The organism is Pseudoalteromonas atlantica (genome assembly GCF_043641955.1).
GTDB lineage: Bacteria > Pseudomonadota > Gammaproteobacteria > Enterobacterales > Alteromonadaceae > Pseudoalteromonas > Pseudoalteromonas atlantica_A.
Window position 1 is genome coordinate 335,625 of record NZ_JBHZRV010000004.1, and the last position, 57,671, is coordinate 393,295.

Consider the following 57,671-nt stretch of genomic DNA (forward strand, 5'->3'; position numbering starts at 1 on the left):
CGCAAATATGGCGAAGATAGAAGATCGCCTCTTACCATACTCTGAGTCAGGCGAACTAAGCCGCGTACTTGTGCGAGTACCGGGCTGGGGCGGCAATGGTGGCGTTGCTATCATTGGCATGGCTGACTGGGATGAGCGCAAGCGCTCTACTTGGGAAGTAATGGGTGAAATTAGTGGCAAAATGAGAGAAGTCACTGATGTGCGCGCTTTTGCTATAATGCGCCGCGGCATTGGTGGCGGTGGCTCATCTCGCCCTATTGAATTTGTATTACAGGGCAATGACTACGCACAGTTAGCTGATTGGCGTGACAGAATCATTGAAAGAGCAGAGAAGAACCCGGGCTTAGTTCGTATTGACCATGATTATAAAGAAACCTTCCCGCAGTTTTTGATCAACATCGACAAAAATAAAGCCGCGGATCTCGGTGTATCAGTTTCTGATATTGGCCGCACGCTTGAAACCATGCTTGGTCAACGCCGTGCTACGACCTTTATTGACCGAGGTGAAGAGTACGATGTGATACTGAAAGGAACTAAAGCTGATTTTACCGACCCGACTGATATTTCAAATATTTATTTGAAATCACGTAGCGGTGAGTTGGTACCACTCGATAGCATTATTAGCTTAAAAGAAGAAGCGACTGCATCGCGATTAAACCGCTACAACCGCATGCGCTCTATTACTTTAAGTGCAAATTTAGCGGATGGTTATACACTAGAGGAAGCGCTTAATTTCTTAAACAAAGTAGCAGCAGAAGAAAACGACATAGACGGCGCGGTAGATTACAAAGGTGAATCTCAACTGTTTTATGAAGGCGCATCTGCCATGACATATGTGTTCATTTTGGCATTAACAGTGACCTTTTTAGTGCTTGCAGCGCAGTTTGAGAGTTTTGTACATCCATTTGTTATTATGCTTACGGTGCCACTTGGCTTAGTAGGGGCACTATTTGGGCTATGGTACACAGGTTTAACCCTTAATATTTATAGCCAAATTGGTATTGTTATGCTGATTGGCCTCAGTGCTAAAAATGGTATTTTGATTGTCGAATTTACCAACCAACTGCGTGACAAAGGCGTTGAGTTTAGTGAGGCTATTGTTCAAGCTGCAACACAGCGCTTACGCCCTATCATCATGACTTCTTTAACCACTGTTATGAGTTCAGTGCCGCTAGTGTTAGCTAGTGGCCCTGGCGCTGAAAGTAGAATGGTAATAGGTGTTGTTGTATTTACAGGGGTCATTGTTGCGACCTTACTGACTCTGTTTATTGTGCCTGCGGCTTACTCTGCTCTTGCACGTAATACTCAGTCACCAGAGTTTTTACAACAAAAGCTTAATCAACAAGAAGCCGAGAAACCTCTAAAAGAAATATAAGCAAAAGCGTTGCTGCATCCGCAGCAACGCTTCCCTACCCCAACTTAAGATCCTTGAAATAAAATACTGGTATTGCCGTTCTTCTGATAGGCTAAAGCATGTCGCAATTTAACGTTTTTGGGAGTAAACAATGAGCAAAACAATTGAAGTAGCCACGTTTGGTGGAGGCTGTTTTTGGTGTATTGATGCTGCTTTTCGCCGTGTAGAAGGCGTAATAAATGTCAGCTCTGGGTATACGGGTGGTGAAACCGATAACCCTACTTATGAGCAAATATGTACTGGACTTTCAGGCCATGCAGAGGTTGTTAAGCTTGAATTTGATGCAAACCAAATAAGCTACAACACGTTACTAGAGATGTTTTTTACACTGCATGATGCTACCCAACTAAACCGCCAGGGTAATGATGTAGGCACCCAGTACCGCAGCGTTATTTATTATCATGATGAGCAGCAACAATTACAAGCGAATGCGATGATCAGTTCATTACAAAAACAGATCCGTGAACCAATTGTTACCGAAGTAAGTGCAGCAAGTCATTTTTACTCGGCAGAACAATATCATCAAGATTATTACAACGAAAATCCAAATCAAGGATATTGCAGTATATTAATTGCACCTAAACTTAAAAAGTTTGAGCAATTTTATGCTGAGAAATTAAAATAGCCTGAACTCTGGTTAAGGGTATAGCAACATACTGATTTAAATAAAGCTCGCCAAGTAGGTGGCGAGCTTTAAACTCAGTGCTAATTATCCATAATATTAGAACTGGTATTGGGCTCCAACAAACACACGACGCTCAGCGGTGTTGTAGTAGTAAATTTCGTCGTTTATATAATCGCCATCAACATCTTTACCATATGCATCAACAGCGTTGTAGCTTCTATCAAATAGATTCTCTACACGCAACGACACTGTCAGGTTATCCGTTGCTTGATAATGTCCCACTAAATTCCACAGCGTATATGAAGGTAATTGCGTTAATTTACCACGGCGATCACCACGGTACTGCATTTCAAGGCCAGCATCGAATGCTCCCCACGCTTTATTAAGCGACCAGTTTATACTTTGCTTAGAGACATACGTCAGTGATTCACCCGTTTGCGCATCTTCAGCAGATAAGTAGGTCATATTGAATGCGTGATCAAACCCAAACAGCTGTTGTATAAAGCTAAACTCAACCCCTTCATGACGTGCCTGGTTAATATTAGTAGGCACCCACTTGCCAGCGGCATTTGGTGCCCAAGCAATTTTATTTTCTATATCGCTTCTAAAAATTGCCACGTCTAAGCTAATATCTTTCACATTTAGTGACAAGCCAAGCTCTTGGTTATCAGAAGTCTCAGGGTTTAGTGCAGGGTTACCAGAACCTGGGTAGTAAAGGTCGTTAAAAGAAGGTGATTTAAAGCCAGTGCTTTGGCTCACTCTAAACGTTGCTATATCGTTTAGGTGATAGCCCACAGCGGCTGTGTATGTCGTTTCATTACCAAACTGCTGATCATCATCTTGACGAAGTGTTAAATTAGCAAGTACTTGCTCGTCATCGTAATAAGCACCAGCAAACACTGCAAACACTTCACGACTGTCTTTTAAGTAACTGCCTGAACTGGTGTTTATTTGGTCTTCATACCAGTTTAAACCACCACTCAAAGTTAAAACTTGGTTTAAAAAATACTGGCCGTTATAGTCAATTTGCTCACGCTCGGTTTCAAATGTATCAACAACCGTATCGCCGGTATAGCTGACTCTTGAATCATCAGAGCGCTCGTTTGAATTAGCAATATCAATCGAATGGCTGTGATCTTCAAACTTTCTCTTCCAACCAATTGAAGCTTGATAGTTTTCAAATTCACTTTGCTCAACAGTACTGTCAGCGGGACTATAAGCACTATCATAGAGAGCATCCCCTTGAGCATACTGACCTTGGGCTAAGAACGTACCTAATTGCTCATCTTGATATGCGATATTAAAACCGATGTTTTTATTTTCATAACCATCTTTATCAGGTGCCAACCCTTGCAATACATCAAAGCCATCCGTTTTTTCATAACCGGCATTTAAAGCTATATCAACATCGCTAACCTGCCCACTTGTTGCAAGCTGTAGCTGTTTATAAGAATCAGACCCTGCGGTAATGTCGATCGTCGTATTTTGCGCTTTTCGGGTGATAATATTTATTACCCCCGCTAGCGCATCAGAGCCATAAACAGCAGCACGTGAGCCTTTTATGATCTCAACTCTTTCAATGCTATTAAGTGGAATATTATTAATACTCTTATAGCCAAGAGTTGCAGAACCAGTGCGAACCCCATCAATTAAAATAAGTGTATGGCGTGAGCTTGCGCCACGTAAAGACAACCCTGCATTTTGGCCAAAACCACCATTTGCATTAATTTGAAAACCGGCTTCTTTTGATAACAAGCTTGGTAGGTCACGTACATAACTTGATTCGATATCAGTACGGTCAATCACCGTGACACTGGCAAGTACATCATTAATGTTTTGTTCAAACTTATTAGCAGAAACCGTAATATGTTCAATAGATTGTTGTTCAGCAGACACTGAATGTGATAACACAGCTGCAATAGCTACGCCTAAAGTCGATTTTTTTAACATGAGATCCCCAAGCCTGTGCCCACCGCACACGCAAATAGTAAATTACTTCAAGGCCGGTCTCCGGACTCTGTGCATATGAGCACATTACCGTTGCGGGGGCAGTGTTGGGATTATAGTCTTCATGGCTACGCACCAACTTCCCGATTATCTCACTAAAAATTTCAATACCTTGAAACCTATACCTTAGTATTTAGTAAGCACCTTGAAAATAGGTCGCTATTGTGATGATTTTAGGGATAAATGTCAATGGACGGCTATACTTCTATACACACTAAATACTAGAAATTTTCATCCACTTTGAAATAAAAAAGCCAAACAATAAAATTGCTTGGCTTAGTGCATTATTAATTTTGAGACAAGCACACACAGCACCTAGCTCGAAGCTTTAAATTAATCGCGAAAGTTTTTAAACTGGAATGGTTGACCTAAATCAGCACTACGAACAACTTGCATAGCTTCTTGCAAATCATCACGCTTTTTACCTGTTACACGTACTTCTTCGCCTTGAATAGCGGCTTGTACTTTTACTTTTGAGTCTTTAATTGCTTTAACTACTTTTTTAGCTACGTCTTTTTCAATGCCTTGCTTAAGCGCTACATTACGAAACACGTTTTTACCTGCACGCGAGATATCTTGTAGCTCAAGGCTCGATACGTCCATGCCACGTTTAGAAATTTTGTTCGCTAAAATATCAAATAACTGTAGAACTTGTGAATCAGCTTCTGCTTTTAGTTTGATGGTTTTGTCGTTAAGTTCAATTGATGCGTCAACGCCTCTAAAGTCAAAGCGGGTTTCAAGTTCACGTTTTGCATTATCAACCGCATTTTGTGCTTCGTTCATTTCTACTTCAGATACAATATCAAAAGAAGGCATTCGTCTCTCCTAACAAGATTTTAAAAAATAAATATGCCAAGGATTATAACGCCAAAATTATAAATCTTTACATATTTCTGCATATCGTTCAGGTGCAGTGCAAAATTAGTTTGATATACTGTGGCTCTATTTATAGACAATTTAGGATTTTTTTGTGACTCGGCGTGTTTATCAAGTACTCTTTTTAGTTAGTATAGTGGCTTTTACATTTTTATTTGCCAAAGAAATTAAAGGCGCTGCAAGCTTATTTCCGCATGTTGATAAAGTGGCTCACTTTGGAATCTTTTTTGCTCTAGCTGTTGTGATGGACAAAGCATTTAAAATACCTTTATGGGTGCAAATCTTTCTGCTTGCAGGTTATGGCGCAGCCATTGAAATAATGCAAGACATGCTGCCTTACCGCCAAGCTTCTGTGGCTGATTTTATTGCTGATTTTGCCGGAGCTGCAAGCTACTATATCATTAAGCTTGTATTTCACATTGGTAAAAAACCGAGCCATGAGTAATATTATTGTAGTTGGTGATGGAGCTATTGGACTTTTATATAGTTATTTTTTAAGTGCCACAAACCATGTAACTTTAATCACCCGTAGCAAAAAGTCAGGCCAGCAATATTACTATCAAGGTAATAATGGCAAACAGTTAATTAATATTAAAACGCTCAATAACCAAAGTTTAGCCTGCTTAGGCGATATTGATATTGTTATTATTGCGGTTAAAGCGTATCAAGTTGAGACTGCTTTAAGTCAATTAGCCCCACACCTTAATGATGCGTGTAAAGTGGTTTTATCTCATAATGGTATGACTGATTTAGCGCCTATTATGGACATGTTAAATAATCTACCCGTTTATTTTTTGACAACGCGATTAGCGGGTTTCAAAGAAAACTCAACTACAGTGATACATACTGGAAACGGTGAGAGTATATTAGGGGCCTGTAATAGTGCTGCCGATAAAAAATACCACGCATTAGTATCGACTCTTTGTGCTATCCCAAGCCTTAGCTATAGCAAGCAAATTGACACCATTCGCTGGCAGAAATTATTAATCAATATAGCGATTAATCCACTAAGTGCATTTTATAATGTGAAAAATGGAGCGCTTAACTCACCTAAATACAACAGCGATATTTTCAACTTACTCAGCGAAGCTTGCTTTATAGCCAATAAACTTGGCATTGCAGTAACACTTCCTGATTCATTAGAAAGCGCATATAAGATAATGGGTGCTACTGCGAATAACTTTTCCTCCATGCATCAAGATATTATATATAGTCGCCGAACTGAAATTGATGCGATGTGTGGCTATATTTGCCAACAAGCTGAATTACATGGTAAAAAAACACCATACAACCAATATTATTTGGATGTGATCAGGCATAAAAAAAGCGCGAATTAATTCGCGCTTTCTATCTCTCTGCCAACTGTTATGGGCGATATACCTTCACATTAGCAAAACCGTTTTCATGCAATATAAGCGCTTGTAATTGACTCATTACCCCTTTTGCACAGTATAAGTAATAGTCTTTATCTTGCGGTAAATCACCAAACTTAGTCGCTAAACGGAAAAATGGTAAATGCACAACCTCAGTACCGTCAATTTCTAACGGGTTTGCATCTTCTTCTTCTGGTGAGCGAATATCAACAACCACTGCACCAGCAGGTAAATCAGATACCGACTCAGCCTCTTTAAGCTCTTGCTTTGCTTCTACATCAATATCACGAATATCCATCACACGTGCATTGGTTACAACAGTATCAAGCACATCAAAATCGAACTTTTGTTCTTCTGCTTCAATGACCTGTATTTTTGCTTTAACAGTCGGCTTTTTAGAAATTACACCACAATACTCTGGCATAGTTTCAGCCATTTCTGCTGTGCCGATTTTACGTGCAATATTGATAATTTCTTGTTTATCGTGCTGAATGAGCGGGCGCAAAATTAGCGTTTCTGTTACACGATCAATCACGCTTAAGTTAGCCAAGGTTTGACTTGAAACTTGACCAATACTCTCACCTGTAACTAGCGCTTGAACACCCATCTTCTCGGCTATTTTGCTACCAGCACGCATCATCATTCGCTTAAGCACTACACCCATTTGGCTGTTTTCAACGTTTTCAAGAATTTCAGCAACCACTGGCTCAAAGTCTACGCTGACAAACTTTACTTTGTGTGTAGAGCTAAACTGCTTCCAAATGTAGTAGCTGGCTTGCTTTACACCAATTTCATGGGCAGCACCACCTAAGTTGAAGAATAAGAAGTGAGTACGGGCACCTTTACGGATCATTTGGTAAGTAGCCACACCCGAATCAAAACCACCTGACATAAGTGATAGCACATCTTCTTGCGTGGGTAATGGGAAGCCCGCCATACCAAAATGAGTTTGCGTCACGATATATGCTTTATCATCTTTGATTTCGATGCGAATTGTCACTTCTGGGCGGCTAAGTTGTACGCGAGCACCTTCAACATGCTGATTTAATCCGCCACCCACATAACGCTCAACATCTGTAGAGGTGAATTCATGCTTACCTTGGCGTTTACAACGCACACAAAATGATTTGCCCGCAATGGTGTGGCCAATTAAGTCATAAGCAATTTCGTAAATATCATGAAGATTATCGTATTGGGTTTCTGTCACTTCAATAAACTGAACGATACCTGGGATTCGTTGTAGAGCGTCGATAAAATCAAGGCGCATCTGCGAATCATCACTTTTTGTGACAACCGAAATATTATCCCAATTATTTTTAACCTGCACTTTTTCGTCTAGCTTCCGTAGCACGATTTTAATGTTATTTTCTAACACTTTTGTAAAACGTTTACGCACTGAACGGCTCTTAATGGCTATTTCAGGATGAAGTTTGACGATAAATTTAAGCATAGTTTACTCGTTTGGCAATTTAAGAATTCACGCACCCACGTGTTGGGCGCGCGATTATAGCAAAAAATCTAACGTCTAGGAAATAAACAAATTTAGCAAGCTTGTGCTGTAGACTCTGGCTGTTGTGATAGTTGAGTATACTTTTCTTTTAATTGATTGAGCTTAGGAATGCTTTGCTCTGCCGCATAAGCTTTAAAAAGTAAAATAACTTTTAAAATACCTTTATAAATATCTTGCTGGGCAAGTTCACCACTCAAGCGACGCGCTTTTATATACGGCGTCCAAAAGCTCACGGTCAGCTTTAGCATGTGTGCAAGTTCAGTGGCATCTTCGTCATTAAGCTCCATTAAACCACTATCACGTAAGCTAATAATTATGCCACGTACTTGAGTCAACAGCGCGGCTTGAAACGCAATATAGTTCTTTTTAAGTTCATCGTCGCGCGACAGAATGTCACCTAAATTATCGTAGAAGAAATGGAACCTCCACATTAATTCAAACAATGCATCAAGGTACCCACTTAGCTGAACAAAGCCATCTGTATTTTCATCTACAGGGCTAAATTGGGTATGCAAATGCTCACTGTATAACGCAAAAATGTGACGAATAATGTCTTCTTTGTTTTTAAAGTGATAGTAAAGATTGCCTGGGCTGATCCCCATGTGAGAAGCAATATGGTTAGTTGTGATTGCACGTTCCCCGTGCTCATTAAACAGCGCAATGCTGGTCTTAATTATTTTGTCCTTGGTACTCATATTCGGCTACTCTAGATTTTTTTAAAGCAAATGCTCAAAGTTTACGCAATTAATACTAGCCGCGCAGTATATACAAATCCATTCGAATAAAACACCACCATGAAAATTTCTATCTTAAAATCAACATTTATTTAAGTGAAAATGAATTAAACTAACTTTACGCAAAAGCCGAATAAGTAAGAGGGCTGATTTGCATTGCAAACACTGCTAATATAGCCACAAAATAACACTAAGCTAAGTTCTATGAAAGTAACAGCAATTTACCCGGGTACCTTTGACCCATTAACCAATGGCCACACAGATTTAATTCAACGCGCAGCAAAAATGTTTGATACTGTGATTGTTGCTATTGCGAACAACCCAAGTAAAAAACCTTGCTTTAGTTTGCAAGAACGCGTTGCCTTAGCTAATAGCCTTTTAAACCATATTGAAAATGTGAGTGTTATTGGTTTTTCAGGTTTACTTGCTGACCTTGCTCGCGAGCACAACGCAAATGTTTTGATCCGTGGAATTCGTGCTGTATCAGATTTCGATTATGAATTTCAATTAGCGAATATGAATAGACGCCTAAACCCTGATTTAGAAAGTGTATTTTTAACTCCCGCAGAAAAGAATTCATTTATCTCCTCAACGCTTGTTAAAGAAGTGGCACGCCATAAAGGCGATGTTAGTGAGTTTGTCAGCCCAATTGTAGTCAAAGCTTTAGAGGAAAAATTACACGGATGAAGTTAACTAAACTTGCGAGTTTTGCCGCATTACTCTCACTTTCTTTACCGAGTTTAGCTGGCCCGTGGATTGAGGGAGATGATCCACTTTTACGTGCTTCAATTGAAATGCTCTTTAACCAAGGTGTTATTAAGCAACCGATTAATAGTTATCCTTTGATGTGGCAAGGTATTGCGCGCGACCTAAACAATGTCAATGTTGATACCTTACCTGTGCAAAGCCAGTTTGCTTTACAACATGTAAAACATGCCCTCGCAAATGCAAAGCAAAGTACCAGTTCAGGTCTTAAAGCACACTACAATAGTGATACAAGCTTACAACAAAGTTTTGGCAGCCGCGCTCAGCAAAAAAGCGGAGTAAATAGCTATGGCTCTATTACTGGTAATAGAGTCAGCGCTAAAGTCAGTGTAAATTATGCAGATGAAGCGCTTGATGATAAATACATAAACAATCAGGGGAGCTATTTAGCAGTCCTAATTGCTGACTGGTCAATCAGTGCCGAGCAGGTAAGTCACTGGTGGGGACCAAGTAATGATAACGCCCTACTACTTTCAAATAATGCAGCTCCCATGAAAGGTATTAGAGTTAACCGTGCTAATACTCAATATGATGGGCCAAGTTTTCTCTCATTCATTGGTAACTGGCAACTTACCGGTATTTTCGCTAAACAAAAACCGACTCTAAGCAATAATAATGAAGGTAATTATTGGGCGATGCGATTTGCCAGCACACCATTACCTGGTTTAGAAATTGCGTTCAGTACATCTGGGTCTGACTTTTTAACCAGCTCTTTTATTGATACTGCAACATTAGAAGCTGACAATAAAAAGCAACAACTTACTAGTCTAGATGCCAAATATTCAACGCAAATAGCAGGCCAAGCGATTGGGGTTTATGCAGAGCTAATGGGCCGTAATGACAGCGGATTTGCCCCCAGTGATCCATTTTATACCTTAGGCATTGAAAGCTTTTTTGGTGATCAGAACCAATTACTAAAAACTTACCTTGAGTATACCAATACTCAACAAGAATGCTTTTCAGCAATGGATTGCACTTATGGCAATGATACCTTAACTGATATCAGCGCAGGCTATATTCATAAAGATCGGTTAATTGGCAGCTCAACACCTTATAACAGTAAGTCAGCTGTATTAGGCGCTCAGTACCACACGATGCAAGGTTATGCTGGATTTGCCAAGGTGCGCTGGCTAAAAGGTGAATCACTCATAACAGCACCTGCAAATGAGGTAGGTTCATTTAAACGGCTACAATTAGAACTTGGTTATCAACAAGCAATATTTTCGGGTCTTTGGAAAGTGAGTGGCTCAGTGTTTAAAGACGAACTTAATAGTGATTCAGACACAAACACAGAGGTTAAAACCAGTTGGGAATACCGTTTTTAAAGATTTTAGAGCGACTGCTAAGTACATTGAGATCATGCACTTTGCTTGGTCTCAAACCCCCACCTATAACACCGTAATAGCCCTAAAAAGTCTTTGTTAGTTAACAGTGCAACAATCATCATCACATCCATAACATTGACGGTAATCGAGTAAAAAGTCCAAAACCACCAATGTTCGTAGTGTAATAAAACATTGATATCGATATGCATTGCCAAAAACAGCAGCATGTTCACCGTTAAACCAACAATGACGTAGAGCTTAGCAGGGAGGTTTTGCACTCTTGATTTTCTTGTTATAAATAAAATTATAAGCAAAATAACTAAGTCGCTGATAGCCCAGATAATGTATCCATTAATGCTATAAATAATATCAACTCCCACAGATAAGCTAAGAAGTGGGTCTGAACAAAGGTAAGATAAAAAAATAGCTAGAGACATCCACATCAGCACACCATCGCCATTAGGTGCTGCGGATTTTTTTACTAGGTTGTACAAGAACGCCATCAAGAAACTCCACATCACTAGTGAAGCGAGATACAAGCTTGCATACTCTTGGAAAAACTGCATTAAAAACTGTGGAATAAAATTAGCAATTTTTAAGATTGCTGATGTGCTTTTTCTTATTCCGTTTAGAAAATAACTTACCTATTCGCAACCAATCTTTTCCAAATACAAGAGTTACTACCATGAAGAAGTCAACAACGTTTATTCCAACTGAATAAAAACTCCAAAACCACCAATAATCAGAGTTACCAAGGTAAACAATGTCAACATGGATCCCAAAAAATATGAGCGTATTAATTGATAAACCAACTAATATATATTTTAAAGTAGCGGTAAATTGTAACTTCAGTATTTTGTGTGCTGCAAGAAGGGCAATTATGGTAATAACATCATACTTAACCCAAATTAGGTAAACATACATTCCCGCATTTAGATCAACAAACTCATAGCTCAAACCATACGAGAGGAGCATTATAATTGATATAACGAGAGGTGAACTATTTCTATCTTCTACTGTAAACTTGAGCAATAAATTGTACAAGCAAGCCATTAAAAAACCCCAAATGATAATAGTATCAAAGTGGATTCCTAAAGACGTTAAATCAAAATACATACACCATCTCGTTTTGCTAAGCCTAATTTAGCAAGTTATGAAGGTTTGCGGCGATCCGGGTCTGTAGATAAACCACCACCACCACGCTGAATCTCAGCTCCACCACTTGCGGCTAATAAGGCTTCATTAGATATAGACACTGTATCAGATTGTAGGGTTTTATTGCTAGCGCTTTGTTCTAAAGCAGGCTTTGATTGTTGCATAGAATTGTATGCTTGCATTTGCAGCTGGCTATTACCTGTAACTTGCATGAGATTGTTCCTTTCGTTAAATGTTGAGATTACTTAAGCAATTTAAGTTGTTATTGCATAACGCTATGATATTTTTTTGGCGTATTGCAAAGATGAACCCTTACTGAGTCATCTAATAAATATAAAGCAAATAGTGATCCAACTTTTAATGAAGCTTGATCTATTTATGATCTTTTTCTAGATATGCGAGCTTCAAGTGGTCATACCAGATGATGAAAGATATAAAAAAACGTACAGGGGTAACCGTACGTTTTTTATATCCAGGGATTTTAAGCTACGTTTTTACACGGGATCGCCGTATTCCGACTTGGCTTTAAAATAAATTCCATTGCGACTTCATCACAATTGTCTTTGCGTAAACACAGTTCACAATCTTTCATTACCTTTTCAGGTAAGCTTTCTTTGGTACAGAATGTAAAACCTTGTTTTTCAAAAAAATCTGGTACTCGCGTTAACACTATAATGCGATTAAGTGCCAATTTTTTGGCTTTTGTCAGCAGGTGCTCAACAAGTTGCCTTCCTTGACCGGTTATACCCGTTTCAGGATCAATCCCTAACGAGCGTATTTCAGCAAGGCCAGTATCATAAATGTACAAAGAAGCACATCCTGCAACTGTGGAGTTCACCTCAGTAACAGCAAATTCATTAATTGAGTGCACCATATCACTTTTGGCTCGCGGTAAATTCTCACCTACGGTGGCCCAATGCTGTATTAGCTTAGCGATAGACTCAACATCATCTAAATTTGCATCACGTACCGTTATTTGCTGTTTTTTTTTGGCATCTCTTACAGCAATAGATACTTGCTCAAGTGATGTGCCACCGAGTGCCTGACGTGCTTTAATACACGCATCTATTTCTAAAACAGGATATACGTCTTGTTCAAAAATACTATGCACTGACTTAAATTGTTCTAAACTTAAATCTTCTAAGTTATTACCTTGTGCAATAGCCATTTGTACCAGTACACCAACAATGTGATGACCTTCTCTAAATGGGATCCCCTTGGCAACTAAATAGTCAGCAAGTTCGGTCGCATTTGAATGACCGCCCTTTGCCGCAGCAAGTGTACGTTCGCCATTTACTTTTACACCTTTAATGCACGCTTGCGCCATATGAATACACGCAAGCCAAGTTGGCATGGCATCAAATAAGCCCTCTTTGTCTTCTTGCATATCTTTATTATAAGCAAGAGGAAGCGCTTTAAGCGTCATCATCATGGCACTAAACGAGCCAAATACTCGGCCAGTTTTACCACGAATAAGCTCAAGGGCATCTGGGTTTTTCTTTTGCGGCATTAAGGATGAGCCAGATGTCACGTTATCAGCAAGCTCAATAAACCCTGCTTCACCTGAGTTATAAAAGATTAAATCTTCTGCCATACGAGATAAGTGGATCATTGAAATAGACGCACAACTTAATAGCTCTAAAACAAAGTCACGATCAGATACCGAATCTAAACTATTTTTAGTGGCAGCGGTAAAACCTAGCCCCGTGGCAAGTGTTTGCCTATCTATTGGGTACGCAGTCCCCGCAAGTGCACCACTCCCCAATGGGCAAAAGTTCATCCGCGCTTTGGCATCATTTAAACGGCTTTCATCTCGCTCAAGCATTTCAACGTACGCCATACACCAGTGACTAAACAACAAAGGTTGAGCGCGCTGTAAGTGTGTATAACCAGGTAAAATAGTCCCAAGTTCACGCTCAGCAAGGGCAATAAATTCACCTTTTAACTGCCCTAATGCTTCAAGTAAGTGATCGGCTGTATCACGGCACCACAATCTAAAATCTGTCGCTACCTGATCGTTACGGCTACGCCCAGTGTGCAGCTTTTTCGCTAAGTCACCCACCTTTTCAATCAGTGCTGCTTCAACATGTGAATGAATATCTTCAGCGCCTGACGTCGCCACTGCACGTGGGTCCGCTTTTACTTCATCGAGTAATTCATATAATGCTGCAACAAGCGTTTCATGCTCGTTACTCGTAAGTACATCAACTTGCTTAAGCGCACCAGCCCATGCCACAGAGCCAACAATGTCTTGCTCTGCGAGTTGATAATCGAAGGGAAGTGAGTCGTTAAATTGTTTAAACGCCTCATCTGGACCCGTAGAAAAACGTCCGCCCCATAATGCCATGAAATATCTCCAAACCCTGAAACTGCCCCATTAAAATGGGGCGTATTAAATTACTTCTTCGCTAATGCCGAAATTCTGCTGGAAAGCGAGAACAAACGAATAAACCCTTCAGCATGTGATTGGTCATAAACATCATCTTCACCAAAGGTTGCAAAATCTTCACTGTATAAGCTGTTTGGTGATTTTTTCTGCACCGCTGTCACTTGGCCTTTATAAAGCTTAAGAACAACTTCACCCGTTGCTAAAGTAGATAATGCTTCTGCGCCCGCTAAGATTGAATCTTTAAGTGGGGTGAACCAGCGACCGTCATACACTAAGTGTGAGAACTCACCGCCCAATACTTCTTTCCATTTACGGCTTGATTTATCAAGTACAAGCTCGTCAATCGCTTGTAGTGCAGCCATGATCACGGTACCCCCAGGTGTTTCATAACAACCACGTGATTTCATACCGACTAAACGGTTTTCAACGATATCAACACGACCAACACCATGAGGCGACGCAATATCATTAAGTTTCACTAAACAGTCATAAGGTTTAAGTTGCTCGCCATTTACTGCGACTACTTCACCAGCAACCACATTTAAAGTAACAAGTTCTGGCTCATTAGGTGCCTGCTCAGGAGAGTTCGTCCAAGTCCAAACCTGCTCACTTGGTTGGCACCATGGATCTTCAAGTTCACCACCTTCATGAGAAATATGCCACGCGTTAGCATCGCGGCTATAAATTTTAGTTGCAGATGCTGAACAAGGAATATCACGCTCTGCTAAGTAATCTAATAGCGATTCACGGCTTGATAAATCCCATTCACGCCAAGGTGCAATTACTTTTAAGTCAGGTGCTAGGGCTGCAAAACACGACTCAAAGCGTACTTGATCATTGCCTTTACCAGTACAGCCATGAGAAAGCGCGTCGGCACCGACTTTACGGGCAATTTCAACCTGTGCTTTGGCAATGATTGGGCGCGCCATCGAAGTACCTAACAAATAAGTACCTTCGTAGATTGAGCCAGTTTTTAACGTTGGGTAAATGTAATCACTGACCATCTCATCTTTTAAATCAACCACATAACATTCTGATGCGCCTGACGCGATAGCTTTTTCTTCTACGCCTTCAAGCTCTTCAGCGCCTTGGCCTACATCGGCCACAAACGCGATAACCTCACAACCGTAGTTCTCTTTTAACCATGGCACGATAGCCGATGTATCTAAACCACCTGAATAGGCTAGTACGACTTTTTTAATTGAACTCATTGGTAATACCTTAAACAAAATTTGGATTTAATAATGTAACAAGCAGTGCATTTTGTGCATGCATACGGTTTTCTGCTTGCTGTATAATTTTTGACGCCGGGCCATCCATTACCTCAGAGGTAATTTCAAACTCACGGTGTGCTGGCTGACAATGCAATACAGTGTCAGCGCCTGTTTGTTCGAGTAATGCTGCATTTAACTGATACGGCATGTACTTTTCTTTAACTTGTTCAAGCGGTGTGTCATCACCCATTGATACCCACGTATCGGCATACACAACATTAGCACCTACCGCAGCTTCAACACGGTCGCTCACCATTACTGATGCACCATTCATTGCGGCTATTTGCTCTGCTTGCTTTAATATTTGCGAATCAGGTGAGCTGCCCTTCGGGCAAACTGCGACAAAATCAGTGCCAAGCGTTGCGGCCAGTAACATGAGTGAATGCGTCACATTGTTACCTTCTCCTAAATAGGCTAATTTTAGCTGGCTTACATCACCATACACTTCTTGCAGCGTTAAAAAATCAGCCAAAGCTTGGCATGGGTGATATAAATCACACAAACTATTTACCACTGGCACACTGGAAAACTCAGCCAGTGTGGTCAGCGTTTTATGCTGATTAACACGTGCGACTATGCCGTCAGCCCAGCTAGCAATATTTAGTGCAAAATCTTTTACTGACTCACGAGCCCCCATAGCCCCATTTTGCGAATCCAAATAAACCGCATGGCCGCCTAGTTTGTTAATACCAATGTCAAACGATAAGCGTGTACGTAAGCTTGGCTTTTCAAATAACGTGACGACTGACTTACCCGCGAGCGCTTGGCTAAAATCAGCGGGGTTTGCTTTTATTTTTTGCGCAAGATTAAGTAATTTAAGTACGCCTTTTTGGTCTAATTCAAGACCCGATAAAAAATGATTAAACATGTAAAACCTATGGTGTAATTTTTGTTCCGACGTGCTCACCGTTAAGTAAAGCAATTAAATTATCTGGCTTTTGCCAGCTCGAAATATACACACCTCGTCGTAAATGTTGGGCAGCGTGAAGACTGGTCTTAACTTTGACCTCCATCCCGCCCACAATTACTCCCTCTGCAATTAAAGTATTGATCTGATTTGTGTCAAGTTGATGTAACGGCTGTTTATTGCCATCTAATACGGCTTCTACATCCGTCATAAAAATAATTTCTGCATCGAGCTCTTTCGCAATTGCCGCGGCTGCTTCATCCGCGTTTACGTTATACCAAAGACCATCTTCACCAAATCCAACCGAACTAACTAACGGTAAACGCCCTAGCTTTAAAAGTTCAGGCAAAACACTTTGCACACCACTTTGGCATTGACCAACCTGACCTAATGCTTTTAGTTTTTGTGTAGAAGTAATACCGGCCTCATACAAGCTAAGACCTACTGGCTTATGACCTGCAATGATTGCTTGGCTCATCAATTGTTTATTGGCACATCCTGCCAATGCACCAACAATATAAGGCATCTGTTCTTTTGGACTAATACGTAAACCTTGGTGCTTGGCTGTTGCAAAGCCTGCATCTTTTAGCCAGCTATCAACAAGTGCACCACCGCCATGAACAATCACATATTGCGATTGCAACTGAGATGCTAAAGCTTCAAATAATGCTTTTGCTGCATCTTCAGTATTAAGTACTGCGCCACCTAATTTAATAACCCATGTCTGCATTACTAAAACTACCCTTTTAAACCTGTGCTGTGGGGCAAGCCCATAGCTAAATTAATACATTGCAATGCTTGGCCAGCCGCGCCCTTTAATAAATTATCTATCGCAGCCATAACAATCAGCTGGCTACCTTGTTGCTGCCATGCAATATCTACATATGGCTGCTTAGCAACCCCTTTGATAGACGGAATTTTGCTGCCCAACAAGCGAATTAACGGCTCATCTGCTAATACCTGATAAGCATCTGTTATTTGTTCAAGTGTTACGTCTGCTTTTAACTGAACGTAAATAGTTTCTAAAATCCCTCGTGGGAAATTACCAAGATGCGGAGTAAATAACACTTTATGGCCTAAGTATTGTTCAATCTCTGGGCTGTGTCTGTGGTTAAACAAACCATAAGGTGCTAAAGATACCTCACAAAAATGTGTCCCCACACTGGCTTTACGCCCAGCACCTGTGACTCCTGATACTGCATTTATAATGACAGGCTGATCAGCTAATAAACCCGCTTGTTGTAATGGTTTTAATGCATTAAGTGCCGCGGTTGGATAACAACCAGCAACAGCAACTAACTGCGCCTGTTTAATTGCTTCGCTATTCCACTCAGCCAATCCATAAGCTGCTTGGGCTAATAAGTCAGTGTGTTGGTGCTCAAAACCATAGTAAGTTTGGTAATCTTCATTACTGCTTAAACGAAAACCGCCAGATAAATCGAACACCTTTTTGCCCATAGCTAAAAAGCGTGGCGCTAGGTCAACACTCACTTTGTGATCTGTACATAAACAGACAAAGTCAGCTTTACTATTAATTTCGTTATAGGCAGCTTCGCTTAGCGGTAATAAGGGGGTATCCAGTAAACCTAAATGCTCTGGATATAAATCACTTAACATCTTGCCTTTATCTAAACTTTGTTCAGATACATAACAACCCGTTAAGGTTAACTGAGAGTGTTTTACTACTAAGCTGGCTAACTCAGCACCGCTATAACCACTTGCGCCAATAATTACTACGTTCATTCGTTACTCTTTCTAGTGTTAATTAGGTATACGTATAGATTTTAAGTGCGTTACAAGGCACTATTTTGAGGAATGAAATTTCGTTATCGTCGTATATTAGTCATAGCTCTGCTTTGGTATATTTATGCTTAAAAAGTGAATTGATATTCATCATAAATACTTTTATATTGTTATGCAATTAGAATGAATAATTATTTTGGAATTTTTTATGTCACTCCCTTCTTTTATGTCTATGTATCAGCAATTAATTGCTGCGCCTTCAATTAGCTCGATGGATGACTCTTTGTCGATGAGCAATAAGGGGGTAATCGATTTGCTTGCTAACTGGTGCAAAGAGCTCGGATTTGACTGTGAAATAACAGAACTTTCAGGCACTAAAGGTCGTTTTAACTTATTAGCAAAACGCGGTAAAGGCGATGGCGGATTAATGCTTGCGGGCCACACTGATACTGTGCCTTTTGATGACAGCCGTTGGAACTTTGATCCATTTAAATTAAACGAGTCTGATAATAAACTTTATGGCTTAGGCAGTATTGATATGAAAGGTTTTTTCGCTTTTGTTTTGCAAGCAATAAGTGAACTTGATGAGAGCAAACAAGCGCAACCGATTTTAATTTTAGCCACCGCCGATGAAGAAACCACGATGGCAGGTGCTCAGCAAATTTGTAAACACCAAAATTTAAAACCTGCACGCTGTATAATTGGTGAACCTACCGACATGACACCCGTTTTTACGCATAAAGGGCATATGAGTACGGCTATTCGAGTTATTGGCCGGTCAGGTCATAGCTCTGATCCTGAGCGCGGTTTAAATGCCATTGAAGTCATGCATCAAGTTACCTCAAGGCTGCTAGTTCTAAAACAAGAATTAAAGAATAAATATTCAGTTGAGCACTTCGTTATTCCCTACCCGACCCTTAACCTTGGGCATATACATGGTGGTGACAACGCCAATCGCATTTGTGGTTGCTGTGAAATGCATATTGATATGCGCCCATTACCTGGGTTAAGCGTACAAGAATTACAAGCGATGCTGTTAAATATAGCTGCAGATATTAATAACCAATACCCTGATTCAGTGAGCGTGATTGATATGCATGAACCCATCCCTGCTTTTACTGGCAGCACTGATTCTGCACTCGTTAAACTGGCAGAAAAAATATCTGGCGAACAAGCTGTAGCTGTAAATTACTGTACTGAGGCGCCTTTTATTCAACAGCTTGGTTGTGAAACTATCGTGATGGGACCAGGCTCAATTAATCAAGCCCACCAGCCAGATGAGTTTTTAGCGATGGAGAAAATTAAACCTTCGCAAAAAATTATTAGTGAAATGATTAGAGCCAGCTGTTTTAATTAAAAAATTAAAGTGGGTGCTAGCACTGCTAGCCCCACGCTAATCCATGTACTTAGATAAAAACTTTTTAAAGACAGGATCTGTTTGAGCGAGCTCTTTTTGTTCAGCTAAAATATCTTTTAAAATGGCTTCTGAGGTCAATGGGTTTGCCAGCACTACACGAAATACAACAGTGGGTTGATGATCGTACTTTGCTGGGGTTAAACGTGTACGCGACACAAAAGAACGACCCGCTTCACGTTGGCGCTTTTGCATACTGGCTGTAAAGCGGTTCAAAGATGCAAATATTTCTAACCGAGTGTGCTCATCTGCATTAGCTATCTTTTGCTGAATTTGTTTCGGCACATACCGGTAAGTCAGTAAACATAACTCTGGCTCTGAGATCAGCTCAAAGTCTTCATCGGCACTTACTAAATCAGCAAAGTAACGCGCTTTTTCAATCCCTTTATCTATCAGTATTTCATAGCCTTTACGGCCTATTACACGTAAGCATGCATGTACTAACATCGCCATACCAGGGCGACTACCTTCAAGTGTATGACTGCCTAAATCTTTTGAGCCTTTACGTAAGATGTACTCCGCATGATGCTCTATCGCATCAGTAGCGGCGGGGTCTTTAAATAAAACTAAACCTGCGCCCATTGGCACGTACATTTGCTTGTGTGCATCAATTGTTATTGAATCAGCGCGTTCAATACCTTTAAGTAAAGGTCTGTATGTTTGTGAAAGCAGCGTCGCACCACCCCATGCTGCATCTACATGAAAATGACATCCCAGCTCTTGGCTTAAATCAGCCATATCATCAAGAGGATCAATATTGCCTGTTTCAGTTGTACCTGCTACACCCACAATCGCCATGACCTTAATACCTTGGGATTGAAGTTCGTGGGCTTTTTCACGCATAGCTGCAATGTCTACTTTATTATCATTGGCTGTTTTTATCGCAATAAAATTATCACGGCCTATACCCAATAAATCTGCTGATTTACCCAACGAGTAGTGTCCACGCTCAGACACCAATACAGCCAACCCTCTGTAACCATAATGCAGCATGGCACTTATTAAACCTTGTGAGCCAATTCCTTTAAACTCACCATCGGCTTTTAACAAACGATTGCGTGCGATCCATAACGCTGTAATATTAGCCACGGTGCCACCAGAGCAAAACGCACCCAGTGATGTTTTTGCGCTGTGCATCCACTTGCTATAAAAGGCATCATTTTGCCCATACGCAAGGTGGTGGATCATACCTAGTACTTGACGCTCTAAAGGAGTAAAAGCTTTTGAAGTTTCTATTTTGACTAAGTTTTGATTTAGCCCCACCATTAATTTTGATAATGGCAATACAAAATGTGGCAATGCAGAAGTCATGTGACCAATAAAGCTAGGTGCAGCAGTATGCACAGAGTGTGCAACCAGTTGCTCCATTATGTCTTGCGCATAAGCAGAAACAAACGTCGGATCTTCTGGGATCACTGCCGATTGAAAGTCTTTTTCAATTTCATGCAGTGGCTTTTCTATAGCCGCGATGTTCTCATTTAAGAAGCCAGCCAAATTGCTTGATATTTCAAGTTCAATTTTACTCAATGTTGAGTCTGGTGCTTCAGGCACGGTAAATATACGCATCAGAGTTTCTTTAGAGGCGACGGCACAACGCTTTTGATCCATCTTAATACCCAGTAAGTGCAGTTTTTCATAATCAAAGTACCTAGGTTATATGGCTTTTTGAATAACAAACTAAACCGCATTGTTTCTACGAAATGCGCTAACTTTACTGCAATAGAGTATAAATGTCTCGTTTAAAGCCATAAAAGCCGACAATTGCATGACAAATTAATGATAAATTAGTTAATAATCCAAGAAAGATTTAATTATAGGCAGCAGTTCCTTTTTTTGTATAATGCGCCAGTAAACAAATAAGGAACAAAAATGATTAAAACAAGTTTAAGGACAAACTGGATAATTGCAGGTTTTTTAATATTTTTAGTAAGTTTGCTAAGCTACGTTTATTATACTTATCACACTGCACGTGCAGAGATAATGCAGCAGATTGATGCTCGATTATTAAATGCAGCAGTGAGCGTAAAACATATATTAGGCAATGATTACCACGCACACATAACGTCTGGAAGAACCGTCCCACCTTTTTTGTACCAACAAAAAAGCCGTCAGCTATCAGAATTCGCCAACGCACTTAATATTGCCTATGTTTATGCCATGGTATTACAAGATAACCGTGTACATTTCACTGCCTCAAGTTATACACAAGAGGATCAAAACTCAGGTAAAGTAACTCAATTTTTTGATCTCTACCCTGAAGCCACCAAAGCCAATGTAAGTGCATTTTATTCTACCGAACCTGTTTTTGAGGTTTCGAAAGATCAATGGGGGCATTTTAAAAGCATTTTTGTACCTTACATCGACAGCGCAGGCAATACCTATCTCACCGGTGCTGACATTAAGGTGAATGATCTTAACCAGCATTTGAATGAAAGCGTATCAAAAGCGGCAGCCCTTGCTAGCTTTTTCTTCTTTATCGCCATACTAGTTGCAAGCATCTACATTTACCTTTTAAAAAGAGCCCTTTCAACGGATAGTAGCAGTGGCTTTGCTAATCATATTGCGCTTGAGTACTACATGAACAAATCATCTAACTTTCACTTACAGGTTGCTGTTATCTGGATCAATGAAATTGAGGATATTAATAGTTTTTATGGTACACAAGTAGGCGATAAAGTAATGAAAAACTTACTTGAGCACTTTGCCAAACATCGCCCTGTTGGGAGCGAAATATTTCGTTTAGCGACGAATAAAGTTGTCCTAATTGCCCCGTTTAAGGAGCAACACACCGGGTTTAGTGACTTAATACAAGGGTATAACTGCAGCTCTCCTCTGCTTAAAGAACCGTTTATTTATATTACGCTGTGCGCTGGTATTGCGCACGGAAACAAGGCAATGCTCCTTGAGAATGCTCATATTGCAGCCCTACAAGCAAAACAGGGACGTTTTAGTGTTATAAATTATTCAAACGCATTACATGATGTTAAAAATCAGTATCAATATAATGTCGAAATGGCCAAAGAAGTCAGAGAGGCTTTTGACAATAATCGTATTGTTGCGTACTTCCAGCCTGTTTATGATTATCGAAGTGGTATGGCCATAAAATACGAATGCTTAGCGCGTATGATTACCTGTCACGGCGAAATATTACTTCCTGAATCATTTTTAAATGTGGTAAATCGTTCACGTATGGATGGCACACTCATCCGTACCATGCTCACTCAATGTTTTGAACGTTTTAGAAGAACAAGCCTTTGCTGGAGCATTAACATCACTGTGCACGATATGTTAGACCCTAGCCTTACTGAGTATTTAGAGCAAGAGCTCAACCGCTACCCACAACCTAGCAACATTACATTAGAGCTTTTAGAAACCGAAGCTATTGCAAACTTTTCTGAGGTAAAGGCATTTATAGCACTAGTAAAAAAACGTGGTGTAAAAGTGGTTATTGACGACTTTGGGACAGGTTACTCAAATATCTCTAACGTGTTAAAACTCGATGTAGATGGGATAAAGCTTGATGGGTCGTTGATAAAGCAAATTATTCATGATGCTGATATTTATCTATATATTGAACATATTGCGAGCTTTGCCAAACAATTAAATCTACAGCTAATTGCAGAGTGTGTTGAGAATAAACCCACCATCAACACACTCTTAAAAGCAAATGTGCACCTTATGCAGGGGAATTACTTCGCCGCACCCGCCCCACATATAAACCCACATATTGAAATGCTTAATTTAAATCAATCACTAAACGGTGACTCTGTTGACCACTCGCCCAATATTTACGCTCAAATGGAGTGATAGCTTCATCGCTTTCATATAATTCAACCTGTGTCTGTTGCCCAGCTAAATGAAGAGCTTGGGCAAATTCTTTGACATAAATATCCCAATTACTGCGTACTTCTAAGCGACCACCTAATTTAACAATAAAAGGAAAGATTGCTGCACCATGCCAACGGCGCTGAATATGTTTTGCTTTTGGCCATGGGTTGGGATAAAGCAAATAATGATGCGTGGGCTGCCAATTTGCAGCCACCGCTAAGCGCCAAAAGTCATTTAAATCAGCTTGCACCAAAATATATTGGCCTGAGTTCGTTTGTTTGTATTCCACATCATGCTTATCTAAACGATGTGACGACTTATCTATACCAATTACTAACGCATCAGGATGGCGCTTCGCTAAGTTAGCCGTACTCTCACCGACACCACAACATGAATCAAGGATCAGTGGCCCATTGAACGAGTTTACTTTTTCGTTCACTTCATCAAACGCAGATTGTGTATGCGTAGCGATAGGCTTTTTAAATTCAGCTTTTAAATGCTTAGTAACAATTTCATCAAGCTTTTCATTTAAACCATTTTGATTTGATACGATACTTCGTGAATTTGCATCACTCATTAGTGTCTAAGCCCCACACCTTTTTTGATTAACGTCAATGCTAGCGTAAACAAAGCTGTAATAAATAAAAACAACACCCCAAATGCAACGGTTAAATCAACATCTGACACACCTAAAAATCCAAACCTAAATGCATTAACCATATAAATAATCGGGTTTATCTGCGATACACCTTGCCAAAAATCAGGTAATAAAGTGATTGAATAAAATACACCGCCTAAATAAGTCAGTGGTGTGAGTATAAACGTAGGAATAATACTAATGTCGTCAAAACTATTGGCATAAATCGCATTAATTAAACCACCTAATGCGAATACTGCTGACGTTAAAATAACAGTCGCAATGATGACAAAGATATTGTGAATTTGAATATCAACAAATAACAAAGACACACAAGTAACAATTAAACCAACCAACATACCCCGAGTCATCCCTCCTCCCATGTAACCCAGTACAATAATGTAGTTAGGCACAGGAGCAACAAGTAGCTCTTCTATACTTTTTTGAAATTTGGTGGAGTAAAAACTCGATGCAACATTAGAATAGGAGTTAGTAATAACCGACATCATAATTAAGCCCGGAACAATAAACTCCATATAACTAAAGCCACCCATTTCGCCAATTCGAGAGCCAATTAAGTTACCAAAAATAACAAAATATAAACTCATCGTAATTGCTGGCGGTACTAATGTTTGCACCCAAATACGTAAAAAACGGATGCATTCTTTCATCCATAAACTTTTTAAGGCTACGCCATATTTAAACATTTACTTATCCCGCCCTTGCTCTAATAAACCAACAAACAGCTCTTCTAATCTATTTGCTTTGTTGCGCATACTTAATACCGTATTACCTTGCTCTGTTAACGCGCTAAAAACAGCGTTAAGGCCTTGAGATTTAGCCACTTCAACTTCAATCGTGTGGTCATCAGCCATAGAAAACTGGTAGCCATTGAGTGACACTGGTTTTACCGGTTGTTTTAAATCAAGAATAAAGGTTTCTTTATCAAGCTTTGCCAAAAGTGCTTTAATTGTGGTGTTTTCAACAATAATACCCGAATCGATTATTGCGATGTTTTTACACAATAACTCAGCTTCCTCAAGGTAATGAGTAGTCAATATAATCGTCACTCCTTGTTCATTAATTTGCCTTAAAAAATCCCACATGGAGCGACGCAGTTCAATGTCTACACCCGCTGTTGGCTCATCAAGAATAAGTAGTTTTGGCTCGTGCATGAGTGCACGAGCAATCATTAAGCGACGCTTCATACCACCTGATAATGTACGTGCTTGTTTATCTTTTTTCTCAAGCAAACCAAGCTGAGCAAGGTATTTGTCAGCACGTTGATGAGCTACTTTACGAGGCACACCATAATACCCAGCTTGATTCACTAATATTTGGGTGAGTGTTTCAAACTGGCCAAAGTTAAACTCCTGTGGCACTAAACCTAGCTCAGACTTAGCAGCTTCTAAGTCGGTATCAATATTGTGACCAAATACCTCAACTTGACCTGCGGTTTTATTTACCAGCGACGAAATAACGCCAATAGTGGTTGATTTACCTGCGCCATTTGGGCCTAGCAGTGCAAAAAAATCGCCCTTTTGCACCTCTAAATCAATGTTTTTGACTGCTTCAACGCCATTTTTGTAGACTTTTCTGAGACCTTGAATTTTTAAAGCTGTAGATTGTTCGCTCACTTTTTACCTTCCCCATAACCCCATCGCTTCGTTAGGGTATGCTCAATGTTTAAATGATCTAAAATTCGTGCCACCATAAAATCAACCAAGTCACTGATAGACTCAGGTTGATGATAAAACCCCGGTGCTGCTGGCATAATAGTAACGCCTAACCGAGCTAGTTTAAGCATATTCTCAAGATGAATCTCACTAAATGGTGTTTCGCGCGGAACCAAAATAAGTTGGCCACGCTCTTTAATCACCACATCAGCCGCACGCTCAAGTAAGTTATCAGACGCACCCACAGCAATCGCAGAGACTGAACCTGCACTACATGGGCACACTATCATTTTTTTAGGTGCTGCTGAGCCTGATGCTACAGGACTAAACCAGTTGTCTTTACCAAAAACTTGAAGCTGCTCAGGTAGCGCATTAAAAAGCGCACATAACTGCTCAGTTGCTTTGTCTTCATTGGCTGAGAGCTTAATGTTTGACTCTGTATCAAGTACTACTCGTGCTGCACTTGATATCAATACGTACACTCTAAATTGCTGCGCTAAAAGCACTTCAAGCAACCGTAAGCCATAAGGTGCACCTGACGCCCCACTAAACGCAAGGGTGATGGTTTCTTTATATTGCACTGTGGCTCTCTCTTTAAATTAATTAAACTTTTTGGTTAAATGGCTAATCAGTTGGTCGTGTAAACCGTTAAAACCGCCATTACTCATAATTAAAATATGTTGCTGCGGGCGCACTTGATTGACCACTTGAGTTACTATCTCGTTTGTACTGGTAAAACAATTCATACCCGCTTGCTGAGCTTGCTCACTCAATGACCAGTTAAGATTATCTGGCTCAAATAAGTAAACATCATCTGCATCACTCAATGAAGCTAAAAGTGTATGTTGATGAACACCCATTTTCATGGTGTTTGAACGAGGCTCTAAAATCGCAATGATTTTTTCATCACCGACTTTAGCCCGCAGCCCTGCCAGTGTAGTTTTAATGGCTGTTGGATGATGTGCAAAATCATCATACACTTTGATATTTGCAATATCCGCTTTTAGTTCCATGCGCCTTTTTGGGCTAATAAACTCTGCTAATGCAGCAATACTATGATCAATTGCAATACCAACATGGCGCGCTGCTGCAATAGCCATAATAGCGTTTTTAACATTATGCTCACCAATTGCTTGCCATTTGACCGTGCCAACAACTTCATTTTGAAGTAATACAGTAAACTCACTGCCATCACTTTTAACTAGGTTATAACCCCAATCATCGCCTAATGTTTCACTCTCGCTCCAGCAACCTTGCTGAATAACCTCATCCAAGGCAAGCTCATCACTAGGCCAAATAACTTTGCCGCTACTGGGTAATGTACGCATCAAATGGTGAAATTGTTTTTTTATTGCATTTAAATCGTCAAAAATATCGGCGTGATCAAACTCTAAATTATTCAAAATTAATGTGCGCGGTAAATAATGAACAAACTTACTTCGCTTATCAAAAAAGGCAGTGTCATATTCATCAGCTTCAATAACAAAAAATGGGGTATCGCCGGCTCGCGCTGACACTCCGAAATTTTGCACAATTCCGCCTATCAAGAATCCAGGCTTCAGACCTGCGTACTCTAATATCCATGCCAACATACTTGCGGTAGTCGTTTTACCGTGAGTACCTGCAATAGCCAACACCCATGAGTCTTGCAGTAAGTTATGTTTTAACCACTCAGGGCCCGACGTATAAGGTAGGCCTTTATCTAACACATATTCTACACAAGGATTACCACGACTCATTGCATTTCCAATGATCACCATATCAGGTGCTGGTTCAAGTTGAGTGGTGTCATAACCTTGGGTAAGTTTTATACCAAGCGATTCAAGTTGAGTACTCATTGGCGGGTATACGTTTTGGTCAGACCCCGTTACTGTGTGACCAAGTGATTTAGCGATTGCGGCAATACCACCCATAAATGTACCGCAAATTCCCAAGATATGAATATGCATTTGTGTTCCTTTGCTGCATTTTTAGGTGCGCAGCACAATTAATATTAGCGATAATAGGCCTGATATAATGCCAAATTTAGCGTTTAGTTACCATTGCCATCTCGCATAACACTTTTGCAAAAAAGTAACTAAAGAACAGTAATTTCACAAAAGTTCATTATCCACGGTTTAAATGCGCAAAAATCAAGCGTCAGTTTTTATACAAAACCCACATTTCAGCTCATTTAAAACGCTAAGTTATTTATAAATAATTTCATTTTAGTTAATAAACAAAGTTTTAAAGACTGATAAAAAGAACCCCACCAACAAGTGTAAAGCGATGATTACAAAATAAAAACCACAAAATCATTAATATACCAAAAAATACCCATTACAAAAACAAAGTACACATTTATGAAACAATTGACACATTCCCTTATTTCAAGACTCAATTTGGGTACTGTGATAAAACATCTGCAAATTACATTTACTTACATTTTCTGATGTTTATTTGGTGTCAGCCAAAACTAGCTCAGTAGTGAAAGTAAATAAGTTCCATCAAGTTTTAATCGGTCTTTAAAACTTGTCGAAATTAAAAGGTGTTATGTTGAAAAAAATAAATCTTATCGCAGCCGCAGTAAATACAGTACTTGTAACAGGTGCTATTGCCGCATCGAGTGCATTCGCTCAGTCAACAGCAGATGCTAAACCTGTTGAACGCATTCAAGTGACTGGTTCAAAAATCAAACGCTTTAACCTAACGTCACCAACGCCTGTAACTGTGATCAGCGGTGTTGAGATGGAAAACCAAGGTATTACAAACGTCAACGACTTGCTTGCAGAAATGCCACAAGCAACGGTTGGCCTCTCACCTGAAACCACTACAAATACTATTTATGCGTCAGGTCTTAACACTACCGATCTTCGTGGTTTGGGATCAGAGCGTACATTAGTGCTTGTAAATGGTCGTCGCTTTGTGCCTGGTTCTGTGGGTGATACTGCAGTTGATTTAAACAACATTCCTACCACAATGATTGAGCGTATTGAGATAGCTACAGGTGGTGCTGCAGCCGTTTATGGTGCAGATGCTGTAGCTGGTGTGGTAAATATCATTACTAAAAAATCAATGGACGGGATTGAGCTTGATGTTTCTACCGTACGTCCAGAACAAAGTGGCGGCGAGCAAAACAACTTTTCAATTACAGGTGGTATGGAAGGCGATAAACTTTCTTTTATTGCTTCATTTAATTACACAGAAAACAAAAGCTATGGCAAGTTGAGCCGTGACTTCTATCGTAACCCTGTGAACTCATACGCAAACCCAGCAAATACAAGCGGTGATGATGGCATTCCTGAGCGTATTATTTTAGGTCGACCTACAGGCCTTGCTTATTATTCTGAAGGCGGTGATTTTTTCTCAAAAGGTGCCTTCACAAATGATGGCTACAACAACCACCACTATACCTTTGATGAAAATGGAAATATTCGTCCATTTCAGATGGGCTCTGGTCGCATTCCAAATCCAAATCAAGCATTGATTGATGATAAATTGGCAAATCCATCAAATAGCTATTTTGAAGGTGGTAATGGTGATGGCGTATTTGGCCATGGTTATAAAAGCTATTTCCAAACACCATTAGAGCGTATGATTGCTTCAGCGTATGGTACTTATGAACTTAATGACGACCATGCTTTAACTTTTGATTTCACTTACTCAAATACAGAAGCCACAACTGAGAGTTCGCCTTCTTTCTTTCGCCATACAATACGTCGCGACAATGCTTTTATAAAAAGCGACATGGCGAAATTAATGGATGATAATGAGCTAACATCAGTCACGCTTCGTCAAGCAAACGAAAATTTGTGGGGCGATCGTGCATATAACCAAGAGCGTGAAGTATTCCGTACTTCAATAGGTGCTGAAGGTATATTAAGCGATGACTGGGGCTATTCAACCTACGCTCAATTTGGCCGTATCGAACAAGATACCCTTTGGACTGGCGAAGTGTTAACGCAAAACCTAGCTAACTCTATTGATGCAGTTGAATACCAAGGCAATGTTGTATGTGCTAAACGTGATGCCGACGGCGACGTTATAGGTGCTATAGAAGGTTGTACACCATTTAATACCATGGGCGCTACTTCTGCAACACAAGCACAGTTAGACTATATAGCTACTGATGCAACACGTTTTGCTAAGCACGACCAAGTTGTATTTGCACTTACCGTAGATGGCGCCTTATTTGAATTGCCAGCAGGTTATGTTGCCGCTGCGTTCACTGCAGAGCATCGTCGTGAATCTGCAACAATCACACCGTCTGAAAATATGGAGAAAGGCCTAATTTTCGGTAATTCAAGCCTACAAATGGATGGCGATATTGATGTTAATGAATTATCAGCCGAAGTTTCAATTCCATTGCTAGAAGATGCCTTTTTAGCAACCGATTTAACGCTTGAAACAGCGTTCCGTTACATGGATTACTCGGTAACAGGTGAAGATAATGCTTGGAAATTGGCGCTTAACTGGGGCGTGACTGATGAGCTACGTGTTCGTTTGAATCGTTCTAAATCAGTAAGAGCACCAAATATAGGTGATTTATTTACTCCTAACTCAAAAACATTTAGCTCAGGCCGCGCAGACGTATGTCGAGCAGACTCTATTGCTACATCAGGTAGTAAATACAAAGATAACGTTATCAAGAATTGCCAAGCAGCTGGTTTAGAGCAAGGATGGATGCCTTCTAAAGAATGGTTAGCTGGCGGTAGTCTTCCTGGCTATATTCAAGGTAACCAAAGTCTTGAAAATGAAACATCTAACGATTATACCATTGGCTTAATTTATACACCTGAGTTTGTGGAAGGGCTAGATATAACGCTTGATTACTGGTCATTCGAAGTAGAAGGCGCTATCGAATACTTTGGCCGTAACAGTGTAGAGCTATGTTACGAATCATCTTCGTTAGATAACCCTTTCTGCAGTAATGTTGTGCGTAATGAACAAACGGGTGAAATTGAAAACTTCTTTACTCGTCCTATAAATGCCGCTGTTATTAATAAAAAAGGTGTTGATGTTGAATCTGCATTCCGCACTGAGTTGTTCTCTGGTGACTTGGCATTAAAATTAACGGCAACATACCTTATTGATGACAATAGTAATTCAACAGGCCGTGCTGAAGACTATAGAAGTGATGTAGGCGAAATTGCCTCTCCTCGTTGGAAGGGCCGTTTTAATGCTGTTTATTCATATGATGACTCAGCTTATGTGTTAACAATGAATTATCGCCATGCAACTGTTAATGACAACGACTGGACCATTGAAGACAACAACTATAATGAGATTTCGTCTTATACTACGTTTGACTTCATGTATAAAACATACGTAATGGATGAGTTACAATTGCGTGTTGGTGTTAACAACATCCTAGACCGTGAGCCACCACGTAACCCGTTCACATACGACGATGGTGAGTTCTTTGATGTTAAAGGCCGTCGCTTATCGTTAGGTGCTAAATACACATTCTAAATGTGTATTAGCTAATAACAAAAAACGCCTTAGTTCAGTGAACTAAGGCGTTTTTATTTGTGTCACATAACTGACTAAATCATTAAAAATACAATTAAACCAATACCGAGTAATAAGCGATAAATAACAAATGGCATCATGCCCATACGTTCAATGATTTTTAAAAACAGAAAGATACAAGCGTATGCAGAAACAAATGATAAACCTGCACCTAAAATTAGCATAGTCCAATCCACAACTTCATCACCCAACGCTAACTCAACTGTATAGTACAACCCCATCATCGAAATAACAGGAATGGCCAGTAAAAATGAAAACCTTGCCGCACTTTGCTTATTCATTCCAAGTAATAAACCTGCGGTCATTGTAATACCTGAACGTGACGTACCCGGGATCATTGCCATGGCTTGCGCCATACCAATCATAAGGGCTGATTTCCAGTTTAATTGGTAAATTGTTTTTGTTTGCTTGCCTTTCACATCTGCGTACCAAAGGAGTAAACCAAACAAAATGGTCGTTACAGCAATAACCCATGCACTGCGCAAATATAACTCAATTAAATCTTTAAATATTAAGCCTAAAACTGCCGCGGGAATAGTGCCCAAAATAATCCACCAGCCGAGTTTACTATCATCGGTTGTACCCTGTTGTCCAAATGATTTGAACCACGCACCTAAGATTTCAACTACTTCTTTTCTAAAATAAATGACAACAGCCACTAAAGTGCCGACATGTACTGCAACATCAAAGGCTAAACCTTGGTCTTCCCACCCTAATATTTGTGAAGGAAGAATCAAGTGTGCTGAACTTGAAATAGGTAAAAACTCAGTCAATCCTTGGATCAGGGCTAAAACAATAATTTCGATAATACTCATGGGTTAGTAAACTCCACCTTCCATAGTTTTTGATTGGGGTTGTTATAGTTACTCCATAGCTGGGCAATCGTTTGCTCAGCAACAGGGTGATAAAAATTAGGGGCTATTTCTGCCAGTGGCTGCAGTACAAATGCATTTTTTGTTATTTCATCGCGCGGGAGTTGTGCCGGAGCATCGCAAACAACATCATCATAAAATAATAAATCTAGATCTAACGTCCGCGGGCTAAACTTTTTATCATTGATTGTTCGGCCATTTTCTTGCTCAATCTCTTTTAGTAATTGGCATAAATGATCAAGCTGCATTTCTGTTTGCGCGCCCACAACAGAGTTGTAAAAGTTACTACCAGTGAATCCTACAGCCTCACTTTCAAATACACTAGAATGCTCAAGGTGGGGGAAATAAGACTTTAACGTTTTCAAAGCCTGGCTAATGTAGTGCTCTTTATTTACATTTGAGCCAAGGCTAATATAAATCTGGGCCATATTAACTGGCTACCATTTGGCGTGTAATTTCAACACCTACAGTCTGTGCTTGGGCAACCGCAGCAGGCTTACTTACTTTAATCGTTACCTGAGAGGTATTAAATTCAGCTAATATAATTGCAGCAAGTTGCTCTACAAGGGTTTCTAATAGCTCAACTGGCTTAGCTGTTGTATGCTCAATGACACGTTCACTCACTTTTGAATAATCTAATGCAAGGCTTATATCATCCGTTGTTGCAGCAGGTTTGATGTCGCATAGCATCTCTATATCAAAAAATAAGCTCTGTTTAGTTTCTTTTTCAAAATCATAAACGCCTATGATAGTGTCAACATGTAGTTGTGATATAAAAACCTTGTCCATAACTGCTCCAACTAGAAATTTAAACTCTTTAATGAGTTTACACGCGCTATAATTTATATTTATATCATTTATATACTTTTAGCGTGTTTAACTATGAGAAATTTAACAATACAATGTGCAGTAGGTGCAAAGGAATTACCTAAATATTGAACGCACATGTTTGTGATGTTAATTTTGTCGCCAATGATAGCCGAAAATGCATGATTAAAAAATAAGGAACCGCGTGATAGCCGTATTAATGTTAGTTTTAGCCTATTTACTGGGGTCGATTTCATCGGCTATTCTGGTGTCTCGGCTCTTTAAACTACCAGATCCACGCTTGAATGGCTCAAACAACCCAGGCGCAACAAATGTATTTCGCTTAGGGGGCGCTTTACCTGCCGGCTTAGTTTTGGTTTTTGATATACTTAAAGGCACCATTCCTGTTTGGGGTGCTTATTTTTTAAAGTTAGATCCGCTCATCCTAGGGCTAATTGGTGTAGCTGCTTGTCTGGGTCATATGTTTCCCATTTTCTTCAACTTTAAAGGGGGAAAAGCGGTTGCTACAGCATTTGGTACACTATTACCGATAGGTTTAACGTTAGGTGGGCTATTAATTTCAACGTGGGTTGCTGTGGTTGCACTCACTCGCTATTCATCCTTGGGCGCACTGACTGCAGTAGCATTAGCACCGCTTTACACATGGTGGATAAAGCCATTGTATACATTACCTGTTACATTTTTAACGGTGCTAATTATAATCCGTCATCACGGCAATATTAAACGTTTGTTCAGCGGGCAAGAACCTAAAATTGGCGACAAAAAAAAGTCGCCAACTCAGAATGACAATAGTGTTGATTAAATTGCTTCTAAACTATCTATTGGCCAACGTGGCTTAGTCTTCATATCGAGGCTAGCAAATTGCCCTGCTTTTAAACGCTGCATGCCTGCATACGCTATCATCGCGCCGTTATCAGTACAAAACTCCGTACGTGGGTAATATACTCGCCCTTTCATGCCTTGCATTACGCGTTCAAGTTGTGCACGTAATTGCACATTGGCACTTACGCCACCAGCAATAACAAGGCGCTTGATACCCGTTTGTTTTAACACACGTTTACATTTGATCACTAGTGTGTCGATAACGGCAGTTTGAAAGGCATGAGCAATGTCAGCTTTGGTTTGCTCAGCATCATCATTATCACGAATCGTGATAGCTGCAGCCGTTTTTAAACCACTAAAACTAAAATCAAGCCCTGGCTTGTCAGTCATTGGCCGTGGAAATATAAATCGTTTAGGCTCACCTTGCTCAGCCAGTTTTGCTAAGCGAGGCCCGCCTGGGTAATCTAAGCCTAGAAGCTTTGCAGTTTTATCAAATGCTTCCCCTGCGGCGTCATCAACAGACTCCCCTAGTACTTCATATTGACCAATGCCTTCGACTTTAACCATCATGGTATGACCGCCTGAAACTAAAAGCGCAATAAATGGAAAGTCTGGTACATCTTCTTCAAGCATAGGAGCGAGTAAATGCCCTTCCATATGATGTACTGCAACGGCAGGAATACCCCAACCATAAGCCAATGAGCGCCCAATTGAAGTACCAACAAGTAAAGCTCCGACAAGTCCTGGGCCTGCGGTGTAGGCGATACCATCAAGATCCTCAGGGCCACAACCGGCTTGAGCAAATGCTGCATCAATAAGCGGTAGCGTTTTTCGAACATGGTCACGAGAAGCTAACTCAGGAACCACTCCCCCATAATCAGCATGCACTTTTACCTGGCTATATAATTGATGCGCAAGTAACCCTTGCTCATCATCATAAATAGCAATACCAGTCTCATCACATGATGACTCAATGCCTAAAATTCGCACTGCAACTTTCTCCTAACTAGTAGATTTACTAGGATTAATTTTATAACGTTAAACCAATGTTTGTTTGTCCATCAGCAATGGCATGCTGCTTAAGTGATTTAACACTCTGTGCTGTCACCCGTCCCATCTGCTCAACAAAATCAATCATTTCACTGAGTACTTCAATTTCATATTGCATATGGGGATGTTCTCGCACCGTTTTGTTATCAGCAATTTCACCTTCAACTGTCAGTTGGTATTCAATAAAGCGTGCTACAGTTGCTTGCGATATTTTACTTATGCTAACGAACTCACTACTATTTTGTACAATTAAACCATGCATTAAACCAAGTAAAGCGGTAGCAGCATCAATCGCTGGGTAGGTTCCAAACATGTCAAAGTCTGCTAACTCAGGCACATTCGGTTCAATTTTTTCAATTTGTTTTTCTAAATCAATTTTACTTTTAGGTAAAAGAATTTTTTCCCAGCATACATTAAGTGCACTGCGCAGCGTTGTTTCATCACCAAACCCTGTCGCCTCACTAAATAAACCGTAATTTGGTAGCATTCGCTCAATAAGTGCTGCGGCTAGCACCGCTTGCTGTAAATAGTTAAGCTCTCGAATTCGCTGAAAATTATTCGCTTTAGTCATTCTTTGATGTCCTACAGGACCAACACATTTCAAATGTTGACCCATTATGCTCATTACAATTGGGGCACACCCAATCAGGAGCGGATTGTTGATCTTGCCTATAGTTTACCAATATTTCTCGTGCCTGGCGCTCTTTAATCGCATAAACCTGAACACGAACTTCAGTTTGTGCAATAGGTATTTCACCCACAGCGCTTTGTAAAGACTCACCTAGCAATTGACAATTAACGTCATTAGCTAAAAGTAAACCTTTAACAATATTTGCCTCTACAGCATCCGCAGCACTATAAATGGTGAGCCATTGAAATGGATTATTCATTTGCTACTTTCCTATCATTTTATAAGCGAACTCTTTTACTTTCATTTACTTGATTGCTAGGCTAATGATGAAACTACTTGTTACTCAGGATCTCACTATGACCCTCACAACCCCTGGCTTGCTCTTTCCTGCAATATCATTGTTGCTGCTAGCCTATACAAACCGTTTTTTAGTATTAGCGCAATTAATTAGAGAACTAAATGCCCGTGAAGGGAAAACGATTCGCCCCCTTGTGGTAGAGCAAATAGCGAACCTCAGAAAGCGTATTAAACTTATAAGAACCATGCAAGTTTATGGTGTAGCCTCATTTTTAATGTGTACTATTTCGATGTTTGCATTATTTATTGAGTTTAAAACCGTTGGCGTAGCCCTCTTTGGTATCAGCCTAGGATGCTTAGCTTTGTCACTTTTGACGTCTTTGTATGAAATTCATATTTCCTGTGATGCCATAGAAATCGAGTTAAAGAATATTGAAAAAAAAACCCACAGCAAACAGGCAGACTAAAAAACAGACACTATACTCTATATGTGAATAATCAAACTTAAGGGTATTCATTTGAGCGACTTTTTATTTTCAAATGAGGTAATTCAAGAGGCCACATCTAATAGCGAGCCAGATTTCTGGGATGTGTTAGTTGTTGATGATGAAGATGATATTCATCAGGTAACCAAACTGGTTTTATCCGGATTTAAATTTGAGAATAAAGCTCTCAGGTTTCATCACGCATATTCTGCGCAAGAAGCTAAAAAATTATTGCAACAACACACTGACTTTTCTGTTGGTTTAATTGATGTCGTTATGGAAACCAGCCATGCGGGACTTGAGCTTATAAAGTTTATTCGCGAAGATATAAATAATCATGATATACGTTTAATCCTCAGAACAGGGCAACCCGGTGAAGCGCCTGAAGAAGCAGTCATTCGTGAATATGACATTAATGACTACAAGAACAAAACGGAACTAACCGCGATAAAAATGAAGACGCTACTTTATTCTGCGCTTCGAGCTCATAGAGATATTCAAATTATTGAGCGCCATAAAAAAGGGCTAGAAAGAATAATTAATGCATCAAGTTCATTTTTAATGTGTGGCAGTGTTAATGAATTTGCGTCAACGATTTTAACTCATGTAAAAAATGTATTAGGCCTAGATGGAACCGAAATTTATTGCGCCGCGGCAGTAAACCAACAAGCATCTCCAGCAACTGACTTTGAGTTGCTTGCTGCCTCAGGAGTAAAGTCCCAACCAATGAATAGTGATATTCCTGAAAATGTAAAAACACTATTTATTGATGCGCATAATCGTAAATCTTCTTATAAAACAAATCATGACTATGTAGGCTACTTTTCTACTCAAGCAGGCCTTGAAGCCATGCTTTACATTCATAAGGGCTCTCAACTAGAGGGTACCGAGCACCAACTTTTAGAGTATTTTGCCAATAATATTGCCCTAGCTTACGATAATTTAAAACTACGTGAAATGGTAAAGGATTCTCAAAAAGAGCTATCTTATATTTTAGGTGAAGCCGTTGAAAAACGCTCTAAAGAAACCGGTTCCCACGTTAAAAGAGTTGCCTTATATAGCGAACTTTTAGGCAAGTTATACGGATTAAATAATTTTGAATGTGAAGTAATCAAACTGGCCTCCCCACTTCATGATATTGGCAAGATCAGCATTCCTGATAGCATTTTAAATAAACCCGGAAAACTGGATGCTGATGAATGGAAAATCATGCAGACTCATGCTCAAATCGGCTACGATATTCTTAATAAGTCCAATAATGAAATTTTAAAATGCGGTTCACTTATCGCTTATCTTCATCATGAAAAGTGGGATGGCACTGGTTACCCTAATCAATTAAAAGGAGAAGATATACATATTACAGGACGCATTACAGCACTTGCTGATGTCTTTGATGCGCTTGGTAGCGAGCGATGCTACAAAAAAGCATGGTTAATGGATGACGTTGTTGCACTTATTAAAGAGCAAAGAGGTAAGCAGTTTGATCCTAAGCTAGTCGATTTATTTATTGAAAACTTACCACTTTTTCTAAAGATAAATAAACAATACCCAGACTAATGGTTGTAACATTTGTGTAAAATAGCCTTTTCAAATTAGGTACAATGCATTAGTATCTATTAGGTTTATTTCAACTATGTTCGCCTCCGTGTGGCTTACTTATTACAAAGGACTATAAAAGTGAGATTTGAACAATTAGAACAATTTGTAGCACTGGGTCAGCTAAGGCACTTTCGCCAAGCAGCTGAAACAACAAAAATTAGTACATCAGCGTTGACGCGCAGTATTCAAACGTTAGAAGATGAAATGGGTTACGAGCTAGTCAAACGCTCTACTCGTTCGGTCAAATTGACCACTGAGGGTGAATTATTTTTAGCCTATGCCCAAGCTGCATTGAATGAACTTGAAGTAACTAAAAAACGCCTTTTTCAATCTGTTAATGGTTGCTCTGATGAAAAGTTAGTAATTGGCTACACCAATAAAGCAAGTGCAATCGTACCCGTTTCTTGTGGGCAGTTTTTAGCACAATACCCCCATGTAAAAATTGAGATGCAACTTCAAGAGCCAAGTGAGTTGACGCGTAAGCTTCAGCTTGGGGAAATAGATATTAGTGTGTGCTCGCAAGCAATTAATAGCATTGGTACTGACATTCATTTACCTGATCAACTTATTTTATTTGTAGCTAAGACTCACCCATTAGCTGAAAAAAGTGATATTAGTAAACAAGATCTAATTGACTATCCAATGTATAGTTGTTTCTCACAGTCTAAGCAAATCCAAGCCATGTTAAACGAAGCCATTGAAGGGCTAAATAAAACACCATCAATTAAAGTGGGCAGCATAGAGCAAGTGATGGATGGTTTGTGTAAGTCAAATCACTTTGCAATTGCGAGTATCGAGCATGCTAACACAATCGCAGAGCATACTGGTTTGGTGCAATTGAAAACAAACAAGGATTTAACACAAGAACAACTGATTGTTAAAACAAGTCACCATGTTCCACAAGGTGACCATGTAAATCAGCTGCTTTCACTTATTAAAAAGACAGCGCTGTCTATTAGTGAGTGAACATAGATCAAAAGCCTGATTACTTCAGGCTTTTTTTGCTATTCCTTAGTAGATTTAAGTTCGCTAAAACGACTTAATAGGCTAAACTAACTGCCCTTTCACCCTTAGTATGTAAAATGGTCCCCTATTTCATTTCAGATATCTATTTAGATGATATCGAAAAGCATGGTTATACAATAATCCACAACGCGGTCTCTAAGAACCTTATTGCGCAACTCATGCTTGATTGCTATAGAATAAATCCTGATTTTAGTATTGCGGGTATTGGTCGAAAAAGTGACTTACACGTTGATAAAACTATCCGTAAAGATAAAACGTTTTGGTTTGATGCCAGCAGTGAGGCGCAAATTCATTACTTAGCGCTTATGGAAGAAATGAGAGTCGTGCTCAATCGTAGTTTTTTTCTAGGCCTATTCGATTACGAATGCCATTATGCTAAGTACCTTAATGGGGACTTTTATAAAAAGCACTATGATGCATTTAAGGGTCGTTCTAATCGTATTTTTACAACTGTACTGTATTTAAACACTCCAGACAACGGCGGCGAATTAGTAATCTACAAACCTAAAAGCAAGCAAGTCGAAGTTAATATTAAACCTCAAGCAGGCACACTCGTTATGTTTGAAAGTGATCGTTTTATGCACGAAGTACTTCCTGCTGTCGATGATCGTTACTCTATTGCAGGGTGGTTTAGAATGAATACGTCGATCAGTGGGATTATTGATCCACCTCGTTAATATTAATTATTTTAAGTGCTAAGTGTTAAAGATGTTACTAACCCAATAAATATTACTAAACCGACATAATGGTTATTTAAAAATGCTTTAAAGCACCGCTCTCTTTGACGCTTATGGATTAACCATTGCTGGTAAAATAAAAAACCAGACGCAACACTCAATCCAAGCCAGTAGAAATGATTTAGTTGGTAAATAATACCAACAGCAACAAGTAACCCTATAAAGCAGCAATTTAGAAGAAATATAATCACCCTATCTGCAGAGCCAAACAAAATAGCTGTTGATTTAACCCCTATTTTCAAATCATCATCTCTATCAACCATTGCATACATTGTATCGTAAGCAACTGTCCAAATCACATTAGCGAAAAACAGTAACCATGCTGCAACTGGGACATAGCCACTACAGGCCATATATGCCATGGGTATTGCCCAACTAAACGCAGCCCCCAAGACCACTTGCGGTAAATGGGTAAAGCGCTTCATAAATGGGTAACTAAACGCTAATACAAGCGCACCTACCGAAAGCAAAATAGTTTGCCAACTTAATAATAATACAAGCCCAAAAGCAATGGTAATCAACAATAAAAATAAGCTTAATGCTTCCCCACTACTCACAAGTCCAGCTGCTAGTGGTCGCTGAGCTGTACGCTTCACTGAGCCATCTATTTTACGATCAGCAAAGTCATTGATCACACACCCTGCGCTGCGCATTACGAACACACCTAACGTAAAAACAACAAAATTTACTAAGCTAGGAACGCCTTGACTTGCAAGCCAAAGAGCCCAATAAGTTGGCCAAAGAAGCAGTAACGTTCCAATTGGCTTATCTGTTCGCATTAACTGCTTATAATAGGGTATATGTGCAATTTTTAATGAAGCAAGTTTCATTGGTATATAAAGGCCTTAGGTAAAAATATTTCACAAACCAAAAAGCGGCTTTGCGCTAGAGAAAAGACACTCCGACGCCCCCACAATGATCGTCCCTCATCTGTAGGTTGCTCTATCAATTGTTGTACTGGGTGATGCTCATCAAAGCAGGCGACTTCAATTTCAGTTCGTCTTAAATCAGGGTTTTGAAAAATGACATCACCTAACGGTTTATCGCCCAGTTCAAGTAATTGCTGCTGTTGCATACTCTTGGTTACTGGCAACCAGCTTTGTGCATAGACCATTGGCTGAGAATTACACCAAAGTATTACTTCGCGGTTTATGCCCTCTTTAAACTGACCATCGAGTAACGATTGTTGCTTAACATTTAACTTAAATACTTTTTCACTGAGCACTTGCACATGAAAGTTACAGCCGTGATGTTTTAATTTAGCCGTTAATGAATTAGGCTCAAGCAACCAATCTTTCTCATGATGAGTAAGTGGCGTAACAGTGGCACCATGCTGCCAATTAGCGTTCAATGGAAGAGGGAATGTAATCACGATAACTCTACTTAATAACAACCGAGTAAATGATACCACTCGCGGCTGTTATGAAAAAGTGATGATTAATGAATATAATAGCCTCTTCAGCCTGTATATTAATTGGTATTACGTATAAACTGTTAACCATGGCAGGAATATGAATTACTTTACTTAATATGAAAAAAACGCTCTACACAAGCATTTTACTCTCAACAATGTTATTTGGTTTACTAACAAGCTTTACTAGCCGTGCAGAGTCAAACGTCGGTTACTTTGGTTTTGAGCCTGATATCATTGCCAATTACATTGCTCAGAATAATAAAAAGCTAGGCTACGTTCGTTTGACTGTAGATTTAATGCTCAGTGATATGGCGAATATTGCTGTTGTAGAACACCACACGCCATTGCTACGTGATGCGATTATTGAAATTTTATCGAAAGAGCCTGAAGAAAATATTAAATCACTAACAGGCCGTGAAGAAATTCGTAAACGCTGCGCGCAAAGATTAAAAACCCTGCTCAAACAAGAAACAGGGCAAGAGATTATTCGTGAAGTGTTATTTACTAAATACCTTTATCATTAGTTTTTTTCGTTTTAAAAAATAATGAGGTAAAGGCATAAGCCATACCGCTGAGTAAGCCACCTAAGTGAGCCCAATTAGCCATACCTACAGGCAACATTTCAGCAAAACCCAAAATAAGCCAAATAAGCATAAAGCCAATGATCGCATTATTTACAAGTGCAGGTTGCTGCGGATTAAGGGCACTATATATCCAACTATATCCTAATAAACCATAAACTACGCCACTCAAACCACCAAAGTTAGGGCCTACCATTAAAAACTCAGCCCAATTACTAAACAAAGCGGTCACTAAAAATAAACCTATTAACGTACTTTTGCCTGCAAGCTTTTCAATACCATCGCCCAGTGATATCCACCAGATAATATTGAAAATTAAATGAATCGCGCTAAAGTGCACAATAGCAGGCGTCAACCACGTGAGCGGTTGATTAGGGTTAAATTGTAATACCCCATAAATAGACTCAAAACCACCGAGTAAGAAGGCAACATAAATTCCTACACATAATAAGGTGATAGTTTGGTTAAGCCAGCTGAGTGCTTTAAAGCGTTCTTTTAAATTAAGTGACTGACCTTGGTAACTCAGAGGAGATTGCGTGTTGCCAACTTGCCACGATGCATCTTGATAACGTGCATGGTTAGGGTTTTCAACAAACGCTTGCCATAAAGGTTTAGCCTGATGAAAGTGCTCAGGAGCAATACAAATAATCACATTTTGGCCATCACTTGAGCGTAATTCACCTCTAAGCCCTTGGCTTTTAATGTAGTCGATAAAACCTTGCGCTGCGCGTGGATTATTAATACTGCCAAGCTCTATCATTTTTCAACTAGCTCCGGTAACTGTACTTCCCACTGTGTAAAGCCGCCATCCATGCTATACACATCCTCAAACCCTTGCTCTGATAAGTAGTTAGCAGCACCTTGCGAACTCATACCGTGATAACAAACAATAATGATTGGCTGATCAAATTCTTTGTTCATCATAAATTCGCCAATATTAGTATTCGATAAATGCTCAGATCCGGGAATGTGGCCTGCTTGATATGAATTAGGATCACGAATATCTGCAATCACCACGTCTTCTTTATTAAGTAACTCTTGAGTTTGGCCGATTGAAATATGTTTAAATGCCATTGCTGCCTCTTAAAAATTAAATAAATCAATAAAAAAGGCGGCTTTAATCGCCACCTTTATTTAAACTAACTAAAATGAGAGTAAGTTAATCCCAATTGAGGATAACTTTACCTGATTGGCCTGAAATCATCATATCAAAGCCTGCTTGGAAGTCATCAACTGAATACTGATGAGTAATGATTGGCTTTAGGTCTAAGCCTGATTGAATAAGGCTGGCCATTTTATACCAGGTTTCAAACATTTCGCGACCGTAAATACCTTTGATCACTAAGCCTTTAAAAATAACTTGGTTCCAATCAACCGCCATATCTGACGGTGGAATACCGAGCATGGCAATTTTACCACCATGGTTCATGTTATTTAGCATGGCGTTAAATGCCGATGGCACGCCTGACATTTCAAGACCAATATCAAACCCTTCTGTCATACCAAGGTCATTCATTACATCTTCAAGTTTTTCATTGGCGACATTTACGGCGCGAGTAGCCCCCATTTTGCGAGCTAAGTCTAAGCGGTACTCATTTACATCAGTGATGACTACGTGGCGAGCACCTACGTGCTTAGCAACGGCAGCCGCCATGATACCAATAGGACCTGCACCAGTTATAAGTACGTCTTCACCCACTAAATCAAACGACAAAGCAGTATGAACGGCATTACCAAACGGGTCGAAAATTGATGCCAGCTCGTCGCTGATATTATCTGGAATTTTAAACGCATTAAATGCAGGGATCACTAAGTACTCAGCAAATGAGCCTTCTCTGTTCACACCAACACCTGTTGTGTTACGGCATAAATGTACGCGTCCTGCACGACAGTTACGACAATGACCACAAGTAATATGGCCCTCACCTGAAACACGATCCCCTACATTGAAGCCGCGTACTTCTTGGCCCATATCGACCACTTCACCAACATATTCGTGGCCCACAACCATCGGCGTAGGAATCGTATTTTGTGCCCACTCATCCCATTTATAAATGTGTACGTCGGTGCCACAAATGGCCGTTTTACGAATTTTGATTAATAAATCGTTATGGCCTACTTCTGGCTTTGGCGCATCTGTCATCCAAATGCCCGGTTCTGCTTTTAATTTTGATAATGCTTTCATGATCACACACTCAATAAAAACCGCGGACATGCCGCGGTTTAATAATTAATTAGATAACACCCATTTCTTTACCGATGCGGGTAAAGGCTGAAATTGCCGTATCTAGCTGTTCAATGCTGTGTGCAGCTGAGATTTGCGTACGAATACGAGCCTGACCTTTTGGCACAACAGGGAATGAGAAACCAGTTACGTAAATACCTTCAGCAAGAAGTTTATCAGCCATGGCTGATGCAACTTTTGCATCCCCTAACATAACAGGGATGATCGCGTGATCTTTACCTGCGCAGGTAAAGCCTACTGCTTCCATTTGCTCGCGGAAGTACTTAGCATTTGACCACAACTTAGCACGCAGTTCACTGCCATCAGCTAGCATTTCAAGCACTTTAATTGAAGCTGTTACAATTGACGGCGCAAGTGAGTTTGAGAATAAATAAGGACGTGAGCGTTGACGTAACCATTCAACAATTTCTTTTTTACCCGAAGTGTAACCACCTGATGCACCACCAAGCGCTTTACCTAAAGTACCTGTGATTATATCAACACGATCTAACACGTTGCAGTATTCTGGTGTGCCTTTGCCGTTTTCACCAACAAAACCCACTGCGTGCGAGTCATCAACCATCACTAATGCATCATATTTATCCGCTAAATCACATACAGCTTCTAAATTACAAATAACGCCATCCATTGAGAATACGCCATCTGTCGCGATAAGCTTGGTTTTAGCACCCGCTTCATCTGCTGCGATTAATTGCTTTTCAAGGTCGGCCATATCGTTGTTAGCATAACGGAAACGTTTTGCTTTACATAAACGCACACCATCAATGATAGAAGCATGATTTAAAGAGTCTGAGATGATGGCATCATCTGGGCCTAAAATAGTTTCAAATAAGCCAGCATTCGCATCAAAACATGATGAATATAAAATTGTATCTTCAGTTTCTAAAAACTCACTAATTTTTTGTTCCAGCGTTTTGTGAATATCTTGAGTACCACAGATAAAACGCACTGACGCAACACCAAAACCATGCTCATCAAGACCGCGTTGTGCGGCTGCAATTAGCTCAGGGCTATTTGCTAAGCCTAAGTAGTTATTGGCACAAAAGTTAATAACTTTATCACCAGAGGCAACTTGGATTTGTGCTTGTTGTTGCGAGGTGATCACTCGCTCACTTTTATACAGACCTTCGGCTTTTACTTCATCAATTTGTTGCTGAAGTTGGCTAAAAAATGCAGATGCTCTCATCTGAAATCTCCAAATAATTGAACGGGTAATCAAGCGTAAATTTAATCGCCGATCACGAATTGTGGCTATTGTAAAAGTTTAGCCAACTAAATGCACTGTTTGTAGTTCATCGCATAAATTGAGACTGACAACTTAAGCTGCCAGTTTATATTTAGCTACAACAGTAATGCAGGTAAATCAGCTAAAGAGTCACAGACGTGATCTGCCGCTGCTATAGCGCTACTATCAAAAGATTGACCTGAGCGCACAAGTATTTTAGTTGCAATATTCGCATTACTTGCCGCTTGCATGTCACTGAGCTTATCGCCCACCATAATACTTCGCGTAGCATCAATATGATGTTCATCAATACCCTGAAGTAACATCCCAGGTGCAGGCTTGCGGCACTGACATTCTTTTAAATATTCAAGAAGTGCTTTTTTAGGGTGATGAGGACAAAAATAAATTCCACTAACGGTGATATTATGCTCTGCAAATTGCGCTATGACCCAGGTGCTTAGCGCATGAAAATCAGCCTCAGAGTAATAACCTCGCCCTATTCCTGATTGATTGGTCACAATGATTAATTTATAGCCTGCATCAACAAACGCCTTACAGGCAGAAAATACGCCTTCGACAAATTCAAACTTATCAGGTTCATACACATAACCATGATCAACATTAACAACACCGTCACGGTCTAAAAAAAGCGCTTTATTTAACATTAACAAACCTTAGCTGCGAGCAATTGCTCTTTTTTAACGACTAGATCAAACATCAATGTTACATCTTCAACGACTATTTGCGTCATTAAATCACTTCCCTTTACCCGAGTACCCCAAGCCACTTGCTCAGCGGTTTTGCCTGTTTGCTGCAATAAGTTTTGGTGATAAACCTCAACCACATAATTTTGGTACAAGTACGGCCCCGTTCGTTTTGGATTTGAGTGGGCATACAAACCAATAACAGGCGTACCAACTGTAACCGCCATATGAGCGGGCCCTGTATCAGGTGCAAGCACTAATGCAGCACGCTTAAGCACACATAGTAATTGTTTGAGCTTGGTTTTACCGACTAAATTTAATATTGGCGCATTAGCGCAGCTAATAATTTGCTCACTCAGCTCAATTTCAAGCTCTGTTGGTCCCCCAGTGATCACGACTTGGAACCCTTGGCTATGTGCATGATCTGCAAGGGCTGCATATCGCTGTGGTAACCAATTACGCTCTTTTTTACTCGCAGCTGGCGATATCACAAAAATTGGACTGGCAAGACGCTTTGCCCCAAGTAACTCATCAGCTGCGGTTTGATCTTGTTCTGTCACTGGCATAGCCCAGCTAGGTTGGTAGTCAGGTACACCTATTGCTTGTGCAAACCCTTTAAATCCTTCTAGCACATGTGCTTGTGGCTCTGCTGCGATGCGGTTGTTAATAAACAAACTATGGAGTTCTTTCGCGCGTGCCCAATCAAAACCTATCTTTACCTTTGCCGGAATACAGCGCGCGACAAGGTTAGCGCGTAAAGCAACTTGCATGTGTAAGAGCACATCAAACTTGCGACCTTTAAATTGCTGCTTTAACTCCTCAAATGCTTGCTTGCCCTGTTTTTTATCAAACACAACAAGCTCTACGCCTGGTAAATCAGCCAATAGCATTGCTTCAACTTTGCCCATCACCCAGGTAATTTTAGTATTAGGGTGTGCTTTTTGAATTGCTTGTACCGCAGAAACTGCATGACATACATCACCAATTGCTGAAAGTCGTAAAATACAGATATCTGAATAGTTTGCAGTCGGGCTCACAGGCATTGTTCACTTTATTATTAACTAGAGCTTGATCTTAAATTAACCACTCACTATTGCAAGTACTTATGCTTGGCATTAAAACACGTTAAGATGCCTTATTGCCTGTAATAAAGTATCTTAGCCATGTTTAATCAACAAACAATCAATCAACACATCATATTGAGCCACCCGGAGTACAGCGCTCAAATTAGCTTAAATTGGTTTGATGCTGAATATTGGCAACAACAAGAAAAGATAGTCGGCAGTAAAAAAGGCCGAGCGACGGCATGGTTTTTTTGTCATAACGAATTAACGGCGGTGCTCAGGCACTATTGGCGCGGCGGTTTAGTGGGTAAAGTTTTAAGCGATCAATACGTGTACCTTAGCCTTGAAAAGACCCGCGTTTACCAAGAGTTCGCATTAATGATGACACTGTGTGAAATGGGCCTCAACGTACCAAAGCCCATAACAGCAAAGGTCACTAAACAAGGTTTAATTTACCGCGGTGATATTATCACTCAAGCAATAGAGGGAGCACAAAGCTTACTTGATGTACTCAAACAACGTGCCTTAACAGCTGATGAGTTAACAAAAGTTGGCAACACCATCGCACAGTTTCATAACTTAGGTGTTTATCATGCCGATTTGAATATTAATAACATATTATTCGACAGCATCGGTGCTGTGTATATTATCGATTTCGATAGAGGCGAGATAAAAGAAATTAAAGGTCAATGGCAGCAGGCGAATATATCGCGCTTACTACGTTCGTTTGATAAAGAGCTTGGTCGAAATCAGGTAATGCATTGGCAACAAAGCGACTGGCAGCAATTAAATACTGCGTACCAGTCATCCCTTAAGCCTAAGATTTAATTTTGCTGATCACTTTAGAGGTTGAGCAACCATCTAAAAACTCCAGCACTTCAACCTTACCACCATGGCGTAATACATGTTCAGCACCCGCAATTTGCTCTACGGTGTAATCCCCGCCTTTAACTAAAATATCAGGGCTAATTTGCTCGATTAATTTTGCTGGCGTGTCATTTTCATCAATGCTGCCAAACGGAATAACCCAATCAACCGATGCCAATGCACTCAGCACCATTGCACGCTCATCAAGTGGGTTAATAGGTCTTTCTGGGCCTTTCAAACGCGCGATAGACTCGTCATTATTTAAACCAACCACTAAACGGTCACCACGTGCTTTTGCTTGCGCCAAATAACGGACATGACCTGCATGTAAAATATCAAAACAGCCATTAGTAAACACAATGGTTTCACAATTTTGTTTTGCAAACTCTATATGCTGCAATACATCATCAAATGGTGTTTGATAATGCTCACCATTTTTTTGTAAGTACTGACCCAGTTTACGACTTAACTCTTCAGGAGAAACAGTTGCCGCACCAAGCTTACTAACAGCAATACCCGCAGCAAGGTTAGCAACTTCAACAGCATCTTTAGGCTGCATACCAGCTCCAAGCATTACCGCTAGCGTTGCTATAACGGTATCGCCAGCGCCAGTTACATCACTGACTTCAAGCTGCTGCGCCGAGTAATCATATTTCTCATTTGCGCTGATCAATGACATACCTTGCTCTGAACGAGTAAGTAGCATAGCTGCAACACCAGCATCTTTTATTAGTTGACGCGCGCTGTCGGTTAAACTTTGCTCTGAATCAGTTTGTCCACCAGCGAGCTTAAACTCATTTAAGTTTGGCGTGATATAGTCAGCACCACGATACTGATTTAAATCTGATGATTTAGGGTCAATAAGAACCGTTTTACCTGCTGCTTTAGCGAGTTGAATCATTTTTTGAATTAAGCTTAGAGAGCCTTTATCGTAATCTGAAAAAAGTACAAAATCATACTGTTCTAAAACAAGTTCTAAGCGATTTAATAATAATTGGCTGTGCTGTTCGGTAAATTTTTCTTCTAAATCTAAGCGAACAACTTGTTGGTGACGGCTAATAACACGCATTTTAGAAATAGTCGGTAAATCACACACACTGACAAGCTGCGAATCTATACGTTCATCATTTAAAATGCTTTCAAGAATTTGACCGCTTTCATCTTCGCCTATCAAACCAAGCAAACCAACTTTGCCGTCTAGCCGAGCAATATTTTTAGCCACATTAGCTGCGCCACCGGCTTTGTCTTCAAACTTACTCACCTTAACAATCGGCACCGGCGCTTCTGGCGAAATACGCCCTGAATCACCATGCCAATAGCGGTCCAACATGACATCGCCTACAACTAGTATTTTGGCGTTAGATAAATTTTTAAGTAGCCCTAAATCCATTACTCTTGCCCCGCAACAACCATATCTATGGCTTCACACAACCAATGACCAATAAACATATGTGCTTCTTGAATACGTGCTGTTTCATCATCTTTGATAATAATGGGTAATTTAGCGATATCTTTAACTTTACCGCCATCACGGCCAGTAAATGCAACTGTATACGCACCAATCTCATTAGCAGCCGCTAGAGCCAAATTAATATTAGCGCTAGTTCCTGATGTCGTTAAGCCAATGACTAAATCTTCAGGCTTACAGAGTGCTTGTACTTGACGTTCAAACACAGTGTCAAAATGATAGTCATTACTGTGCGCGGTTAATATTGATGTATCAGTGGTTAAAGCTATAGACGCTAACGGACCGCGCTCAAGTTTATAACGGACCACAAATTCAGCTGCTAAGTGTTGCGCATCGGCGGCGCTACCGCCATTACCAAACCAGACTACTTTACCGCCCGCCTGTAACACGCTGTGGCACACCTCAAGCAATTGCATAACTTGTGGGTGATACGTTTCCATCGTTTCAAACAAAGCTTGATGACGGGTTAAGCTTTCTAGGTAGCTCGCTGCTACTGAGTCACTGTTAGACATACTTATTTCTCTCAAATTTGTTACGGTATATAAATACTAAAGGCCACTTATTACCAAAAAAGTGAAACGGATAACCAAGCATAATCATCGCCAAAAACATCTTCGCCATACGTCAGTGTGGTTTCGATATTGTATTCTTGCCATTTTCGGTTATTGCTTATTTGTAGCTCAATCGCTTGTTCATAATTAGCGGTTGTTTGGCCAAACTCATTTAAGTAATTACTTTTATTTTCTATGCTGGTTAATTTTGCACGCCAAAAAGAGCTGTGATTATCATTATATACTAACTCCACTGAGTGAACTTGTGTTGGAGGGGCGTCAGCATAAACACGTTCAGAACCGCCTGAGTGCTGATCTAAATAGCGCTGATCCGCAGCAAAATGGCCTGTGCTAAACCCACCTTTAGTATTCCCATAAACAGGATACACTTCATTTACATACCAAAGGCTATGCATATTGGTGTACTCGTACCTAAATGATAACTTCTTGGTTAATTGAGGCAAAAATAAACCAACATTCGCTACCGTATTACCAAACTGGTAATTTTTATGGTTTTTAGTATCCTCACCACCATACTCAAAGTAAAACTCTGTCGGAATACCCCAATTAAAATTGATATTACTTGTGATGGTTACATACTGATCACCCAGCTCGTTATCTCGCCCACCTTCAACCATAGCTGCATTATCATTTCCAGCGGGATCAAAAAACGCTTTAAATACATCCCCAGCACTTACTTCGCGAGGGCCGCCACCAAACTGCATCATGCGGTTTAAACCAATTTTCCAACCGTTTACAGGTTCAATACTAATATGTGTTCCGGCAAGTTTTGGCGTGCCATCATGTAGTTCACCTTGATATAAAATGGCTTTTTCTACATGCTCAAGCTCTGAATAATAAAGCTCAAAATCAAAGTTCCACCAGTTTTGCGCAGGTGCTACCATACCTAACGAAATAGAAGGTGAAGTGCGCGCATTGGTAGATATTATTTGTGCTGATTGCTTGAAGGGTGAAAACCAGTGCTCTTTGTAACCAATATTTAACTGTAAGGCGTCACCAGCAAAACTAATAAAACTATTGTAGTTGGTGAATTTATTTTGTTTGGCACGGTAATCTGCACCGATTTGCATTAACATGTAATCATTCGGACGCCAAATACCTTCAAAAAAGCCCTGTCCCCATTCATCCGAGCTGACTCCACGTTGATTAGCAAGCTTTACTGTTTTATCACCATCCACTGTGAGCTTTACACCAACGCGAGTGATGTTATCAGTGCCTTGGTAAGGCTTTATTTTAGCACGAATTGCACTGACTAGAGCCGGTTGTGTAGCTTGCAGTTTACTTAAAGCAGCCTCAACTTCTGTAAGGCGATATGGCTTAGCCATAGGTGTACCCGATGTAAGTGCAAATAATGTGTCTAGTTGGTGATCAAGCTGCGCATCCATGCCTATTGGTAAATATGCTGTGGGGCTAGCAACTGCTGGAAATGTGCCCCCTAAAAAACAAGCTACTACCGCAGCTTTAATAAATCTGAATTCCATAACATCACATGTTTTCTAATAAGTTAGCCAAATATTACCAAATTAGGGCAAACTAAACACTCAAAACTCTCTCAAATAACGCTTTTTAACAATTTCATATTTAGCTTATTAGGTATAAGCGTTATTATTACCTTTTATTATTTGAGGCTTAAAAATGGCACGCTTTTGTTATTCGCTTACTCTTTATTTATTAAGCCCACTGATTGTTTTTTACCTTTATGGAATAAGGGGGAAAAAAAACTCAGCGTACCGTCATCACTTTGCTGAGCGCTTTGGGTTTATAAAAGCGAACAAAACTTCTCCTTTGCTTATTCACTGCGCCTCAGTGGGTGAGGTACTCGCTGCAACCCCTTTAATAAAGCAACTACAATTACAGCACCCTGAATTAGCTGTTATCATAACTTGTAATACCCCTACAGGCCGTGAGCAAATAAAAAGTAACTTTAAAGACTCAGTACAAGTACTTTACTTGCCGCTTGATTTCCCATCGGCAACGGCTCGTTTTTTAAAAAAGACTCAACCGCAAGCACTGTGTATATTAGAAACTGAACTTTGGCCAAACTTAATGGCACAGTGCCAAAATAAACACATTCCGGTGCTTGTTTTAAACGCGCGTTTATCAGCAAAATCACAGCAAGGCTACAATAAAGTAAAGCCACTAACCCATGTGATAATGAACTCAATTACATGCCTTGCAAGCCATAACCAAGAAGACGCACAACGCTTTATTGAGCTGGGCTTAGCGCCTGATAAAGTAGCTGTAACTGGCTCAATTAAATTTGATATTCAACCAAACATTGAGCAAATTGAACAAGTGTCTGAATTAAAGTCACTTTATAATCAGCATCGCTTTATCTGGGTTGCAGGCTCAACACATCCCGTTGAACATGAACTTATTTTACAGGTTCACTCAGATTTACTTAAGCAATTCCCTGATGCATTGCTTGTTATCGCCCCACGCCACCCTGAACAATTTAATAAAGTTGCCAACCTACTCACTGATTCAGCCCTTACATTTAGTCGCAGAAGCGAGAATGATTATGCTAATGAGCAAGTGTTATTAGCGGATACCCTAGGTGAATTACAATGCCTTTATGGCATGGCTAATGTGAGTTATATCGGGGGTAGTTTAATTGAACGTGGTGGCCATAACCCGCTCGAAGCAGCCGCATTTTCTGTAGGGGTAGTATCCGGTCCGCACACCTATAATTTTAACCATGTGTACCCGGAGCTAGTAGCGCTTGGCGGTTGCATGCAAGTGAAAACTAGCGACGAGCTTTACAAGCAACTTTGCTTATATGCAAAACAGCCTGAATTAACTAAAGCACTCGGTATACAAGCTAATAAATGCCTAATGAGCAACCAAGGCGCTATTGCAAACACACTCACCATAATTAATCAGTATATTAAATCATGAACAATCAAACCGTCACATTAGCTGAATTACAAACCCGTCAGTGGGTCTCAAATGTTATCGTCAAATACAACTTCTGCCCGTTTGCTCGTAAAGAAGTCGAGAATAACTGCATTCATTATTATACCAGCCAAAGTGTTAGCATCGATGATGCGGTAATGGAAATGCTTGAACAGTGTAATCAACTTAATTCCTTAGCTGAGCGTGAAACAACACTTATCATGTTTGAACAAGGCTTTAGTGATTTTGAAGAGTTTTTAGATTTAGTAGATTTAGCCAATGCTTTACTCGTAGCACAGGGGTTTGAAGGGAAGTACCAAATAGCGAACTTTCATCCTGATTATGTATTCGCTGATAGCGATGAAAACGATGCCGCTAATTATACCAACCGAGCCCCTTTCCCCACGTTGCATTTAATACGTGAAGCAAGCATGAGCGCAGCGTTAGATGAATATAATGAGCCAGAGTCAATCCCTGAACACAATATTAATTTAGCACGCCGTAAAGGCATCGACTTTTGGCAAGCCTTATTGGCCAATTGCAAAAAGCCGAAAGTATAAACTTTCGGCTTTCTTCGTTATCAACCTATGGTTACTTTTTGACCCACTCACCATTAATTTCAACGAAGTGCCCTGTTTGGGTTTTTTCAATCGTTTTCGCTGCTGCCAATGCTTCTACTTGAGCAAGTGATAAGTTGTTCTTTTTCGCAAGTTTTAAATACTGTGCTTTACGCTTTGCGTTAATTTCATCAACAACCGCTTTCGCCTCTGCATTTTGTACGACCAAACCTAAATAACCCGAGCTATCTTCACCTACAAGCCCTTGGTTTTTAGCGCTATCTAACGTAATTGCCCAGGCAGAAAATGACAAGAAAACGGCACTTAAAAGTGTAAGCACATTTAACTTTTTATTTTTTAATAAACTCATAATTGCTCCTTAGAATAACTCACTGTCATCGCCAAATAGATCATCTAGCTCTTTATCAACTTTTACACGAATTTCATGATCAACCTTCACATTTAAATTAATGGTGATAGGCTCTTTCGCTGCCACTTCAACGCGATGCGTACATGCACTAAGCAACCCCAGTGCTGTAAGTATTACCAGCCATTTAGTCATTTTTAGTTCCTTTTGTTGAATACTCTTGTTCAACTTTTTGAGTAATTTCATCACTTAAGCGCAATGCTCTTAAGAGTGTAAAAACATTTTCTTCATGGTTGTAATTAAAGTTAACTCGCTGTGCCTGTTCTTCATTGTACCCCTTTAAGTTTACACCTAAATAAAGCCAACCATCAGGGTTTAAATCAACACTGCTTTTTAAACTCTGGATGTCTAAATCTTCCAGCAGACTTAAAATCGGGCCCAACTCTTGTTGCTGAGCTTTAACCGCATCAAAAGCAGCATTGTCAGCAATAATTAACTTACCAGTCCCATGGTTTGATAACTCACCGGACTTTACCGAAATACCTTGTTGATCAAAGTAAACAGGCAAACGTCCATTCACTCGACCCGTTAATGTAATGCCTGACTTATCATTTAAGGTAATTAATTTACTGGCATCAATATTTTCAAATGTGACCAGAGACTGCTGAGCCTCTTTAATCTCTTTGTAGCTATCCAAAGCGAAGCTACCACCCAGTACATCACCGGTTAACTGGTAAGCGCGTGCAACAGAATTATCAACACTGAAATTACCTGCCATGTTACTCACAACAGCACCCGCACGTAACTCTTTTAGTTCAAATGTAGTGGGAGCCACATTAAGCTGACCTGAATCATAAGTCCCCATTAGGCGGCTGCTAAAATGCTTCGCTAAATAATCGTTGTATAAGCCACTTAGCTGCTCTACTTGCAATGTAAAGTCAGCCTGCTGTAAATTAACATCTCCGCGAACAACGCCATTAAAGCTACCGTCGGTCAGCGTGGCTAATGGCTCAAATTGCTGTAAAACAGGGTTGAGTTTAGTCACGGCTTGCTCTGCTATCGTTATCTCAAATGGATGCTCCACAGCAGATACATGGTGACTGGCTACTAATTCAATACCATCAATAAATACATGATGTGAGGCTTGCAACGCTCTGCTTTGCAAGCCCTTTGAACTTATACGAATATTACTTAGGTTTAAAAAATCACTGTTAAATTGAGCTAGTTTAGTTTCACTGTTTAAATCGACAAACAATTCACCAACAGTCAAACTAGATGATGCTGATAATTGATTCTTTACACCAAGCACTTGGTATTGATCATAAGTCACTGAACGCAAATGACTATCCAAGCTTGCGTTGATATTTTGTTTATTATCAAGTGCAGTCGTAAACTGCGCCTTGTAATCCTTTGCCGTTAATTTATCAAACTTAATCTCAGCAAAAGCAACCTCGCTGGTTATTTTCGCATTTTGTTGCAGTTGTAAAACATTCGCTATTTTAAATTGGCCTGTGCTTGCTACCTTTTTAGCTGATGCGGGTAAAAAACCAGGGAGCTCATCGACGCGCAATTGGTAATCGCCATTCATAGCCAAGTTATTCAAAGCTGCGTTTATTTCTATATGCTCAATATCTTCACTGCTAAACAACACCTTAATATCGCCTTTGGCTTGTTCTAATGGCTGCTGAACATTGATTGCTAAGTTTGTAAGACTGAACTTCGTTTCACTATTTTTAGCATTTAATAGCATTGATGGCATAACGAGTTGTTCATTTTTAAACTCTAGCGTATCGCTCAGCATCAGTTGCCACTTTAAAGGCAGCTGCCTTGCTATAAAGTCACGCTGTGGTTGATTATTTATAAGCGCTAAACAGCCACTATCAAACGTTACCCAGCTCGTTAATTGCTGCGCATTTAACGATGCTTTTTTATCGTTAAAATGATAGTGAGCATTCACATCACCTAAAACATCAACCGTCAAAGGGCATTGACTAAACTGCTGAGTAATCTCAGCATCTATATTTGATTTTACAGCAACGGATAACCCATCAAAGGTGAACTCATGCTCACTGTTTAGTGTAAGCACCGGTATCGGCTTTATCTTTGTTAGTAATCCATCAGCTAAGTCAAAACGACCAATAACTTTATGATTGTTGACTGCTACCTCACCTGTAACATCACCTGAAACCACAAACGTATTTAGCTTTTCTTCAGCAATGCTAACCGCCAGTTCATCATGAAGTTGTGGGTGAGTAATTAGTAGCCTTTTGATCTCAATTTTCGGCCGCCCTTTGGGTAAATTAAGTGCCAACCTTTTGAAGGAATTATTACTTGATGTGTCACTCTCGCTATCATTTAAGCGCAGGTTAGCGCGGCCAACGGTTATTTTTTTGGTATCAGCTACGATGCTGCCAAGCTCAATTTGATGACCTTGATAAGTCAAGCATAATCGGTTTACGCCTAAGCTAAAATTAGAATTTAGTGACCAATCTAAACAATGTAATTCAACGCCAGATTGGCTCAAAGACGGGGCTATAGCCCATTGCGTGATAGGCATACGAAATACATAGCCAAGTGTTAAAACACTCAGCAATAAAAACACGAGTCCCCATGTGATACGTTTGATCATACTATCCTTAATTTGAACCTTGAACCTTGAACCTTGAACCTTGAACAGTGTAGACAAAAAAGGCTGCACAATGCAGCCTTTTATTTTACAACTAGATTCTGAATCTAGTGTGTATAAATGCAGCTTAACCTACATTTTTACGTGCGTTACGGAACATACGCATCCATGGGCTATCCTCTTTCCACTCATCTGGGTGCCAAGAGTTAGCAACTGCGCGGAATACACGCTCAGGGTGTGGCATCATAACTGTTGCACGCCCATCCGCCGATGTAATACCGGTAATACCTTCAGGCGAACCATTCGGGTTATTAGGGTATTGTGTTGTTGGGTTACCATGGTTATCAACAAACTTAACCGCCACAGTGCCTGAATCAACGGCTGCTTTAACAGCTGCATCATTGGCAAACTCTGCATGACCTTCACCGTGAGAAACCGCGATTGGCATACGAGAACCCGCCATGCCTTTGAAGAATACAGATGGACTTTCTTGTACTTCTACTAAGCTAAAGCGTGCTTCAAAGCGCTCTGATTTATTGGTCACAAAACGTGGCCAGTGCTCAGTGCCAGGGATCAACTCTTTTAATGTTGATAACATCTGACAACCATTACACACACCTAAACTAAATGAATCTTGACGCTCAAAGAAGCTTTGGAATTGGTCACGTGCCATATCATTAAACAAGATTGACTTAGCCCAACCTTCACCCGCGCCTAATACATCACCGTAAGAGAAGCCACCACATGCTACTAAGCCTTTAAATTCTTCTAGACTTAAGCGCCCTTCAAGAATATCGCTCATATGTACATCAACCGCAGCAAATCCTGCACGGTTAAACGCCGCAGCCATTTCTAGATGCGAGTTAACACCTTGCTCACGCAAAATAGCCATTTTAGGCTTAGCGCCTGTAGCAATGTAAGGTGCAGCTACATCTTCGTTTAAGTCAAAGTTGAGTTTAACGTTCAGACCAGGATCTTTCGCATCAAACTTAGCATCAAATTCTTGCTTAGCACAGTCTGGGTTATCACGACGCGCTTGCATTTGATACGTTGTTTCGGCCCAAATTGTACGAAGTTCAGTGCGTGTATTATTCAGTACAGCATTACCTGCACGGTTAAATACCACAGCATCATCGTTATTAAGTGTACCAATTTCATGGCTAATAGCAGCAATACCGTGCTCAGCAAATACCGCATTCACAGCGGCTAAATCGCTATTAGCAACCTGTATAACAGCACCAAGCTCTTCGTTGTAAAGTGCTTCGATATCTGAACCTGTTAAACCATCAAGGTCAACAGTTACACCCGTGTGACCTGCAAACGCCATTTCAGCTACTGTAGTAAATAAACCACCGTCTGAACGGTCATGATAAGCAAGTAGCTTATTATCAGCGACAAGCGCCTGCATTGCATTGTAGAAGCCTTTTAATAACTCAGGGCTGTCAACATCCGGAGTTACATCACCAAGCTGCTTATAAACTTGCGCTAAGCTTGATGCGCCTATGCGGTTTTTGCCAGCACCTAAGTCAACTAAAATAAGTGATGTTTCACCTTTGTCAGTACGTAATTGTGGAGT

At 40.1% G+C, this 57,671-nt stretch carries 57 protein-coding genes and 1 riboswitch (2 of these 58 cut by a window edge); of the genes, 18 read left to right on the forward strand and 39 right to left on the reverse strand.

What is annotated here, in order from left to right; all coding sequences use genetic code 11:
* Both ACHUE3_RS11025 and msrA read left to right on the forward strand, forming a co-directional pair.
* Positions 1-1,375, forward strand: the final stretch of a protein-coding gene (locus ACHUE3_RS11025; RefSeq protein WP_394192461.1) for an efflux RND transporter permease subunit. It extends 1,724 nt beyond the left edge of the window; only the last 1,375 of its 3,099 coding nucleotides appear in the window; its start codon lies beyond the left edge, outside the window; the stop codon is at positions 1,373-1,375.
* 130 nt (positions 1,376-1,505) lie between these two features.
* The gene (gene msrA / locus ACHUE3_RS11030) at positions 1,506-2,039 is read left to right on the forward strand and encodes a peptide-methionine (S)-S-oxide reductase MsrA (protein WP_394192462.1); all 534 of its coding nucleotides are present in this window, start codon (positions 1,506-1,508) and stop codon (positions 2,037-2,039) included.
* Between the two features lie 96 nt (positions 2,040-2,135).
* On the opposite strand, the gene ACHUE3_RS11035 is transcribed toward msrA, so the two are convergent.
* Together ACHUE3_RS11035 and ACHUE3_RS11040 are read right to left on the reverse strand one after the other, a co-directional pair.
* On the reverse strand, positions 2,136-3,989 hold the full coding sequence (locus tag ACHUE3_RS11035; RefSeq protein ID WP_394192463.1) for a TonB-dependent receptor domain-containing protein: 1,854 nt from the start codon (positions 3,987-3,989) through the stop codon (positions 2,136-2,138).
* Between the two features lie 34 nt (positions 3,990-4,023).
* Positions 4,024-4,176, reverse strand: a riboswitch (cobalamin riboswitch).
* Positions 4,177-4,379: 203 nt separating this feature from the next.
* Entirely contained in the window at positions 4,380-4,862 is a 483-nt protein-coding gene (locus tag ACHUE3_RS11040) for a YajQ family cyclic di-GMP-binding protein (RefSeq protein ID WP_394192464.1), read from the reverse strand.
* A gap of 154 nt (positions 4,863-5,016) precedes the next feature.
* Between ACHUE3_RS11040 and ACHUE3_RS11045 the strand changes: the two genes are divergently transcribed.
* Positions 5,017-5,367 carry a VanZ family protein gene (locus ACHUE3_RS11045; protein ID WP_394192465.1) on the forward strand — a complete coding sequence of 117 codons (351 nt, stop codon included), beginning with the start codon at positions 5,017-5,019 and terminating at the stop codon, positions 5,365-5,367.
* Positions 5,360-6,259 carry a ketopantoate reductase family protein gene (locus tag ACHUE3_RS11050; RefSeq protein ID WP_394192466.1) on the forward strand — a complete coding sequence of 300 codons (900 nt, stop codon included), beginning with the start codon at positions 5,360-5,362 and terminating at the stop codon, positions 6,257-6,259. The genes ACHUE3_RS11045 and ACHUE3_RS11050 overlap by 8 nt, the downstream gene beginning before the upstream one ends.
* 28 nt (positions 6,260-6,287) lie before the next feature.
* On the opposite strand, the gene thiI is transcribed toward ACHUE3_RS11050, so the two are convergent.
* On the reverse strand, positions 6,288-7,745 hold the full coding sequence (thiI, locus tag ACHUE3_RS11055; protein ID WP_394192467.1) for a tRNA uracil 4-sulfurtransferase ThiI: 1,458 nt from the start codon (positions 7,743-7,745) through the stop codon (positions 6,288-6,290).
* Positions 7,746-7,837: 92 nt separating this feature from the next.
* On the reverse strand, positions 7,838-8,500 hold the full coding sequence (locus tag ACHUE3_RS11060) for a TetR/AcrR family transcriptional regulator (RefSeq protein ID WP_394192468.1): 663 nt from the start codon (positions 8,498-8,500) through the stop codon (positions 7,838-7,840).
* 243 nt (positions 8,501-8,743) lie between these two features.
* Between ACHUE3_RS11060 and coaD the strand changes: the two genes are divergently transcribed.
* Together coaD and ACHUE3_RS11070 are read left to right on the forward strand one after the other, a co-directional pair.
* Complete coding sequence (coaD, locus tag ACHUE3_RS11065) at positions 8,744-9,226, forward strand: pantetheine-phosphate adenylyltransferase (protein WP_394192469.1); 483 nt, start codon at positions 8,744-8,746, stop codon at positions 9,224-9,226.
* Positions 9,223-10,629, forward strand: coding sequence for a capsule assembly Wzi family protein (locus tag ACHUE3_RS11070; protein WP_394192470.1), 1,407 nt, complete (start codon positions 9,223-9,225; stop codon positions 10,627-10,629). Before coaD ends, ACHUE3_RS11070 begins: the two co-directional genes overlap by 4 nt.
* Before the next feature lie 32 nt (positions 10,630-10,661).
* On the opposite strand, the gene ACHUE3_RS11075 is transcribed toward ACHUE3_RS11070, so the two are convergent.
* The 8 genes from ACHUE3_RS11075 to argC form a co-directional block, all read right to left on the reverse strand.
* Positions 10,662-11,132, reverse strand: a complete 471-nt coding sequence (locus tag ACHUE3_RS11075; protein ID WP_394192471.1) for a hypothetical protein — start codon at positions 11,130-11,132, stop codon at positions 10,662-10,664.
* Positions 11,133-11,214: 82 nt separating this feature from the next.
* A complete protein-coding gene (locus tag ACHUE3_RS11080; RefSeq protein ID WP_394192472.1) occupies positions 11,215-11,745 on the reverse strand; it encodes a hypothetical protein in 531 nt (176 codons plus the stop codon).
* Positions 11,746-11,780: 35 nt separating this feature from the next.
* Positions 11,781-11,996 carry a hypothetical protein gene (locus tag ACHUE3_RS11085; protein ID WP_394192473.1) on the reverse strand — a complete coding sequence of 72 codons (216 nt, stop codon included), beginning with the start codon at positions 11,994-11,996 and terminating at the stop codon, positions 11,781-11,783.
* 269 nt (positions 11,997-12,265) lie between these two features.
* On the reverse strand, positions 12,266-14,131 hold the full coding sequence (gene argH / locus ACHUE3_RS11090; RefSeq protein ID WP_394192474.1) for an argininosuccinate lyase: 1,866 nt from the start codon (positions 14,129-14,131) through the stop codon (positions 12,266-12,268).
* A 50-nt stretch (positions 14,132-14,181) separates the two neighbouring features.
* Complete coding sequence (locus tag ACHUE3_RS11095; RefSeq protein ID WP_394192475.1) at positions 14,182-15,384, reverse strand: argininosuccinate synthase; 1,203 nt, start codon at positions 15,382-15,384, stop codon at positions 14,182-14,184.
* A gap of 10 nt (positions 15,385-15,394) precedes the next feature.
* Positions 15,395-16,315: an ornithine carbamoyltransferase gene (locus ACHUE3_RS11100; RefSeq protein ID WP_394192476.1), complete on the reverse strand. Its 921-nt coding sequence runs from the start codon at positions 16,313-16,315 to the stop codon at positions 15,395-15,397.
* Between the two features lie 7 nt (positions 16,316-16,322).
* Positions 16,323-17,084 (reverse strand): acetylglutamate kinase, encoded by a 762-nt coding sequence (gene argB, locus ACHUE3_RS11105; protein ID WP_394192477.1) that lies wholly within the window; start codon positions 17,082-17,084, stop codon positions 16,323-16,325.
* Between the two features lie 8 nt (positions 17,085-17,092).
* The gene (gene argC, locus ACHUE3_RS11110; RefSeq protein WP_394192478.1) at positions 17,093-18,097 is read right to left on the reverse strand and encodes an N-acetyl-gamma-glutamyl-phosphate reductase; all 1,005 of its coding nucleotides are present in this window, start codon (positions 18,095-18,097) and stop codon (positions 17,093-17,095) included.
* A gap of 208 nt (positions 18,098-18,305) precedes the next feature.
* On the opposite strand from argC, the gene argE reads away from it, so the two are divergent.
* Positions 18,306-19,454 (forward strand): acetylornithine deacetylase, encoded by a 1,149-nt coding sequence (argE, locus tag ACHUE3_RS11115; protein ID WP_394192479.1) that lies wholly within the window; start codon positions 18,306-18,308, stop codon positions 19,452-19,454.
* 36 nt (positions 19,455-19,490) lie between these two features.
* On the opposite strand, the gene panP is transcribed toward argE, so the two are convergent.
* Positions 19,491-21,119, reverse strand: coding sequence for a pyridoxal-dependent aspartate 1-decarboxylase PanP (gene panP, locus ACHUE3_RS11120; protein ID WP_394192480.1), 1,629 nt, complete (start codon positions 21,117-21,119; stop codon positions 19,491-19,493).
* Positions 21,120-21,380: 261 nt separating this feature from the next.
* Between panP and ACHUE3_RS11125 the strand changes: the two genes are divergently transcribed.
* Complete coding sequence (locus ACHUE3_RS11125) at positions 21,381-23,318, forward strand: EAL domain-containing protein (RefSeq protein ID WP_394192481.1); 1,938 nt, start codon at positions 21,381-21,383, stop codon at positions 23,316-23,318.
* On the opposite strand, the gene trmB is transcribed toward ACHUE3_RS11125, so the two are convergent.
* Genes trmB through mpl form a run of 5 tightly spaced genes read right to left on the reverse strand, consistent with a single transcriptional unit; the run spans position 23,248 to position 27,601 of the window.
* Positions 23,248-23,916, reverse strand: coding sequence for a tRNA (guanine(46)-N(7))-methyltransferase TrmB (gene trmB / locus ACHUE3_RS11130; RefSeq protein WP_394192482.1), 669 nt, complete (start codon positions 23,914-23,916; stop codon positions 23,248-23,250). The two genes, ACHUE3_RS11125 and trmB, sit on opposite strands and share 71 nt — an antisense overlap.
* A complete protein-coding gene (locus ACHUE3_RS11135) occupies positions 23,916-24,683 on the reverse strand; it encodes an ABC transporter permease (RefSeq protein WP_394192483.1) in 768 nt (255 codons plus the stop codon). Before ACHUE3_RS11135 ends, trmB begins: the two co-directional genes overlap by 1 nt.
* Positions 24,684-25,613 (reverse strand): ABC transporter ATP-binding protein, encoded by a 930-nt coding sequence (locus ACHUE3_RS11140; protein ID WP_394192484.1) that lies wholly within the window; start codon positions 25,611-25,613, stop codon positions 24,684-24,686.
* Entirely contained in the window at positions 25,610-26,233 is a 624-nt protein-coding gene (locus ACHUE3_RS11145; RefSeq protein WP_394192485.1) for a flavin prenyltransferase UbiX, read from the reverse strand. The genes ACHUE3_RS11140 and ACHUE3_RS11145 overlap by 4 nt, the downstream gene beginning before the upstream one ends.
* Positions 26,234-26,251: 18 nt before the next feature.
* Positions 26,252-27,601: a UDP-N-acetylmuramate:L-alanyl-gamma-D-glutamyl-meso-diaminopimelate ligase gene (gene mpl, locus ACHUE3_RS11150; RefSeq protein WP_394192486.1), complete on the reverse strand. Its 1,350-nt coding sequence runs from the start codon at positions 27,599-27,601 to the stop codon at positions 26,252-26,254.
* A 583-nt stretch (positions 27,602-28,184) separates the two neighbouring features.
* Between mpl and ACHUE3_RS11155 the strand changes: the two genes are divergently transcribed.
* On the forward strand, positions 28,185-31,103 hold the full coding sequence (locus ACHUE3_RS11155) for a TonB-dependent receptor plug domain-containing protein (protein ID WP_394192487.1): 2,919 nt from the start codon (positions 28,185-28,187) through the stop codon (positions 31,101-31,103).
* Between the two features lie 74 nt (positions 31,104-31,177).
* Here ACHUE3_RS11155 and ACHUE3_RS11160 read toward each other — a convergent pair whose 3' ends face one another.
* The 3 genes from ACHUE3_RS11160 to folB are packed head-to-tail and all read right to left on the reverse strand — an operon-like array spanning position 31,178 to position 32,824.
* On the reverse strand, positions 31,178-31,978 hold the full coding sequence (locus tag ACHUE3_RS11160; protein WP_394192488.1) for an undecaprenyl-diphosphate phosphatase: 801 nt from the start codon (positions 31,976-31,978) through the stop codon (positions 31,178-31,180).
* Positions 31,975-32,463 (reverse strand): 2-amino-4-hydroxy-6-hydroxymethyldihydropteridine diphosphokinase, encoded by a 489-nt coding sequence (gene folK / locus ACHUE3_RS11165; RefSeq protein WP_394192489.1) that lies wholly within the window; start codon positions 32,461-32,463, stop codon positions 31,975-31,977. Before folK ends, ACHUE3_RS11160 begins: the two co-directional genes overlap by 4 nt.
* A gap of 1 nt (position 32,464) precedes the next feature.
* Entirely contained in the window at positions 32,465-32,824 is a 360-nt protein-coding gene (gene folB / locus ACHUE3_RS11170; RefSeq protein WP_394192490.1) for a dihydroneopterin aldolase, read from the reverse strand.
* 223 nt (positions 32,825-33,047) lie between these two features.
* On the opposite strand from folB, the gene plsY reads away from it, so the two are divergent.
* Positions 33,048-33,665 (forward strand): glycerol-3-phosphate 1-O-acyltransferase PlsY, encoded by a 618-nt coding sequence (gene plsY / locus ACHUE3_RS11175; protein WP_394192491.1) that lies wholly within the window; start codon positions 33,048-33,050, stop codon positions 33,663-33,665.
* Here the strand turns inward: plsY and tsaD are convergent.
* From tsaD to ACHUE3_RS11190, 3 genes are read right to left on the reverse strand one after another with little or no spacing between them, the layout of a single operon-like run.
* Complete coding sequence (gene tsaD / locus ACHUE3_RS11180) at positions 33,662-34,675, reverse strand: tRNA (adenosine(37)-N6)-threonylcarbamoyltransferase complex transferase subunit TsaD (protein ID WP_394192492.1); 1,014 nt, start codon at positions 34,673-34,675, stop codon at positions 33,662-33,664. The genes plsY and tsaD overlap by 4 nt on opposite strands.
* Positions 34,676-34,715: 40 nt before the next feature.
* On the reverse strand, positions 34,716-35,306 hold the full coding sequence (locus tag ACHUE3_RS11185) for a YjaG family protein (RefSeq protein ID WP_394192493.1): 591 nt from the start codon (positions 35,304-35,306) through the stop codon (positions 34,716-34,718).
* Complete coding sequence (locus ACHUE3_RS11190) at positions 35,299-35,625, reverse strand: putative signal transducing protein (RefSeq protein ID WP_394192494.1); 327 nt, start codon at positions 35,623-35,625, stop codon at positions 35,299-35,301. Before ACHUE3_RS11190 ends, ACHUE3_RS11185 begins: the two co-directional genes overlap by 8 nt.
* A gap of 97 nt (positions 35,626-35,722) precedes the next feature.
* On the opposite strand from ACHUE3_RS11190, the gene ACHUE3_RS11195 reads away from it, so the two are divergent.
* The 4 genes from ACHUE3_RS11195 to ACHUE3_RS11210 all read left to right on the forward strand — a co-directional run bounded on the left by ACHUE3_RS11195 (position 35,723) and on the right by ACHUE3_RS11210 (position 39,450).
* On the forward strand, positions 35,723-36,130 hold the full coding sequence (locus ACHUE3_RS11195) for a DUF2721 domain-containing protein (RefSeq protein WP_394192495.1): 408 nt from the start codon (positions 35,723-35,725) through the stop codon (positions 36,128-36,130).
* Between the two features lie 51 nt (positions 36,131-36,181).
* A complete protein-coding gene (locus ACHUE3_RS11200) occupies positions 36,182-37,705 on the forward strand; it encodes a DUF3369 domain-containing protein (RefSeq protein ID WP_394192496.1) in 1,524 nt (507 codons plus the stop codon).
* A 120-nt stretch (positions 37,706-37,825) separates the two neighbouring features.
* Complete coding sequence (locus ACHUE3_RS11205) at positions 37,826-38,713, forward strand: LysR family transcriptional regulator (protein ID WP_394192497.1); 888 nt, start codon at positions 37,826-37,828, stop codon at positions 38,711-38,713.
* 116 nt (positions 38,714-38,829) lie between these two features.
* Entirely contained in the window at positions 38,830-39,450 is a 621-nt protein-coding gene (locus tag ACHUE3_RS11210; protein ID WP_394192498.1) for a 2OG-Fe(II) oxygenase, read from the forward strand.
* Positions 39,451-39,461: 11 nt separating this feature from the next.
* Here the strand turns inward: ACHUE3_RS11210 and ubiA are convergent, their stop codons facing one another.
* Both ubiA and ACHUE3_RS11220 read right to left on the reverse strand, forming a co-directional pair.
* A complete protein-coding gene (ubiA, locus tag ACHUE3_RS11215; RefSeq protein WP_394192499.1) occupies positions 39,462-40,340 on the reverse strand; it encodes a 4-hydroxybenzoate octaprenyltransferase in 879 nt (292 codons plus the stop codon).
* Complete coding sequence (locus tag ACHUE3_RS11220; protein ID WP_394192500.1) at positions 40,337-40,882, reverse strand: chorismate--pyruvate lyase family protein; 546 nt, start codon at positions 40,880-40,882, stop codon at positions 40,337-40,339. Before ACHUE3_RS11220 ends, ubiA begins: the two co-directional genes overlap by 4 nt.
* Positions 40,883-41,040: 158 nt before the next feature.
* Here ACHUE3_RS11220 and ACHUE3_RS11225 point away from each other — a divergent pair, with 158 nt between their 5' ends.
* Positions 41,041-41,448 (forward strand): flagellar basal body-associated protein FliL, encoded by a 408-nt coding sequence (locus tag ACHUE3_RS11225; protein WP_394192501.1) that lies wholly within the window; start codon positions 41,041-41,043, stop codon positions 41,446-41,448.
* Here ACHUE3_RS11225 and glpG read toward each other — a convergent pair.
* The 6 genes from glpG to ACHUE3_RS11255 all read right to left on the reverse strand — a co-directional run bounded on the left by glpG (position 41,429) and on the right by ACHUE3_RS11255 (position 46,722).
* Positions 41,429-42,265, reverse strand: a complete 837-nt coding sequence (gene glpG / locus ACHUE3_RS11230) for a rhomboid family intramembrane serine protease GlpG (protein WP_394192502.1) — start codon at positions 42,263-42,265, stop codon at positions 41,429-41,431. The two genes, ACHUE3_RS11225 and glpG, sit on opposite strands and share 20 nt — an antisense overlap.
* Positions 42,262-42,579 (reverse strand): thiosulfate sulfurtransferase GlpE, encoded by a 318-nt coding sequence (glpE, locus tag ACHUE3_RS11235; RefSeq protein WP_394192503.1) that lies wholly within the window; start codon positions 42,577-42,579, stop codon positions 42,262-42,264. The genes glpG and glpE overlap by 4 nt, the downstream gene beginning before the upstream one ends.
* 85 nt (positions 42,580-42,664) lie before the next feature.
* Positions 42,665-43,690 (reverse strand): L-threonine 3-dehydrogenase, encoded by a 1,026-nt coding sequence (gene tdh / locus ACHUE3_RS11240; protein ID WP_394192504.1) that lies wholly within the window; start codon positions 43,688-43,690, stop codon positions 42,665-42,667.
* A gap of 49 nt (positions 43,691-43,739) precedes the next feature.
* Positions 43,740-44,936, reverse strand: a complete 1,197-nt coding sequence (locus tag ACHUE3_RS11245; RefSeq protein ID WP_394192505.1) for a glycine C-acetyltransferase — start codon at positions 44,934-44,936, stop codon at positions 43,740-43,742.
* Between the two features lie 155 nt (positions 44,937-45,091).
* A complete protein-coding gene (gmhB, locus tag ACHUE3_RS11250) occupies positions 45,092-45,640 on the reverse strand; it encodes a D-glycero-beta-D-manno-heptose 1,7-bisphosphate 7-phosphatase (protein WP_394192506.1) in 549 nt (182 codons plus the stop codon).
* On the reverse strand, positions 45,640-46,722 hold the full coding sequence (locus ACHUE3_RS11255) for a glycosyltransferase family 9 protein (RefSeq protein WP_394192507.1): 1,083 nt from the start codon (positions 46,720-46,722) through the stop codon (positions 45,640-45,642). Before ACHUE3_RS11255 ends, gmhB begins: the two co-directional genes overlap by 1 nt.
* A 120-nt stretch (positions 46,723-46,842) precedes the next feature.
* Here ACHUE3_RS11255 and ACHUE3_RS11260 point away from each other — a divergent pair, with 120 nt between their 5' ends.
* Positions 46,843-47,571, forward strand: coding sequence for a 3-deoxy-D-manno-octulosonic acid kinase (locus ACHUE3_RS11260; protein WP_394192508.1), 729 nt, complete (start codon positions 46,843-46,845; stop codon positions 47,569-47,571).
* Here the strand turns inward: ACHUE3_RS11260 and hldE are convergent.
* From hldE to ACHUE3_RS11275, 3 genes are read right to left on the reverse strand one after another with little or no spacing between them, the layout of a single operon-like run.
* A complete protein-coding gene (gene hldE / locus ACHUE3_RS11265; RefSeq protein ID WP_394192509.1) occupies positions 47,561-49,000 on the reverse strand; it encodes a bifunctional D-glycero-beta-D-manno-heptose-7-phosphate kinase/D-glycero-beta-D-manno-heptose 1-phosphate adenylyltransferase HldE in 1,440 nt (479 codons plus the stop codon). The genes ACHUE3_RS11260 and hldE overlap by 11 nt on opposite strands.
* The gene (locus ACHUE3_RS11270) at positions 49,000-49,590 is read right to left on the reverse strand and encodes an SIS domain-containing protein (RefSeq protein WP_394192510.1); all 591 of its coding nucleotides are present in this window, start codon (positions 49,588-49,590) and stop codon (positions 49,000-49,002) included. The genes hldE and ACHUE3_RS11270 overlap by 1 nt, the downstream gene beginning before the upstream one ends.
* Before the next feature lie 50 nt (positions 49,591-49,640).
* Positions 49,641-51,131: a capsule assembly Wzi family protein gene (locus ACHUE3_RS11275; RefSeq protein ID WP_394192512.1), complete on the reverse strand. Its 1,491-nt coding sequence runs from the start codon at positions 51,129-51,131 to the stop codon at positions 49,641-49,643.
* A 154-nt stretch (positions 51,132-51,285) separates the two neighbouring features.
* On the opposite strand from ACHUE3_RS11275, the gene waaA reads away from it, so the two are divergent.
* Complete coding sequence (waaA, locus tag ACHUE3_RS11280; RefSeq protein ID WP_394192513.1) at positions 51,286-52,548, forward strand: lipid IV(A) 3-deoxy-D-manno-octulosonic acid transferase; 1,263 nt, start codon at positions 51,286-51,288, stop codon at positions 52,546-52,548.
* The gene (locus ACHUE3_RS11285) at positions 52,545-53,105 is read left to right on the forward strand and encodes a DUF1415 domain-containing protein (protein WP_394192514.1); all 561 of its coding nucleotides are present in this window, start codon (positions 52,545-52,547) and stop codon (positions 53,103-53,105) included. Before waaA ends, ACHUE3_RS11285 begins: the two co-directional genes overlap by 4 nt.
* A gap of 31 nt (positions 53,106-53,136) precedes the next feature.
* Here the strand turns inward: ACHUE3_RS11285 and ACHUE3_RS11290 are convergent, their stop codons facing one another.
* The 4 genes from ACHUE3_RS11290 to purL all read right to left on the reverse strand — a co-directional run.
* Entirely contained in the window at positions 53,137-53,472 is a 336-nt protein-coding gene (locus ACHUE3_RS11290) for a YdbL family probable chaperone protein (RefSeq protein WP_394192515.1), read from the reverse strand.
* Between the two features lie 9 nt (positions 53,473-53,481).
* Positions 53,482-53,664 (reverse strand): YnbE family lipoprotein, encoded by a 183-nt coding sequence (locus tag ACHUE3_RS11295; protein WP_087533459.1) that lies wholly within the window; start codon positions 53,662-53,664, stop codon positions 53,482-53,484.
* Entirely contained in the window at positions 53,657-56,098 is a 2,442-nt protein-coding gene (locus tag ACHUE3_RS11300) for an intermembrane phospholipid transport YdbH family protein (protein WP_394192516.1), read from the reverse strand. Before ACHUE3_RS11300 ends, ACHUE3_RS11295 begins: the two co-directional genes overlap by 8 nt.
* 124 nt (positions 56,099-56,222) lie before the next feature.
* Positions 56,223-57,671: the final stretch of a phosphoribosylformylglycinamidine synthase gene (gene purL / locus ACHUE3_RS11305; protein WP_394192517.1), read on the reverse strand. 2,436 nt of this gene lie beyond the right edge of the window; 1,449 of the gene's 3,885 nt are visible here — the last part of the coding sequence; its start codon lies beyond the right edge, outside the window; it ends in the stop codon at positions 56,223-56,225.

Bases quoted from the DNA above. Each gene is read 5' to 3' on its own strand.
- msrA (WP_394192462.1), top strand. From the start codon at position 1,506: ATGAGCAAAACAATTGAAGTAGCCACGTTTGGTGGAGGCTGTTTTTGG.
- ACHUE3_RS11035 (WP_394192463.1), bottom strand. From the start codon at position 3,989: ATGTTAAAAAAATCGACTTTAGGCGTAGCTATTGCAGCTGTGTTATCA.
- ACHUE3_RS11040 (WP_394192464.1), bottom strand. From the start codon at position 4,862: ATGCCTTCTTTTGATATTGTATCTGAAGTAGAAATGAACGAAGCACAA.
- ACHUE3_RS11050 (WP_394192466.1), top strand. From the start codon at position 5,360: ATGAGTAATATTATTGTAGTTGGTGATGGAGCTATTGGACTTTTATAT.
- thiI (WP_394192467.1), bottom strand. From the start codon at position 7,745: ATGCTTAAATTTATCGTCAAACTTCATCCTGAAATAGCCATTAAGAGC.
- ACHUE3_RS11060 (WP_394192468.1), bottom strand. From the start codon at position 8,500: ATGAGTACCAAGGACAAAATAATTAAGACCAGCATTGCGCTGTTTAAT.
- coaD (WP_394192469.1), top strand. From the start codon at position 8,744: ATGAAAGTAACAGCAATTTACCCGGGTACCTTTGACCCATTAACCAAT.
- ACHUE3_RS11070 (WP_394192470.1), top strand. From the start codon at position 9,223: ATGAAGTTAACTAAACTTGCGAGTTTTGCCGCATTACTCTCACTTTCT.
- ACHUE3_RS11075 (WP_394192471.1), bottom strand. From the start codon at position 11,132: ATGGCGTTCTTGTACAACCTAGTAAAAAAATCCGCAGCACCTAATGGC.
- ACHUE3_RS11080 (WP_394192472.1), bottom strand. From the start codon at position 11,745: ATGTATTTTGATTTAACGTCTTTAGGAATCCACTTTGATACTATTATC.
- ACHUE3_RS11085 (WP_394192473.1), bottom strand. From the start codon at position 11,996: ATGCAAGTTACAGGTAATAGCCAGCTGCAAATGCAAGCATACAATTCT.
- argH (WP_394192474.1), bottom strand. From the start codon at position 14,131: ATGGCATTATGGGGCGGACGTTTTTCTACGGGTCCAGATGAGGCGTTT.
- ACHUE3_RS11095 (WP_394192475.1), bottom strand. From the start codon at position 15,384: ATGAGTTCAATTAAAAAAGTCGTACTAGCCTATTCAGGTGGTTTAGAT.
- ACHUE3_RS11100 (WP_394192476.1), bottom strand. From the start codon at position 16,315: ATGTTTAATCATTTTTTATCGGGTCTTGAATTAGACCAAAAAGGCGTA.
- argB (WP_394192477.1), bottom strand. From the start codon at position 17,084: ATGCAGACATGGGTTATTAAATTAGGTGGCGCAGTACTTAATACTGAA.
- argC (WP_394192478.1), bottom strand. From the start codon at position 18,097: ATGAACGTAGTAATTATTGGCGCAAGTGGTTATAGCGGTGCTGAGTTA.
- argE (WP_394192479.1), top strand. From the start codon at position 18,306: ATGTCACTCCCTTCTTTTATGTCTATGTATCAGCAATTAATTGCTGCG.
- panP (WP_394192480.1), bottom strand. From the start codon at position 21,119: ATGGATCAAAAGCGTTGTGCCGTCGCCTCTAAAGAAACTCTGATGCGT.
- ACHUE3_RS11125 (WP_394192481.1), top strand. From the start codon at position 21,381: ATGATTAAAACAAGTTTAAGGACAAACTGGATAATTGCAGGTTTTTTA.
- trmB (WP_394192482.1), bottom strand. From the start codon at position 23,916: ATGAGTGATGCAAATTCACGAAGTATCGTATCAAATCAAAATGGTTTA.
- ACHUE3_RS11135 (WP_394192483.1), bottom strand. From the start codon at position 24,683: ATGTTTAAATATGGCGTAGCCTTAAAAAGTTTATGGATGAAAGAATGC.
- mpl (WP_394192486.1), bottom strand. From the start codon at position 27,601: ATGCATATTCATATCTTGGGAATTTGCGGTACATTTATGGGTGGTATT.
- ACHUE3_RS11155 (WP_394192487.1), top strand. From the start codon at position 28,185: ATGTTGAAAAAAATAAATCTTATCGCAGCCGCAGTAAATACAGTACTT.
- ACHUE3_RS11160 (WP_394192488.1), bottom strand. From the start codon at position 31,978: ATGAGTATTATCGAAATTATTGTTTTAGCCCTGATCCAAGGATTGACT.
- folK (WP_394192489.1), bottom strand. From the start codon at position 32,463: ATGGCCCAGATTTATATTAGCCTTGGCTCAAATGTAAATAAAGAGCAC.
- folB (WP_394192490.1), bottom strand. From the start codon at position 32,824: ATGGACAAGGTTTTTATATCACAACTACATGTTGACACTATCATAGGC.
- ACHUE3_RS11185 (WP_394192493.1), bottom strand. From the start codon at position 35,306: ATGACTAAAGCGAATAATTTTCAGCGAATTCGAGAGCTTAACTATTTA.
- ACHUE3_RS11190 (WP_394192494.1), bottom strand. From the start codon at position 35,625: ATGAATAATCCATTTCAATGGCTCACCATTTATAGTGCTGCGGATGCT.
- ACHUE3_RS11195 (WP_394192495.1), top strand. From the start codon at position 35,723: ATGACCCTCACAACCCCTGGCTTGCTCTTTCCTGCAATATCATTGTTG.
- ACHUE3_RS11210 (WP_394192498.1), top strand. From the start codon at position 38,830: ATGGTCCCCTATTTCATTTCAGATATCTATTTAGATGATATCGAAAAG.
- ubiA (WP_394192499.1), bottom strand. From the start codon at position 40,340: ATGAAACTTGCTTCATTAAAAATTGCACATATACCCTATTATAAGCAG.
- ACHUE3_RS11225 (WP_394192501.1), top strand. From the start codon at position 41,041: ATGAAAAAAACGCTCTACACAAGCATTTTACTCTCAACAATGTTATTT.
- glpG (WP_394192502.1), bottom strand. From the start codon at position 42,265: ATGATAGAGCTTGGCAGTATTAATAATCCACGCGCAGCGCAAGGTTTT.
- glpE (WP_394192503.1), bottom strand. From the start codon at position 42,579: ATGGCATTTAAACATATTTCAATCGGCCAAACTCAAGAGTTACTTAAT.
- tdh (WP_394192504.1), bottom strand. From the start codon at position 43,690: ATGAAAGCATTATCAAAATTAAAAGCAGAACCGGGCATTTGGATGACA.
- ACHUE3_RS11245 (WP_394192505.1), bottom strand. From the start codon at position 44,936: ATGAGAGCATCTGCATTTTTTAGCCAACTTCAGCAACAAATTGATGAA.
- gmhB (WP_394192506.1), bottom strand. From the start codon at position 45,640: ATGTTAAATAAAGCGCTTTTTTTAGACCGTGACGGTGTTGTTAATGTT.
- ACHUE3_RS11255 (WP_394192507.1), bottom strand. From the start codon at position 46,722: ATGCCTGTGAGCCCGACTGCAAACTATTCAGATATCTGTATTTTACGA.
- ACHUE3_RS11260 (WP_394192508.1), top strand. From the start codon at position 46,843: ATGTTTAATCAACAAACAATCAATCAACACATCATATTGAGCCACCCG.
- hldE (WP_394192509.1), bottom strand. From the start codon at position 49,000: ATGGATTTAGGGCTACTTAAAAATTTATCTAACGCCAAAATACTAGTT.
- ACHUE3_RS11270 (WP_394192510.1), bottom strand. From the start codon at position 49,590: ATGTCTAACAGTGACTCAGTAGCAGCGAGCTACCTAGAAAGCTTAACC.
- ACHUE3_RS11275 (WP_394192512.1), bottom strand. From the start codon at position 51,131: ATGGAATTCAGATTTATTAAAGCTGCGGTAGTAGCTTGTTTTTTAGGG.
- waaA (WP_394192513.1), top strand. From the start codon at position 51,286: ATGGCACGCTTTTGTTATTCGCTTACTCTTTATTTATTAAGCCCACTG.
- ACHUE3_RS11285 (WP_394192514.1), top strand. From the start codon at position 52,545: ATGAACAATCAAACCGTCACATTAGCTGAATTACAAACCCGTCAGTGG.
- ACHUE3_RS11290 (WP_394192515.1), bottom strand. From the start codon at position 53,472: ATGAGTTTATTAAAAAATAAAAAGTTAAATGTGCTTACACTTTTAAGT.
- ACHUE3_RS11295 (WP_087533459.1), bottom strand. From the start codon at position 53,664: ATGACTAAATGGCTGGTAATACTTACAGCACTGGGGTTGCTTAGTGCA.
- ACHUE3_RS11300 (WP_394192516.1), bottom strand. From the start codon at position 56,098: ATGATCAAACGTATCACATGGGGACTCGTGTTTTTATTGCTGAGTGTT.